We start from the raw sequence: 54165 nt of genomic DNA, 5'->3' as shown, positions 1-54165 counted from the left end.
GGTGGCCCGACACCGGATCGTGCACGCCGGCCAGGTAACGCGTCGATGCGATGCGCGCGTGGATCTCGCCGGTGTCGAGCCACGCGAGCGACGGGTGGCCCCAGCGCGCCGTCGCGGCGTTCATCCACGCACGCAGGTCGTCGATGCGGCGCGGCTTCGTCGCGACCGTCAGGTAGCCGCGCGTGAAGTCGCAGTCGATTCCGTAGCGCGCGATCCGCTCGGCGATCAGCGCGACGCCGTCGAGCGACAGCGACCACACGGCGCGCGCGCCGTCGGCGCCGAGCTGCCGCTCGATCTCCTCGTCCTTCGCGAAGCCGGTGATCGCCTGGCCGCCGTTGCGGCCCGACGCACCCCAGCCGGGCCGGTGCGCATCGATCACGGCCACCGACAGCCCGCGCGCGCGGCAGTCGAGCGCCGTCGACAGGCCCGCGAAGCCGGCGCCGATCACGCAGACATCGACGTCGATCGTGTCGTCGAGCACCGGGTCATCGACCTCGGGCCGTGTGGCCGTCGCTTCGTAGTACGAGTCGCGCGCGAGCGCATCGGCGCGGCGGGTGAAAGACTGCGTCATCAAACCGACTCCTTCGAAAAGGCTGCAACGGCACGTGACCTGCCGGCAGCCGCCCCTGAAAACGGCACGGGACGCCGTGCGCGCGGCACGGCGTCCCGCGTGTGCTGCGTCAGAACGAATAGATGAACTGCGTCGCGAGCAGGTCGTTGGACTTGCCGTACGAACCGTCGTGGCGCAGGAACACCTTGTTGTTCGCCCAGTCGTGCCGGTATTCGACCTTCACGGTGATCTGCTGGGTCGGATAGAACAGCAGGTCGAGCGCGACGTCCTGACGGATCGCGCCCTTGCACTCGAAGCCGAGGCCGCCGCCGGCCTTCGACGTCGCCAGGCAGTCCGAATCGACGCCGAAGCCGTTGTTCGGATCCATCCCGTTGCCGTTCAGCGCGATGCCGCCGCCGCCGCCGCCGTTCTTGCTGTTCACGAGCGCATCGTAGCGCAGCGTCACGCCCATGCGGCCGACCACCGGCGCGTTGAACTTGCGGTGCGCGAGCAGCGACAGCCCGTACCACTGCGCGAGCCCGCCGTTGAACGCCGCATGATCCTGCCGGCCGTAGTCGACTTCCGCGTTGTACTGAATATCCGCGAGCGTGTAGGTCGCGTCGAGCTCGCCGAAGAAGAACGAGCCATACGCGCTCGGCGCGTTGCCGCCCGGGCCGTAGTGGACGACGCCGTTCGAATCGATCGCGCTCGCGAGCGTCTGGCGGCCGATGTTGAACGAACCGCCGATGTCGAGCGCGCTCGACCACGTGTAGTCCGCGCGCGCGGTGAAGGTCGGCACCTTGTTGCTGGTGCTGATCGGATCGCCGAGCGCATTGGTGCCCGTCTGCGTGACCGAGCCGGACGTGCGGTACTGCTCGTTGCCGACGAAGAACTTCCACGCCCAGTTGCCCTTCGTGTAGTTCGCGCCGGCACCGATGTAGCTGCCCGGATCGGAGAAGTCGTACAGCAGGTTGTGCGTGAGCGTGAGCATCTGGTTCGACTGCTGCACCTCGTAGCCGCCGAAGCTCGGGATCAGGCCGGCGACGAGCGTCGTCTCGGCCGTGATCGGCACGTTGACGACCGCCGTGTTCAGGATGTTGTTGCCGATGTTGCCGCGCGAGTTCTGCAGCAGCGTGATGCCGTTGCCGCGGTTCGGCATCAGCGTGATCTCGGCCGACGGCGCCATCGGGCCGACGCCGAAGGTCTTCTTGATGTCGAGGTAGAGGTCGCCGAACGTGCTGTTGAAGTAGTTGTACGCGCTCTCGTGGTTCGCGAACAGGAACGACGACGTGCCGGCCGCGCGGTTGTAGATGTAGGTCGGATCGATGTAGCCCGTCACCGACAGGCCGGCGAGCGGGCCCGTGTTGGCCGCGTCGGTCAGCGAGTCGACCTTCAGCTGCTGGTTCGCGATCTGCTGTTTCATTTCGCCGACCTCGTCGTTGGTCAGCGTGGCCTGCGCCTTGCCGTAATCCGGCGAGCCCGGATCGACGGCCACCGCAACCGGCGCCGCGCCGGCCTTCGCACCGGCCTGCGCGACAGCGGCGCCGCCCGGCTTCGCGGCGAGCTGCGCCTGCATGGCCTTCATCTGTTTCTGCAGCGCCGCGACCTGCGCCTGCAGCGCCTTGATCTCGGCGGATGTCGAGTCGGCCAGCGCGATGCCCGGCAACGCGCCGGCCACCAGCAGGCAGATCAGTTTCTTCTTCATTGCGGATTCTCCTTGTCGTGCGCCAGTCAAAGTGCGATCAGTTCGCGCGCCGCATTACGCGGCGCGCGGGTCTTGTTATCGATGAAAAAAAGGGGAGGCTCACGCCACCGCGAACGCCGCCTTCATGTCGGCCACGCGGCGCCGTTCGCGCGCGATCATCATCCGGTTCACGACGATCACGCCGATCGTCACCGCCGTGATGAACAGCGTCGCCAGCGCATTCATCTCCGGGTTCAGCCCGAGCCGCACGCGCGAGAACACCACCAGCGGCAGCGTCGTCGATCCCGGCCCCGACAGGAACGCCGACAGCACCAGGTCGTCGATCGACAGCGTGAACGACAGCAGCCAACCCGACAGCAGCGCCTGCGAGATCAGCGGCAGCGTCACCACGAAGAACACCTTCAGCGGCGTCGCGCCCAGATCGAGTGCGGCCTCCTCCAGCGACTTGTTCATCTCCTTCACGCGCGACTGCACGATGATCGCCACGTACGACACGCACAGCATCACGTGGCCGATCCAGATCGTCACCATCCCGCGGCCCTTCGGCCAGCCGAACATCTGCTCCAGCGCCACGAACAGCAGCAGCAGCGAGATGCCCTGGATCACTTCCGGAATCACCAGCGGCGCGTTGATCATCCCCGTGTACAGCGTGAAGCCCTTGAAGCGGCCGAAGCGCGCGAGCACGAAACCCGCCCACGTGCCGATCACGACCGACGCGGTGGCCGTCAGCAGGCCGATCTTCAGCGACAGCCACGCGGCGGTCAGCAGCTCGTCGTCCTGCCACAGCGCCGCGTACCACTTCAGCGAGAAGCCCGACCACACCGTCACCAGCTTCGACTCGTTGAACGAGTACACGACCAGGCTGATGATCGGGATGTACAGGAACAGGAAGCCGAAGGCGAGAACGCCCGTCGACAGCGGTTTGCTCGGCTTGATCATTTCGCTTCCTCCAGTTCCTTGACCTGGTAGTACTGGAACAGCGCCATCGGCACCAGCAGCAGCATCACCATCGCGACCGTCACCGCGGACGCCATCGGCCAGTCCATGTTGTTGAAGAATTCATCCCACATCACGCGGCCGATCATCAGCGTGTCGGCACCGCCGAGCAGTTCCGGAATCACGTACTCGCCCACCGCCGGGATGAACACCAGCAGGCTGCCGGCGATGATCCCGTTCTTCGACAGCGGCAGCGTGATCCGCGTGAACGCGACCCACGGCTTCGCACCCAGGTCGTACGCGGCCTCGAGCAGCGTCAGGTCCATCTTCACGAGGTGCGCGTACAGCGGCATCACCATGAACGGCAGGTACGAATAGACCATCCCGATGTAGACGCCCGCATCGCTGTGGTACAGCCGCAGCGGCGTGTGGATGATGCCCAGCGCGATCAGCGTGTGGTTCAGAGGCCGTCGTCCTTCAGGATGCCGATCCATGCGTACACGCGGATCAGGAACGACGTCCAGAACGGCAGCATCACGGCCATCATCAGCACGTTGCGCCGGTTCGGCTCGGCGCGCGCGATGTAGTACGCCATCGGGTAACCGATCAGCAGGCACAGCACCGTCGACACGGCGGCCATCTTCAGCGAGCTGAGGTAGGTCGCGATGTACAGGTCGTCCTGCAGCAGGAACGCGTAGTGCGACAGTTGCAGCGCGAAGTGCACGACGCCGTCCTTCATCTCGACGAGCGACGTGTACGGCGGGATGCCCATCACCTGGTCGGCGAAGCTGATCTTCAGCACCAGCACGAACGGCAGCGCGAAGAAGACCGCGAGCCACAGGAACGGCACGCCGATCGCGACGTTGCGGCCCGACGGCAGGAAGCGCGACAGCGCGGCGAAGCGGCCCGGGCGCGACCGGCCGGCGCCGGTGCTCGCGGCGCCGGTCGACACCGGCGCGGACGGAGTGGAAGCGGAGGTTCTCATCGTGTCGTCCTCATTGCGTCAGCACGACGCCGCTGGCCGGCGACCACGACACGAACACGTCGTCGTTCCACGAAGGCGCACTGTCGGTCATCAGGTGCGAGCTCGACAGGTTCGACACGACCGTCTTGCCGCTCGGCAAGCGCACGTGATACAGCGAGTAGCTGCCCATGTACGCGATATCGGTCACGACGCCGCGCGCCCAGTTGTGCTTCGAGCCGGGCTTGTCGCGCGATACGTGCACGCGTTCCGGGCGCACCGAGATGCCGACCGGCATCCCGAGCGGGCCGGTCACGCCGTGGCTCACGTACATGCGCGCCTCGAGGTCGTCGCTTTCGACGAAGATGTGGTCGGGCTCGTCCTCGACGACGCGGCCTTCGAACAGGTTCGTCGAGCCGATGAATTCGGCCGAGAAGCGGCTGTTCGGGAATTCGTACACTTCGCCGGGCGAACCGATCTGCACGATCTTGCCTTCGCTCATCACCGCGAGGCGGCTGGCCATCGTCATCGCCTCTTCCTGGTCGTGCGTGACCATCACGCAGGTCACGTCGACCTTCTCGATGATGTTCACGAGTTCGAGCTGGGTCTTCTGGCGGATCTTCTTGTCGAGCGCCGACATCGGCTCGTCGAGCAGCAGCAGCTTCGGGCGCTTGACCAGCGAGCGTGCCAGCGCAACGCGTTGCTGCTGGCCACCGGAAAGCTGATGCGGCTTGCGCTTCGCGTACTTGCTCATCTGCACGAGCGCGAGCGCGTCGGCCACGCGCTCCTTGATCTCGTGCTTCGGCGTGCCTTCCTGCTTCAGGCCGAACGCGACGTTCGATTCGACCGTCATGTGCGGGAACAGCGCATACGACTGGAACATCATGTTCACCGGGCGGCGGTACGGCGGCAGCGAAGCGAGGTCTTCGCCGTCGACGAAGATCTTGCCGGAGGTCGCCATTTCAAGCCCGGCGAGCATGCGCAGCAGCGTCGACTTGCCGCAGCCCGAGCTGCCGAGCAGTGCGAACAGTTCGTTTTTCGCGATCGTCAGGTTCACGTTGTCGACGGCCGTGCTGTCGCCGAATTTCTTCACGACGTTTTCGATGCGCACGAAGGCGTCGTTTTGCGTACGGGCCGCGGCGGCCGGTTGAGTCTGTCGTGCAGCAGCGGAAGAGGGTATCGATTGCATGGGAGTCACCATTCGTTCTTCACGGATTGCAGGCGTGAGCGTCCCCGCACGAGGCGCGCAACGCGACTCGCGGACAACGGCTCGTGCCGGATGGAACAGTGCGCGCGACGCGCGCAGGCGGACGGAGGTCCGCGAATCTCAGGCGGGCAGGCGTGAAGCGATGCCTGCGCCGCCGTGATGCGTGGCGATCAGTGGCCGGTCTTCAATTGCGCCCACAGGCGGTTCTGGAGACGCAGGATGTCGGCCGGCATCGGCTTCATCAGCACCATCTTCTTCAGCACGTCTTCAGGCGGATAGACGGTCGGGTCCTGCGCGACGGCCGGCGTGACGAACTGGTGCGCGGCCTTGTTCGCGGTCGGGTAGAACACCGTGTTGGTGATCGCCGCGTTGACCTTCGGATCGGAAATGTAGTTGATCCACTTCAGTGCCGCCTCGGGGTGCGGCGCATCCTTCGGGATCACCATCACGTCGAACCACAGCAGGCCGCCTTCTTTCGGGTTCGAGAACTTGATGTCGTACGAGCGCTTCGCTTCCGACGAGCGGCGGTGCGCGATACCGACGTCGCCCGACCAGCCGAGCGCGACGCACACGTCGTTGTTCGCGAGGTCGTTGATGTAGCCGGACGAGTTGAACTGGGTGATGTACGGGCGGACTTTCTTCAGGACTTCGAATGCAGCCTGGTAATCGCCGGGGTTCTTGCTGTTCGGATCCTTGCCCATGTATTGCAGCGTGGCGGCGAACACGTCGACGGCCTGGTCGAGGAACGACACGCCGCAGCTCTTCAGCTTCTCCATGTTGGCCGGATCGAACACGAGCGCCCAGCTGTCGACCGGCGCCTTGTCGCCGAGCGCCTTCTTCACCGCCTGCGCGTTGTAGCCGATGCCGTCCGTGCCATAGGCCCAGGGCACGCCGTACTGGTTGCCCGGATCGGCATCCGAGATCATCTTCATCAGCAGCGGGTCGAGATTCGCGAGATTCGGAAGCTTCGACTTGTCGAGCTTCTGGTACACGCCGGCCTGGATCTGCTTGGCCATGTAGTTCGACGTCGGCACGACGATGTCGTAGCCCGAGCTGCCGGCAAGCAGCTTCGCCTGGAGCGTGTCGTCGCTGTCGTAGTTGTCGTACTTGACGTGGATGCCCGTCTGCTTCTGGAAGTTCGGGATCGTGTCCGGTGCGATGTAGTCGGACCAGTTGTAGACATTCAGCTCGTCGGCGGCATGCGCCGACGGGCTGGCGACCGACGTGAACGCTGCCGCGGCGGCGAGGGCGGCAACGGAACAGGCTTGGCGAAGAATGCAGGCACGCATGGTGGAGTTCCCCTGGTTATGGCAGCGTGCGGCGCCCGCCGCACGCCTGTAGACAAAGCCGTTACGAAATACCCAGTTGCTGGGCGGTTGCATCGACGGCCTTCTTCGCCTTCGACACGAGTTCATCGATTTCCGGACGCGAGATCACGAGCGGCGGCGACAGCAGCATCCGGTCGCCGGTCGCGCGCATGATCAGGTTGCCGTTGAAGCAGAAGTCGCGGCAGATCGTGCCGACTTCGCCGCCGTTCGCGAAGCGGCGGCGTTCGGCCGGCGCTTCGGCAAGCTGCAGGCTCGCGACGAGGCCATGGCCGTGCACTTCGCCGACGATCGGGTGACGCGCGAAGGTTTCGCGCATCAGCGCCTGGAAGTACGGGCCCGTGTCGTTCTTCACGCGCTCGACGATCCCTTCGTCGCGCAGCAGCTTCAGGTTCGCGACCGCGACGGCCGCGGCGACCGGATGGCCCGAGTACGTGAGGCCGTGGTTGAATTCGCCGTTGTCGATGATCGGCCGCGCCACCCGCTCGTGAATCCCGACCGCACCCATCGGCACATAACCCGACGTGAGGCCCTTCGCCATCGTGATCAGGTCCGGCTCGAAGCCGAAGTGCTGGTGTGCGAACCATTCGCCGGTGCGGCCGAAGCCGCCGATCACCTCGTCGGCGGCCAGCAGGATGTCGTACTTGCGGCAGATCCGCTGGATTTCCGGCCAGTACGTCGACGGCGGGAAGATCACGCCGCCCGCGCCCTGGAACGGCTCGCCGATGAACGCCGCGACGTTCTCCGCGCCGAGTTCGAGGATCTTCGCTTCGAGCTGCTGTGCACGCGCGAGGCCGAACGCTTCCGGCGTCTCGCCCGGCTGCGCTTCGCCGAAGAAGTACGGCTGGTCGATGTGCACGATGTGCTCGACCTTCGACGGCATCTGCTCGTGCATGTAGCCCATCCCGCCGAGCGTGCCGCCGGCGATCGTCGAGCCGTGGTAGCCGTTCCTGCGCGAGATCACGTATTTCTTCTGCGGCTTGCCCTGCACGCGCCAGTACTGGTGCACGAGGCGCAGCACGGTGTCGTTGCCTTCCGAGCCGCTGTTGCAATAGAAGAAGTGGTTGAAGCCGGCGGGCGTCACTTCCGCGAGCATCGCGGAAAGCTCGATCACCGGCGGGTGCGTCGTCTTGAAGAACGTGTTGTAGAACGGCAGTTCCTGCAGCTGGCGATACGCGGCATCGGCGAGTTCCTTGCGGCCGTAGCCGACGTTCACGCACCACAGGCCGGCCATCCCGTCGATGACCTTGTTGCCGTCCGAGTCCCACAGGTAGACGCCGTCGGCCTTCACGATCACGCGGCTGCCCGCGCGGTTCAGTGCGCCCATGTCCGAGAACGGGTGGATGTGGTGCGCGGCGTCGAGCGCGCGGTATTCGGCGGTCGAGCGTGCCTGCGTCGCGCGCGGCGCGGCGGCCGGCGCGGCCGGCTGGATCCAGGCAGATTCGTTGCGGTAAGTCATGTTTCCTCCGTGATTCCGTATGGCGGTTGTGCGCGCGCTTAGACGTGCAGCAACAGATGGCGGCGTTCCCACGAGCTGATCACGCGGAAGAACGCTTCATATTCGGTTTCCTTCAGCGCGAAATACGCCTTCAGGAACTTGTGGCCGAGGATCTCGCCGAGCGGTTCGCACGCGGCCATCAGCGTCAGCCCTTCCTCGAGGTTGCGCGGCAACTGGTACGGCAGGTTGTAGCCGTCGCTGACGAGCGGCTCGGTCGGCTCCAGGCGTTGCGTCATGCCGAGGTAGCCGGCCGCGAGCGTCGCGGCGAGCGCGAGGTACGGGTTGCAGTCGACGCCCGGGATGCGGTTCTCGATGCGGCGCGCCGCCGGGCCCGAGTGCGGGATGCGGAAGCCGACCGTGCGGTTGTCGTAGCCCCACTGCACGTTGATCGGCGCAGCCATGAAACGCGACAGGCGGCGATACGAGTTGATGTACGGCGCGAAGATCGGCATCAGTGCCGGCGTGTACTTCTGCAGCCCCGCGAGGTAGTTGTAGAACATCGACGTCGCGCCGCCCGTCTCCTGCGACGTGAACAGGTTCTGGCCCGTTTCCTCGTCGACGATGCTCTGGTGCACGTGCATCGCCGAACCCGGCTCGTCTTCCATCGGCTTGGCCATGAACGTCGCGTACATGTTGTGACGCAGCGCGGCCTCGCGCACCGTGCGCTTGAACAGGAACACCTGGTCGGCCAGCGACAGCGCGTCGCCGTGCATGAAGTTGATCTCCATCTGCGCGGCGCCGACTTCGTGGATCAGCGTGTCGATGTCGAGGTTCTGCGCTTCGCAGTACTCGTAGATGTCCTCGAACAGCGGATCGAACTCGTTGACGGCCTCGATCGAATACGACTGGCGACCGGTTTCGGGGCGGCCCGTGCGGCCGACAGGCGGACGCAGCGGCAGGTCCGGGTCCTTGTTCATGTCGACCAGGTAGAACTCGAGCTCGGGCGCGACCACGGGCTTCCAGCCCTTCGCCTTGTACAGTTCGAGCACGCGGCGCAGCACGTAGCGCGGCGAGATCTCGACCGGCGAGCCGTCGAAGTGCACGCAGTCGTGGATCACCTGCGCGGTCGGGTCGACGGCCCACGGGATCAGGCGGATCGTCGATTCGTCGGGCACGCACACCATGTCGGGGTCGGTCACGCCGGTCAGCGAACCGTCTTCCGGATATTCGCCGGTGACGGTCTGCACCATCACGGCCTGCGGCAGCCGCATCGATTCGCCGGACGTGAACTTGTTGCGCGGCGTGATCTTGCCGCGCGCGATACCGGCCATGTCGGGAATGATCGCCTCGACTTCGGTGATCCGGTGTTGCTTCAGAAAACTTTCGATATCTTGCATGTCTGTTCTCGTTGTTTGGTCGGCGCGCTCAGGCGAGCGCGGCAGCGGCCAGGGTTCGCGTGCGGGCATTCCGGCGGGCGCGGCAGGCGTCGCCGAAGGCGCGGAAGATCGCGCTCGACAGCGGGTCATGCGCATGCCGCCATTCCGGATGCCACTGCACGGCGAGTGCGAAAGCCGGTGCATCGACGACGCTCACGGCCTCGACCAGGCCGTCCGGCGCGACGGCCTCGACGGCGAGGCCGGAGCCGAGCTGCGCGATGCCTTGCTTGTGCAGCGAGTTCACGTTCACTTCGTCGCGGCCGCCGGCGAGCGCATGCAGCTTGCCGCCGGGCGTCAGGCGCACGACGTGCGCGGGGCCGTATTGCGTGTCCATCGGCGCGGCGTCGTCCTCGCGGTGATCGGCGAGGCCCGGCACTTCATGCACGCGCTGGTGCAGCGTGCCGCCGCAGACGACGTTCAGCTCCTGGAAGCCGCGGCAGACGGCGAGCACCGGCACGCCCGCGGCGATCGCCGCGCGCAGCAGCGGCAGCGTCGTCGCATCGCGGGCCGGGTCGTGCTTCGTGCCGGGTGCGCTGGGCTCGCCGCCGTACAGGTGCGGCTCGACGTTCGAGTAGCTGCCGGTAAACAGCAGGCCGTCGACCGTGTCGAGGATGTCGGCGACCGACTGGCGCTCGCCGAGCGCGGGCAGCACCATCGCGAGCGCCTGCGCGCCGTCGACGATCGCGGCGACGTACTTGTCGCCGACCGTATGCGACGCGTGTGCGCCGATTTGCGTGTGGTCGGCGGTGATGCCGACGAGGGGTTTCCTTTCCATGACGTCAATCAGTAATCCGTAGGGCTATGGCGTGCGTCGGGTCGGATACTGCAAAACGCAGGCACGACACGGCCCCGCAGCCTGGCGCAGAGCGCGAGGCCGCTGGTGAATGGGCGCAGCGGGATGACGTGGCGATCCGCGCTGCGCGCGACGATCAGGCCGTCGTTCGTTGGGTTGCGATACGCGACGCGGCAACGAATGCGCGAACGCGTTCCGTCACCGCATGGACGATGCGGTTGGCGAATCGGCAGACGAAACGAACGACGTAAAGAAAGGAGAGGCGCTACGGCAGCAGCGACGCCACTTCGTCGGTATCGACGGCGACGAATGCGCGTGCGGAAACGGCGTTGTGGCGCCGAACGGAACGACGAGACAGGATGGTGTAGATCGACAGATGCTGCAGGCGAGGACTATGCCAGCCGCAACTGCCATCGGAAGGGGACGCCGCGCTGCGCGAACTTCGCGCCACGCTTCGATCCCACCTCACCAGAGGGCCACGGACTCTCACGATTACACTCGACTGGGTTGTTGAAAGTATTGAACACCTGACCGTTTCTACGCGCTGGGCGTTTAAAATAATCAAGGTGCCGGTTACGCGTCATTTACATTGATGGGCATCAATTTTTGCGTTGCAATAACGCGTTTTGCTGCCTATGAAAGCCAGATGACGCTTACCTGAGAGCCAGCATATACGAGCCAAAAACGGCGTCAAATGTTTTTTAACGGTCCTGCATCAGGGCTTTCCCGAGCAGTGCGAACAAAAGATTCGCAAAAGGAATAATCGACACGGTGTTCATTATTTCGAACGCCTTTCAGGGTTTTCCCCGCTGATGTACGGCATAAAGTGATTAGAATATTCAACGGCTGTCCACTGCGTCGTTTCACTTTGTCATCGCACTTATCGTGTCCGAAACCGAATCGATGTCCACCGAAGTCGCCGAGCGCCTGCGTTACGTGCGCAACAAGCATGCCCTGTCGCAGCGCGAACTCGCGAAGCGCGCCGGCGTGACCAACGGCACGATCTCGCTGATCGAGCAGGGCCGCGTGAGCCCGTCGGTCGGCTCGCTGAAGAAGCTGCTCGAATGCATACCGATGAGTCTCGCGGAGTTCTTCACGTTCGAGCTCGTCGAATCGCGCTCGGTCGTGTCGCGTCGCGACGAGATGCCGAACCTCGGCAACGACACGCTCGCGTTTCATCTGGTCGGTGCGAGCGTGAAGGACCGCAACATGTGCATCCTGCGCGAGATCTACCAGCCGCACGCCGACACGGGGCCCGAGATGCTCGTGCACGCGGGGCACGAGGGCGGCGTCGTCGTGTCGGGCCGGCTCGAACTGACCGTCGACGGCGCGACGTGGCTGCTCGACCCCGGAGACGGCTACTACTTCGAAAGCCGTTTGCCGCACCGTTTTCGCAATCCCAGCGCGGAACAGATCTGCGAGGTCGTCTCGGCCAATTCGCCGGCGACCTTCTGACCGCGCGTCACCGCATTCGCTGCCGGCCGGCCGCGCATCAGGCGCGCGGCGTACCGCATCGCGAATGCCACAACATTGAGGCATCCTGATGAACAAGTTGACTTTGGCTGACTGGCAGGACAAGGCGGCGTCGCTCAAGATCGAAGGGCGCGCATTCATCGACGGCGCGTTGCGCGACGCGCACGGCGGCAAGACGTTCGACTGCGTGAGCCCGATCGACGGCCGCGTGCTGGCGAAGGTCGCCGAGTGCGGCGAAGCCGACGTGAACGCGGCCGTCGCGGCCGCGCGCCGCGCGTTCGATGCGGGCGTGTGGGCCGGCCTGAACCCGCGTGCGCGCAAGGCCGTGCTGCTGCGCTGGGCTGCGCTGATGCACGAGCATCTCGACGAACTGTCGCTGCTCGAGACGCTCGACGCGGGCAAGCCGATCGGCGATACGACGACGGTCGACGTGCCGGGCGCCGCGTACTGCGTCGAGTGGTTTGCGGAAGCGATCGACAAGGTCGGCGGCGAAGTCGCGCCGGCCGATCATCATCTCGTCGGCCTCGTCACGCGCGAGCCGGTCGGCGTGGTGGCGGCCGTCGTGCCGTGGAACTTCCCGATCCTGATGGCCGCGTGGAAGTTCGGCCCCGCGCTCGCCGCCGGCAACAGCGTCGTGCTGAAGCCGTCGGAGAAGTCGCCGTTGACCGCGATCCGCGTCGCGCAGCTCGCGTACGAAGCCGGGATCCCGGCCGGCGTGTTCAACGTCGTGCCGGGCGCGGGCGAACCCGGCAAGCTGCTCGCGCTGCATCGCGACGTCGACTGCATCGCGTTCACCGGGTCGACGGCGGTCGGCAAGCTGATCATGCAGTACGCCGCGCAATCGAACCTGAAGCGTGCATGGCTCGAACTCGGCGGCAAGTCGCCGAACATCGTGCTGCCCGATTGTCCCGATCTCGACCGCGCCGCGCAGGCGGCGGCCGGCGCGATCTTCTACAACATGGGCGAGATGTGCACGGCCGGCTCGCGCCTGCTCGTGCATCGAGACATCAAGGACGTATTCATCGAGAAGCTCGTGGCGGCCGCACGCGCGTATGTGCCCGGCAATCCGCTCGATCCGTCGGTGTCGATGGGCGCGATCGTCGACGGCATCCAGCTCGAACGCGTGCTCGGCTACATCGAGGCGGGGCGCAGCGAAGGCAGGCTCGTCACGGGCGGTGCACGCGTGAAGGAGGAGACGGGCGGCTTCTACGTCGAGCCGACGGTGTTCGAGGTGAAGCCCGATGCGAAGATCGCGCGCGAGGAGATCTTTGGGCCCGTGCTGTCGGTGATCGTGTTCGACGACGTCGACGAGGCCGTGCGGATCGCGAACGACACCGAATACGGGCTGGCCGCGGCCGTGTGGACGTCGAACCTGACGACCGCGCACGACGTGTCGCGCCGGCTGCGTGCGGGCACGGTGTGGGTGAACTGCTACGACGAGGGCGGCGACATGAACTTCCCGTTCGGCGGTTACAAGCAGTCGGGCAACGGCCGCGACAAGTCGCTGCACGCGCTCGAGAAGTACACCGAGCTGAAGTCGACGCTGATCCGGCTGCGCTGACGCGATGCCGCGGGCGCAGCGCCATTCGGCGGTGCGCCCGCAGTTCGCAGTTCGCAGCCCTCAGCCCTCAGCCCTCAGCCCTCAGCCCTCAGCCCGCGGAGCGCGTCATGCGGTGCGCAGCGCGGGGTGGAAGCCGGCGGCTTCGATGATCGACTGCACGCGTTCGGCGCCTTGCGCCGATTCGACCTTGACGATCTTCGTCGCGACGTCGATGTCGAGCTTCGCGGCGGGATCGGCGGCCGTCACCGCACGCGTGATTGCATTGGCACAGCCGCCGCAGGTCATGTCCTGGACTTCGAATTCCATCGTGTTCTCCTGAGTTGACGATTGACGAGCACCGTCAGCATGAAGTTTGCCATGGTGGGAAGGTCAAGCGCATTCATTCAACCTGACGCATGCATTGCCGCGTCGACGCGGCGAGATCGCTCGCCGGCGTGAAGTCAGACAAATCGTAGGGCAGTCGCATGCGTCAGTCGGAATCTTTCCCGATTGACGCCGATGCGCCGCCGGCTTCATGCGACGAGAGCCTTGCCTGGCAAGGCCCGGTGCGTCCTTGTGAAACGCTATCTCCATATTGACGGTAAGGGTACGCGATATGGAAATGCGAATCGATCTTAGTATCAATCTCTTCGATATTTCACTTCGTTACGCACATGAACCGTTTCGCACTGGGTTTCGCCGCTGTCCTGCTGGGCGCGTCGGCCGCCACCGCATTCGCCGCCGACGACGTCGTCAACCTGACGCTGAAGGACCACAAGTTTTCGCCCGATGGCGTGACGATTCCGGCCGGCAAGAAAGTGAAGTTCGTCGTGAAGAACCTCGATGCGACGCCCGCTGAATTCGAGAGCGACGACTTCAAGGCCGAAAAGGTCATTCCTGCCGGCAAGTCGGCCGAGATCCTGGTCGGGCCGCTGAAGGCAGGCACCTACGAGTTTCACGACGAGTATCACGAAGCGCAGTCGAAGACCCACCTGACCGTCAAGTAAGCGAATCCTGCCATGCTGTCTACCGCGCTGATTGTCTTTCGTGAAGTGCTCGAGGCCGCGCTGGTGGTCTCGATCGTGATGGCCGCCACGAAGGGCGTGCCGCGGCGCGGCTGGTGGGTCGGCGGCGGGCTCGTCGGCGGCGTGATCGGCGCGGGCCTGATCGCGGCGTTCGCCGACGTGATCTCGCAGTGGGCGTCCGGCATGGGGCAGGAAGTATTCAACGCGGGCGTGATGTTCGTCGCGACGCTGATGCTGGCCTGGCACTGCATCTGGATGAGCCGGCACGGCCGCGAGATGGCGCTGCACATGGGCGAAGTCGGCCGGGCCGTCGCGGCCGGCAGCCGGCCGCTGACGGGGCTGGCGATCGTGGTCGGCGTTGCGGTGCTGCGCGAAGGCTCCGAGGCCGTGCTGTTCCTGTACGGCATCGCCGCGGGCGATCCGGGGCAGACGCCGCAGATGATCGCTGGCGGGCTGCTCGGCGTGCTCGGCGGCGCCGGGCTCGGTTATGCGATGTATGCGGGGCTGCTGCAGATTCCGCTGAAGCGCCTGTTTTCCGTCACCAACGGGCTGATCGTGCTGCTGGCTGCCGGGATGGCGAGCCAGTGCGTCGGTTTCCTGCTGGCGGCCGGCCTCGTACCGTCGTGGGGCGACGCGATCTGGGATACGTCGTGGCTGCTGAAGGAGACGAGCATCGTCGGCAAGGCGCTGCATACGCTGATCGGCTATACGGCGCGTCCGGCGGGCATCCAGATCGCCGCGTATGTCGCGACGCTGGTGGCGATCGTCGTGCTGACGCGGCTCGTCGGTCGTCCGCACGCGGCGGTGAGGCCGCCGCGGCCTGTCGCGTGAGTGTTGCGGGTTGGAACGAAAGAAGGGGCGTCATGGACGCCCCTTCTTTCGTTTACGGTTCGCGGCGGGCCCGTGTACGGCGGCGCGCGGGATGCACGCGGCCGCGCCGGTCAGCGGTGGCTGTCGATCCACGCGCGGGCCCATTCGAGCCCGGCCTCGCGCGCGTCGTCCTCGGTGTCGAACACGCCGAGCACGCCGGACGCTTCGACGAGCTTGTTGTTCTGCGTGATCGTCCCGCTCGCCGCGAAGCGTTCGGGCTGCAGGATCTCGTCCTGCTGCAGGATCGCGTGGCCCCAGATCTGGTAGCCGAGGTAGTGTTGCGCTTCCATTATCGAGTCACCTCCGCGGAGCGGTTGTGCGTGCCGACCCGCAGCACGTTGCCGTCCGGCGTGTATTGCCGCGGGATATCGGAGAACGTGAGCGCGGGCGTCGCGTCGGGGCCGGCAGGCTGCATGACCGTCAGACGGCCCGGCGCGGGTTGCGCGACGGGGCGCGGTGCGGCCGGTGCCTCGGCCGCGGCGGCAGGCGGGCGATGCGAATCGGCTTTCACGGTTTGTACGACACGACGCTTGTGCGGCTTCGCGGCGGCCTTCGGCGTGGCGCTCGCGTGCTTCTCGGCGCTCTTGCCGGTGCGCGCGTCGGCGCCCGCGCGTGCGGCCGGCGTGCGGGTTTCCGGCGTACGGGTTTCCGGCGTACGTGCCGCCGGCTGCCGCGCCTCGGGCGGGTTCCAGACCTCGACGTAGTGCTCGGCGGCCCAGCCTGTCGACGCGAACGTCAGCGCCAGCAATCCGCATCCAAACAGTCTTACCATTGTCTCTCCGTCATATTCCTTGCGGCTCGCGTCGCGGTGTCCGGTGCGGGGGCGGCCGCTCATGCGCATTCGGGGAAGCCGGCTCAGGAGAACACCTCGAGCCCGTGTTTCTCGACGATCTGGAGCATCCGCGCGGCGATGCCGCTCGGCCGTTTGTCGCCCTGTTCCCATTGGCGGATCGTCGATGTTGTCGTGTTCAGGTAGAGCGCAAACACGCTCTGGCTGACGTTGACGGATTTGCGGATGCGGGCGATCGCTTGCGGATCGAACTGCGGGGCGGCTTCGATGCAGAGATCGTCGTATTCGCGCATCGTTTTCTTGTCGATCAGGTTCGCGCGATAGAGGCCCGACGCGGCGCTGTGGATCGCCTCGGTTGCGTCGCTCTTGAATCGACTCTTAGCCATTGCAAATCTCCACAAGCTCTTTCAGTGCGATCAGCGTCGCGATATCGGCGTCGGTGCGGCGCCCGACATCCGCGGCGAGCTTTCTGAAGGCGCGCAGTTCGCGTTCGTCGATGTCGTCCCTGTCGCGTTTCGCGAACAGGAACACGAAAAACCACGCCTGCCCGACCTTGCTCAGCACGATCCCGCGCTGCCGATTACCGTCCAGGCGCATTTTCCAGACGTTGCCGCCGAGCTCGACGCCCTGGCCGCGTGCCAGTTCCAACGCGGCGCGGCAGAGTTCGGCATCGGCGATTCCTGCTTTTCTGGCTGCCTTGTGAAACCACTTCGTCTTGAAGACGCGTCGTACGGAAGCAGGCATGTCGGGCCGGTCGAGTTTGCACAGGATTATATACCACTACGTGGTACATATTTCGACCTGGCCGAATGGCCTGCTTCGCGTCGATACGCGGCCGGGACGGCCCGGCGGGGGCCCTCCCGGTCGTCCTGCGTTACTCCACCGTCACCGATTTCGCGAGGTTTCGCGGCTTGTCGACGTCGGTGCCGCGCGCGCACGCGGTGTGATACGCGAGCAGTTGCAGCGGCACGACGTGCAGGATCGGCGACAACTGCCCGTAGTGTTCCGGCATCCGGATCACGTGCAGGCCGTCGTCGTTGACGATCTGCGTATCGGCATCGGCGAACACATACAGCTCGCCGCCGCGCGCACGCACTTCCTGCATGTTCGACTTCAGCTTCTCGAGCAGCGTGTCGTTCGGCGCGACCGTGACGACCGGCATCGCTTCCGTGACGAGCGCGAGCGGCCCGTGCTTCAGTTCGCCGGCCGGATAGGCCTCGGCGTGGATGTACGAGATTTCCTTCAGCTTCAGCGCGCCTTCGAGCGCGATCGGGTAGTGCAGCCCGCGGCCGAGGAACAGCGCGTTTTCCTTGCGCGCGAATTCCTCCGACCACGCGATGATCTGCGGCTCGAGCGCGAGCACGCTGTTCAGTGCGGCCGGCAGGTGGCGCAACTGCTTCAGGAATTCGGCTTCCTGCGCAGCGTCGACGTGCCCGCGCAGCTTGCCGAGCGTCGCGGCCAGCACGAACAGCGCGACGAGCTGCGTCGTGAACGCCTTCGTCGATGCGACGCCGATCTCGGTGCCCGCGTGCGTCAGGAACTGCATTTCGGTCAGGCGCACCATCGCGCTCGTCGCGACGTTGCAGACCGCGAGCGTATGCGTGTGGCCGAGCGACTGCGCATGCTTGAGCGCCGCGAGCGTGTCGGCCGTCTCGCCCGACTGCGAGATCACGAGCACGAGCTGGCGCGGGTTCGGCACCGACTCGCGATACCGGTACTCGCTCGCGATCTCGACCTGGGTCGGGATCTTCGCGATCGATTCGAGCCAGTACTTCGCGGTGAGGCCCGAGTAGTAGCTCGTGCCGCACGCGAGGATCAGCAGGCTGCCGATGTCCGCGAACGCGGCGGGCGCGGCGTCGCCGAACAGCGTCGCGTCGAACGCGTCGGTCTGCGGCACGGTATCGCTGATCGCGCGCGGCTGCTCGAAGATTTCCTTCTGCATGAAGTGGCGATACGGGCCCAGCTCGACCGCGCCGCCGTATGCGCTGACGACGCGGATCTCGCGCTGCACGGTCGCGCCGTGGCGGTCGACGATCTTCACGCCGTCGAGCGACAGCTCGCACACGTCGCCTTCCTCGAGGAACGTGAAGCGGTCGGTGCTGCCCGCGAGCGCGAGCGCATCGGACGCGAGGAAGTTCTCGCCGTCGCCGTGGCCGACGACGAGCGGCGAACCCTGGCGCGCGCCGACGACGGTGTGCGGCTGGTCCTTGTGGATCACGGCGATCGCATACGCGCCGTGCAACTGCTGCACGGCTTCGCGCACCGCGTCGAACAGGTTGCCGCGATACAGGCTGTGCACGAGGTGCGCGATCACTTCGGTGTCGGTCTGCGACACGAATTCGTAGCCCTTCGCGCGCAGTGCTTCGCGCAGCGGCTCGAAGTTCTCGATGATGCCGTTGTGGACGAGCGCGAGCGCGTTCGACGAGAAGATCGGGTGCGCGTTGTGCGTGACGGGCGCGCCGTGCGTCGCCCAGCGCGTGTGCGCGACGCCGGTCGTGCCTTCGAGGTGCGATTCGCGCACCTGCGCGTCGAGATCGGCGACGCGCGCGACGCTGCGCGCGCGCTTCGGTGCGCCCGGCTCGAGCACGGCGACGCCGCACGAGTCGTAGCCACGGTATTCGAGGCGCCGCAATCCTTCGATCAGCACCGGAACGATATTACGCTGCGCAACTGCGCCGACAATGCCGCACATGAATGGGTCAATCCTGTAAGTCGACGCGGGCGCCGTCGGGGCGCCCGCAAAGGGTTCAGCTTTTCTTCTTGACCGGGCGGACGTAGCCGCTCTTCGTGGTCTGGGTCTTCTCGTTCAACACGAGCAGGCCGTCGGCGACGTCCTTCCAGATCGTCGTGCCGGCGGCGATCGTCACGCCGCGGCCGACGCGCACGGGCGCGACGAGCTGCGTGTCGGAGCCCACGAACACGTCGTCCTCGATCACGGTGCGGAACTTGTTCGCGCCGTCGTAGTTGCAGGTGATCGTGCCCGCGCCGATGTTTACGCGCGAGCCGATGTCGGCGTCGCCGATGTACGTGAGGTGGTTCGCCTTCGAGCCGTGGCCGATCACCGCGTTCTTCACCTCGACGAAGTTGCCGACGTGCGCTTCGTCCGCGAGCTGCGCGCCGGGGCGCAGCCGCGCGTACGGGCCGATCACCGTGTTCGCGCCGAGCTCGGCGCCGTCGATGTGCGTGAACGCGTCGATGCGCGTGCCGGCGCCGACCGACGCGTTGCGGATCACGCAGTTCGCGCCGATCGTCACGTTGTCGGCGAGCGTCACGTTGCCTTCGAACACGCAGTTCACGTCGATCGACACGTCGCGGCCGCAGCGCAGCGTGCCGCGCACGTCGATGCGCGCCGGATCGGCGAGCGTGACGCCGTCGACGAGCAGCGCTTCCGCGACATTGCGCTGGTGAATGCGCTCGAGCTCGGCAAGCTGCGCCTTGCTGTTCACGCCGAGCGTTTCCCATTCGTCGTCGGGCTGCGCGGTGACGACCTCGAAACCGGCCTCGATCGCGAGCTCGACGACGTCGGTCAGGTAGTACTCGCCCTGCGCGTTTTCGTTCTTCAGCGCGCCGAGCCACATCGACAGCTGGGCCGTGGGCGTGACGATGATGCCGGTGTTGATCTCGGCGATCTTCAGCTCTTCCGGCGACGCGTCCTTCTGTTCGACGATGCGCGTGACGAAGCCGGCTGTGTCGCGCACGATGCGGCCATAGCCGGTCGGATCGTCGAGCGTGACGGTCAGAATCCCGTAGCGGCCGTCGCGCGAGGCGTCGACGAGACGCCGCAGCGTCGACGCACGGGTGAGCGGCACGTCGCCGTACAGCACGAGCGTCGGTTGGGCGGGATCGAGGAGCGGCAGCGCCTGGCGCACCGCGTGGCCGGTGCCGAGCTGCTCGGCCTGCACCGCGAACTGGACGTCGGGCGCGGCGACGGCCGCCTGGACCCGCTCGGCGCCGTGACCGACGACGACGACGAGCCGGGACGGCTGCAGCGTGCGCGCGGTGTCGATGACGTGGGAGAGGAGCGGCCTGCCGGCCAGGGGGTGAAGCACTTTCGGCAGCGCGGAACGCATGCGCTTGCCGGTGCCTGCCGCCAAAATCACGATATTCATGGCGCCAGCTTGTCAGAGGAGTTCGAAGCCGTCCATTTTAGCATGCGGCCCCCGCCGTTCCGGGCCCGCCGCGCGGGCGCGGCGGCGCCGGAAAGGGCGGCTGGCGCCCCGTTCCGGCGGGTCTTCCGACCCCGCTTACAGGTCGTCGAACTGGACGATCGAGATTGGCCGGGCCGCGATCGGCTGGGCGGCGCCCGGCGCCGCTGCGTCGTCGCCCGACGCGCACGGTTCCTCGTCGAACGCGATGTCGCCGTGCGGATCGGCAACGCCTGTCGCGCGCAGCGACGTGAACGGGAACAGCGTGGTGTCCATCAGGTGCGACGGCACGACCTTCGCGAGCGCGTTGAACATGTTCTCGACGCGACCCGGGAAGCGCTTGTCCCATTCGCGGATCAGCGCCTTCATTTCCGCGCGCTTCAGGTTCGGCTGGCTGCCGCACAGGTTGCACGGGATGATCGGGAATTCGCGCAGCTCCGCGTATTTCTCGAGATCGGTTTCCTTCACGTACGCGAGCGGGCGGATCACGATGTTCTTGCCGTCGTCCGACTGCAGCTTCGGCGGCATTCCCTTCAGCTTGCCGCCGTAGAACATGTTGAGCAGCAGCGTCTGCACGATGTCGTCGCGGTGGTGGCCGAGCGCGATCTTGGTCGCGCCGAGCTCGCCGGCCACGCGGTACAGGATCCCGCGGCGCAGCCGCGAGCACAGCGAGCAGGTCGTCTTGCCTTCGGGCACGAGCCGCTTGACGATGCTGTAGGTGTCCTGGTTCTCGATATGGAACGGCACGCCGACCTGCTTCAGGTATTCGGGCAGCACGTGCTCGGGGAAACCCGGCTGCTTCTGGTCGAGGTTCACCGCGACGATGTCGAAGTCGATCGGCGCGCGCTCGCGCAGGCGCAGCAGCACGTCGAGCATCGCGTAGCTGTCCTTGCCGCCCGACAGGCAGACCATCACCTTGTCGCCGTGCTCGATCATGTTGTAGTCGCCGATCGCCTGGCCGACCTGGCGCACGATCCGCTTGAACAGCTTGTTGTTCTCGTACGCTTCCTTCTGCTCGCGGCGCGTCAGCGCCTGGCGGCCGGCCGGGGCGGCGGTCGCGTCGAGGGTGGCGGCGTCGGCCGCCGTGTCATTCATGTGGGGGGCGTTCATGCGCGCTCCTCGTCCTTGATGCGAAAGACTTCGACGCCGACGGCGTCGCAGTCCGGATAGGCGTCCGGTTTCTCGGTACAGACGCGTACCGCGCGCACGGCGTCGTGCGCCAGCAGGTGCGCGGCGATCGCGTCGCACAGCGTTTCCTGCAGGTGGATGTGGCCGCGCGCCACGCATTGCGCGACGCTCTGCTTCATCAGGTCGTAGTCGACGACTTCATGCAGCCGGTCGTCGACGGGGGTGGACAGCGCGAGCGGCACGAACAGGTCGACGTTGATGACGACGCGCTGCTCGCCGCGCTTCTCGTGTTCGAAGGCACCGATGTTGATGTGCACCTCGTAATCGCGCAGGTAGAGCCTGCGGCAATCCGCGAGGCGGGGGTGCAGGAGAGCGGAAAACATGGTCGTCCCAGTCAAATTGGCGTGCGCGCACGCAAAGCGGCGCGGGCGGCGGCAATCAGGCCGCGCGCCCGCGCGGTTCATTCATTCGGGCCGGCGGCGGGCGGCACGAGGTGCTCGCCGCCGTCGACGGTCAGCGTCGCGCCCGTGACGCCGGGCGCGCTCGCGAGATAGCAGGCGGCCGCCGCGATGTCGTCGGCGTGCGCCGCGTGGCCGCGCACCAGCGCCGCGACCCGCACCTTCGGCGCGAGCGCCAGCGCCAGCGCAGACGTCGCGCGGTTCAGCGCGGCCTGCATCAGCGCGTGCGACAACTGCGCCGGCGCCGGGTGCAACAGCGCCTGGTCCAGCACGTGGATCGCGCACGCGCGCAGCGCTTCGTGCTCGCGTGCGGCGTCGGGCGTCGCGTCGGCGAGCGCGCGGGCCAGCGCGAGCGGCGCCGTCACGTTGCGCGCGAGCGCGCCGGCGAGCGACGCGCCGTCCACCGTGTGCACGTCGTCGGCGCCCGCACTGGCGCTCACGAACACCGCGCACGCGGGCCGGCCGAGCGCCGCGCCGCACGCGGCGACGAGCGCGGCTGCATCAGTTTCCAGGGCCAGATCGGCGTCGAGTACGGCCGCGCGACGGCCGAGCGCCGCGACTTCGGCGACGATCGCATCGGCGGCCGCGCGCGGCGCACCGTGGCTGCGCTGCAGCGCGACGTCCCAGCCGCGGCGTGCAAATCCCGTCGCGAGCGCACGGCCGATCGACGCGGCGTCGGCCGCGCTGCCCAGGGCGCCCGCGACGAGCACCACGCGCAGGGTCGACGTATCGGCTGAAACGGTCATTTACAATGCCGGGATGAACCCGAAAGCTCACGAACCCGCTAGTTTACCTGCTCCCGGCCCTGACGCGCTCGCGCAGTCCGAAACCCTTGCCGCACAACTGCGCGACGAGATCGCGGCGGCCGGCGGCTGGCTGCCGTTCGACCGCTTCATGGAGCGCGCGCTGTATGCGCCCGGCCTCGGTTATTACAGCGGCGGCGCGCGCAAGTTCGGGCGCCGCGCCGACGACGGCAGCGACTTCGTCACCGCGCCCGAGCTGTCGCCGCTGTTCGCGCAGACGCTCGCGCAGCCGCTCGCCGAAGCGCTCGCGGCGAGCGGCACGCGCCGCGTGATGGAATTCGGCGCCGGCACGGGCAAGCTCGCGGCCGGGCTGCTCGCGGCGCTCGACGCGCTGGGTGCCGAACTCGACGAATACCTGATCGTCGACCTGTCCGGCGAGCTGCGCGAACGGCAGCGCGACACGATCGAAGCCGCCGCGCCGGCGCTCGCCGCGAAGGTGCGCTGGCTCGACGCGCTGCCCGAGCGGTTCGAAGGCGTCGTGGTCGGCAACGAGGTGCTCGATGCGATGCCGGTGCGGCTGTTCGCGAAGGCGGACGGCGCATGGCACGAGCGCGGCGTCGCGCTCGACGCGCGGCACGCGTTCGTGTTCGAGGACCGGCCGGCCGCGCCGGCCAGCCAGCCGCCGGTGCTCGCGGGGCTTGCCGCCGATGTCGCCGACGGTTACGTGACCGAGACGCACGAGGCCGCGCTGGCGTTCACGCGCACCGTCTGCACGATGCTCGCGCGCGGCGCGGTGCTGCTGGTCGACTACGGCTTTCCCGCGCACGAGTACTACCATCCGCAGCGCGACCGCGGCACGCTGATGTGCCACTACCGCCACCACGCGCACGACGACCCGTTCCTGTACCCGGGCCTGCAGGACATCACCGCGCACGTCGAATTCACCGGCATCTACGACGCGGCCATCGCCGCCGGCGCCGACCTGCTCGGCTACACGTCGCAGGCGCGCTTCCTGCTGAATGCGGGCATCACCGACGCGCTGGCCGCGATCGACCCGTCGGAGATCCGGCAGTTCCTGCCGGCCGCGAACGCGGTGCAGAAGCTGATCTCGGAAGCCGAGATGGGCGAGCTGTTCAAGGTGATCGCGTTCTCGCGCGGCATCGACGGCACGCTCGACGCGTTCGCGCGCGGCGACCGCTCGCACGCGCTCTGACGGGGGCTTGGCATGCTGCGCTGGCTGATGACGTCGTTCGTCGCGGTGATGATCCTGACGCGCTGCTGGCCGTGGCTCGGCAAGCTCGGCATCGGGCGGATGCCGGGCGACGTCACGCTGACGCTCGGCGGGCGGCGTTACCCGTTCCCGTTCATGTCGACGCTGGTGCTGACGATGCTGGTATCGATGGTGGCGCGGCTGCTCTGAGCCGCGCCGAACAGCGCGGTGCGCGTTACAGCTCGATCTCGCCGAGGATCCGGTGCGCGAGCGCCTTCGCCTCGTCGAACGCTTCTTCCTCGCTGGGGCTCGTCGAGTGGACGTCGTAGCGCGTGTTCTCGGTGTCGTCTCCGTCGTCCCGCGCGAGGATCACGTAACCCTGGAATTGCCCGTTGGCCGAATGCTGGGTATGCGCCTTGGCCGTGTAGATGCCTTTCGTGAACGTGTTGGTGTCCATCGTGCCTCTCCCGCAAAAGGACACTTCATCGTAGCACTGCGGCGCAGCATGTACAGCGCCGCTTATCGGTGACCGAACGACGTCCGGGCAGCGCCCGGGCAACGTTCGGTCGGCCCTCGATCAACCCTCGATCAGTGCGACGACCTCGTCGAGCGTCGGCGCGTGCGCGCCCGTGTGCCGGCATGCGGCGGCGCCCGCCGCCAGCGCGAACGCGAGATGCTCGCGCCACGGTCGCTGCGGCGCGGCCATCAGGCTGAACAGCATGCCGCCGATCGACGCATCGCCCGCGCCGACGGTGTCGGCCACCTCGACGCGCGGCGGGCTGGCCTCGTGCACGTCGCCGTCCGCATGGAGCGTCGCCGCCTGCGCGCCGCGCGTGACGAGCACGGCCGCGCGCGGGTTCAGCGCGCGCACCGCCGCGACTGCGTCGGGACCGTCGCCGCCGAACAGGTGCCGCAAGTCCTCGTCGGACACCTTGATCAGGTCGGCGAGGGCCGCCATCTTCTCCAGCGTCGGCCGGTACGCGGGCGTCATCAGGTTCCGGACGTTCGGATCGAAGCTGATCTTCACGCCGCGCGCGTGCAGGTCGGCCGCGAGCGCGGCCAGCGTGCCCGCGAGCGGTTCGCGCACGAGGCTGATGCAGCCGAAATGCGCCCATTTCACGTGGTCGGTCCAGCCGGCCGGCAGCCGCGCGGGATCGAACGCGAGATCGGCGCTCGCTTCGCCGATGAAGAAATACGCGGGCGGGCGCGTCTCGTGGACGATCGCGAGCAGCGGCGCCCGTGCGACGCGCTGCAGGAAGCGCAGGTCGAGTCCGGCCGCTTCGCTCGTGCGCCACAGCACATCGGAGAAGCAGTCCTCGCCGATCGAGCCCGCGAGCGCGCTCGGCACGCCGAGCCGCGCGACCGCGCGCGCGACGTTCCAGCCGGCGCCGCCCGGCACCGACGTCCACTGCGCATCGCCCGCGCGCACCATGTCGGTCAGGATGTCGCCCGCCGACACGAAAGCCGGAAACGTGCCGCCGCTCATTGCGTCGGCTCGCTGCGTGTCGCGCGCGCGAGGGTCGCGAGCACGTCGTAGCACGCGCCCATCGTGTGATAGTCGGTCTTGCCGGCCGGGCTCTTCTCGTCGCTGTACTTGCGGTTGTCGCAGGTGAGGATCCGGTACCACGCGCCGTAGCGGTGATCGACGAAGTGCGCCCAGCCATAGCGCCAGATCTCGTCGTACCAGTCCCAGAAGCGTTCGCTGCCGGTGCGTGCGCCGAGCATCGCGGCCGCCGCGAAGGTTTCCGCCTGCACCCAGAAGTACTTGTTGTGGTCGCAGATCGTGAAGTCGGGGCCGAAGCCGTAGTACAGGCCGCCGTGATCGGTGTCCCACGCATGCGTGAGCGCCGCGTCGAACAGCTCGGCCGCGCGCGGCACGAGCCAGTCGAGCGGGCGGTGCCGCTCGAGGATCAGCAGCAGCTTCGCCCATTCGGTCTGGTGCCCGGGCTGGAAGCCCCACGGACGGAAGATGTTCGAACTGTCTTCCTTGTTGTAGTCCCAGTCGACCGACCAGTCCGCATGGTAGTGCTCCCACACGAGCCCGCCCGACAGCGCGGCCTGGCGCTGCGTGACGTGGCTTGCGAGCTTTTCCGCGCGATCGAGGTACGTGAGGTGGCCGGTCGCCTCGTAGGCCGCGAGCAGCGCTTCCGTCATGTGCATGTTCGCGTTCTGGCCGCGGTACGACGACACGATCCAGTTCGGCGTCGCGTCGTCCGCATACAGGCCCGCGGCCGCATCCCAGAAGCGGTGCTCGGCCAGCTCGTAGGTCGCCGCGATCAGCGGGCGCGCCTCGTCGATGCCGGCCATCGTCGCGTGCGAGGCCGCGAGCAGCACGAACGCGAGCCCGTAGCAGTGGCGCGCGCCGTCGAGCGTCGCGCGCTTCGCGCCGTCGCGCCAGTCGAGTTCCCAGTCGTAGCCCTGCAGTTCGTCGTCCCAGTGCGCGTCGCGCAGGAAGCGCAGCCCGTGGCGCGCGTACTCGAGGTGACGCGGATCGCCGAAATGCCGGTACGCCATCGCGTAGTTGAAGACGAACCGGCAACTGCTGACGAGGTGGCGCGACGTGCGGTTGTAGATGCTGCCGTCGTCGCGGAAGTAGTGATAGAAGCCGCCGGTCGGGTCGAACGCGTTCGTCGCGTAGAAGCGCAGCGTGTCCTCGATGTGCGACAGCAGGAACGACGGATCGCGGAAGCTCGCGACGAACGGCGCGGCTTGCGTGTGGTTGGCCGGCGCGGCCGTGCAGGGTTGGACCGGGGGCATGTTCATGATTCTTCGGTGACCGTGGCGGTATCGAGTGCCGGGGAGCCGGCGGGCTGGCTGCTGGCCCGCACGATCAGCTCGACGGGCAGGGAAATCTCGGTGCGCTCGGGCGCTTCGGCGAGCAGCAGCTCGACGCCGCGGCGGCCGAGCGCTTCCTTGTCGACCGCGAGCGTCGTGAGCGGCGGGCTCGCGTGCGCGGCGGCCGGGATGTTGTCGAAGCCGACGATCGCGATGTCGTCCGGAATCCGCAGGCCGCGCGCGGTGCACACACGCTGCGCGGCCAGCGCGGCCGCGTCGTTGTACGCGAAGACGGCTTCGGGGCGCGGGCCCGGCGCGTCGAGCAGTTGCTCCATCGCGCGCGCGGCGCCGGTGTCCGGGTCGAGCCCCGCGTCGATCGTCACTTCGTACGCGGGATCGAACAGCCGCCCGGCCTCGAAGAATGCGCGCCGGTAGCCGATCGCACGCTGCGCGATGCTGTAGTGCGCGGGCGAGCCGCCGATGAACGCGATCCGCGAGCGGCCGGTGGCGAGCAGGTGGCGCATCGCGAGTGCCGCGCCCGTCGCGTTGTCGATATTGACCGAGCGCAGCCCGGGCGCCCACAGGTCGATCAGCACCAGCGGCCGGCCGGTGGCGGCGAGCGCCTCGATCGTCTCGGGTTCGATGAAGCCGGCGACCGCGATCGCGTCGGGCGCGTGCGGGCGCATCTGGCGCAGCACGTCGTCGTTCGGGCCGACCGTGAGCAGCGTCGGCACGATGCCGCGCTCGCGGCACGCGTCCTCGACGCCGTGCAGCACGTGCGAGAAGAACGGGCTCGCGGGAAAGCGGTTGTGCTGGCGGTGCAGCAGGAAGGTGAGCCGGCGGATGCGCGGCCGCAACTGCGCGGGATCGTAGCCGAGCTGCTGCGCGATCTCGACGATGCGCGCACGCGTTGCTTCCGACAGGCCCGGCTGGTTTTTCAGCGCGCGGGAGACGGTGCCGATCGAGACCTCTGCCGCCCGCGCGACATCGCGAATGGTGGTGCCCATCGTTCGGGGTCCGGTTTGTTTAGGGTGAAAGCGATTGTATAGTAAAACACTTCGCGGAATTCGGGCCGGATAGCCGGGGAATACCCGCGAATAGCGGCTCTTTAGGCGCTAATCTGCGAAAACGCCGTTACTAAAAATACTAAACAAAATGCGAAAAAGGCAAGGTGGCCGTGCGGGTGACCGGCGGCGCGGGCGGATGGCGGGAAAGGGGCGGAAAGAGGCGGGAAAGAGGCGGGAAAGAGGCGGGAAAGAGGCAGGAAAGCGGGCCTCGCCGCGAGCGTCCGCGCAGCGGGCCCGGCGGCCCGCGCGGACGGCCGGAAGCCGAAGCGCAACGATTCGGCCGGTTGACGGGCGGACGGCCGTCCCCGTGGCACGGAGCGCAGCCGTCTCCGCGCTCGACGATTGCCTGCTGCTCAGTCCACCGCCGCCGCGGCCGACGGTTCGCCGCGATTGCGCAGCGCGGCGCGGCCCGCATCGAGATCGACGACCGCGAGCCCGCCCGGCCGCTGTTTCGCGCGCCGCTTCGCGAGCGCTGCAACCGAAGCGATCTCGTCGCTGCCGTAGCGCTGAGCGCCATGCGCGCCGGCCGGCACGCCGACCGCGCCGATCGCCATCGTCACGAAGCCGAAGAACGCCGGGTTGCCGTGGCGGTCCTCGCCGCGCAGCCCGCCTGCGTGCCGGTCGGCCTGCGTGTAGAAGCGCTGCGCGCCTTCGTTGAAGCGCGCGATCGCGTCGGTCGCGCGCACGTGCCAGTCGTCGCGCTGGAACAGCACGAGAAAATCGTCGCCGCCGACGTGCCCGAGAAAGTCGCGCTGCGGGTCGCACACGCCCGCCAGCACCGTCGCGGCGAACTTCAGCACCTCGTCGCCCTGCCAGTAGCCGTACTGGTCGTTGAACGGCTTGAACTGGTTCAGGTCGACGTAGCACGCATGAAAACCGGCGTCGCGCTGGAGCAGGCGGTCGATATGCGCGCTGATCGGAATGTTGCCGGGCAGGAACGTCAGCGGGTTCGCGTAGCGCGCGGCCTCGATGCGCATCTCGGTCACCGCGCGCACGAGGCTTTCGCCGGTGCCGAGCCCGACGTAGCGGCCGTGTTCGGTGATCACGAAGCCGTCCGCGAGATAGCGCTGGTCGTGGCTCGCAAGCAGCATCGCGAGCTGCTCGACCGTCGTCGCGTTGTCGATCATCAGCGGCGCATCGTTCGCGAACTGCAGGCACGGCTTCTTCCCGAACACCTCGCGGTGATACGGCAGCGCGAAGCGGTCGATGAAGCCGCGGCGATTCACGAGCGCGACGGGCCGCCCGCGTTCGACGAGCGCGACTGCGTGCAGGTCGGGCATCCGGTTGAACAGGTCGAGCACGTCGTTGCTGGTCGCGTTGCGCGGCAGCGGCGGTGCGGGGACGAGCATCTTCGCGGCGATCGTGCCGGCCGGCCGCACGGTGCGCGTCGCGCCGGGAAACACCGCGATGTGCGGCGCGCGGATCGCATCGCGCGCGGCCGGCGCGACGACCCGCGACGGCTGCGCGTTCGGCCGGCCGAGCAGGAAGCCCTGCACGCAACAGATCCCCATGTCGCGCACGACGAGCAGGTCGCACTCGTTCTCGATGCCTTCCGCGATCAGTTGCGCGCCGCTCGCCTGCGCGAAGTGCTGCATCGCCCTCACGGCCTCGAACTTGAGCGGGTCGCGCGCGATGTCGTGGATGAAGAAGCGGTCGATCTTCACGACGTCCGGATGCAGGCGCAGCCACAGGTTCATGCTCGCGTTCGCGGTGCCGTAGTCGTCGAGCGCGAACTGGATGCCGGCGTCGCGCAGCGACGCGACCGCCGGCCCGATGTGCGTGACATCCGGTATCGCGTTCTGCTCGGTCAGCTCGATCACGATGCGCTCGGCGCCGATTTGCGCGCGGCCGAGAAACTGACGCGCGCGCTCGCGTTCGCTGGCGAGCTGCAGGATCGTGCCGGCGCTGAAATTGAGGAACAGCTTGCCGTCGCAGTCGAGCGCCGCGAATGCGTCGAGACAGGTGAGCGCGGCGGCCTGTTCGAGCGCGATGGTCGCGCCTTCGCGCGCAGCCTGCGCGAACAGCGCGGCGGGCGCCTCGAGGTCGGTGCCGCGCGGGCCGCGTATCAGTCCTTCGTAGCCGACGACCGTCCCCGACCCGAGATCGACGATCGGCTGGAAAACGGCCGCGAGCGCGCGATCCGCGATCAGGCGCGCGGTACTGGCAGCAGCGGAGTCGGAGTGGAGCGCGGGCATGGGCGAGGGCAGCCGAATCGACGGGACGTCCGGCTTAACGGCACCGCTCGCGGGGAATTGAATGAAGATTTGATGACGCGATGGGCGCTGATGGTGCATCGCGTCGGGCGCGCAGCGGTGCGCGTTCGGAAGGCGGGGAGCGTGAGGCGGAAAGCGGAAAGCGGAAAGCGGAAAGCGGAAAGCGGAAAGCGGAAAGCGGAAAGCGGAAAGCGGAAAGCGGAAAGCGGAAAGCGGAAAGCGGAAAGCGGAAAGCGGAAAGCGGAAGGCGGAAGGCGGAAGGCGGAAGGCGGAAGGCGGAAGGCGGAAGGCGGAAGGCGGAAGGCCACCCCCTTACCGTCCCGCCTCCGCTCCCGTCAGCGCTTGCCCGCGCTCAGCGCGCCGGGTGCCGCCGCCGAGCCGTCCTGCCCGTCGCGCTCGCCGCTCATGTCGCGCGCACCCCAGCGCTGTGCGAGCGCCGCGCACGCCATCAGCTGGATCTGGTGGAACAGCATCAGCGGCAGCACGATCGCGCCGACCGCGTTCGCCGAGAAGATCACCTTCGCCATCGGCACGCCGGCCGCGAGGCTCTTCTTCGATCCGCAGAAGATGATCGTGATCTGGTCGGCCCGGTTGAAGCCGAGCCGCTTGCTGACGAACGCGGTCAGCAGCAGCGCGATCGCGAGCAGCACGAGGTTGGCGACCAGCAGGCCGCCGAGCGCGCGCGCCGGGATCTGGTGCCACAGGCCCTCGTTGACGGCCTCGCTGAACGCAACGTAGACGACGAGCAGGATCGAGCCCTGGTCGACGAAGCGCAGCACGCCGCGGTTGCGTTCGATCCAGCCGCCGATCACGGGGCGCAGCAACTGGCCGGCGATGAACGGCACGAGCAGTTGCATCACGATGCTGCCGACGGTGCTCCACGGCGACGCGGCGGCCGCCGACTGCGACGTGATCATCAGCCCGACGAGCGCCGGCGTGACGAAGATCCCGAGCAGGCTCGACGCCGATGCAGCGCACACGGCGGCCGGCACGTTGCCCTTCGCGATCGACGTGAATGCGATCGACGACTGGACCGTCGACGGCAGCGTGCACAGGAACAGCACGCCCGCATAAAGCGCCGGCGTGACGAGCGGCTGCAGCACGGGTTTCAGCGCGAGGCCGAGCAGCGGGAACAGCGCGAACGTGCTGAGCAGCACGACCGCGTGCAGCCGCCAGTGGGTCGCGCCGGCGACCACCGCCTCGCGCGACAGCTTCGCGCCGTGCAGGAAGAACAGCAGGCCGACGGCGATGTTGGTCGCCCAGTTGAACGCGTGGGCGGCCGGGCCGCGGCAGGGCAGGAAGCTCGCCAGCACGACGGTGCCGACGAGCGCGAGCGTGAAGTTGTCGGGGAGAAAACGGGGGCGGGCCATCGGGAACTCGATTCGGAAACGACGGAGGCGCGCGCCGCGCGCGCGGATGGCGCTATTGTCCCGGTTGGCCATTCACTACACAAATTCATTGTGAGAATCGATTGATGAATCGATTGCATGCAACGGCGGCCATCGCGCCCGCCCGGCCATGCGCAAAACGGCAGAAGAATGTTCTGCCGCGTTCGCGCCCTGAAGTGAAAAAAACTAGCAGTAACATGGTGTTACACCGATGCCGGCGACCTAACACTTTTGGGCTCGACACGGTTTCGGGCGGCTCATAAATTACTGCTGAAAGCCTTGCGTCGGCCGAAAGGAGCTGGCGGCAGGCATGGACGGGCACTGAACGATGACGGAACGGGTGAAACGGAAGATCGGACGATGGGTGGCAGGCGTGCTCGGCGCGCTGCTGATGCCGCTCGCGCTCGCGCAGCCGCCACACGGCGGTCATGAGTTCGGCGGCCGCGGCTTCGGTGGCGGCGAGATGCGCGCGTACGGTCAGCCGGCTGGCGGCGGGCCCGGTGGCATGCCCGTCTGGCGGCGCATGCCGCCCCCCGCCGGTGCACGCGCCGGCGGCGTGAGCAGCTACGGTTCCCGCTGGGGGCTGCGGCCGACGCCGTCGTACGGCCATTACGCCGCGCAAAGCCCGTATCGCCCGATCAGCGCCGATGCGCGCCAGGTGCCGCGCCCGCCGGGCGGCGGCAACGTGCCGCTGCGCGCCGGTTCGATCCGCGCCGACGTCGCGCGCTACAACGAGGAACGCGGCGGCCGTCCGATGCCGCCGCCCCGCTCGCAGGAAGAGCCTGCACACTCGCCGTATTTCTCCCCGTTCTACCGAAACTGAGCGCCCGCGCGCTCGTCCCCCCGCCGGCTGATGCGGATTCGCCACAGTCGCGCGCAGATTTCCGCTGATTTTCCTGCTGCATTGCGCTATCTTTCGCGCCCGGCACGCATATGCCACGCCGCCGTCCGGCCGCGCGGCTGCGTTCGCGCCGGGTCGCCGACACCCGTCCCGCCATGGTTCGATTCGGCAAAGTTAATGCTGCCGCTATACCAGCAATAAGCGTGCGCATTTTTGACCGGACGAATGATCCGCAAAGATGGCTGCGCCCCATACGACGCAAGCACTCGGCTCCATAAAACAACGCTCGCGCCACTTTTCGACTATTCGACAAAACCTGGAGATCCCATGAATGCATTCGCTCGCCGTGCGTCGCGCACGTCCGTCAAGCTGATCGCCGCAGCCGCCTGCGTGGCGGCCACCGCTCCCGTCCATGCGCAGTCGAGCGTGTCGCTCTACGGTCAGGTCGACGAATGGGTCGGCGCAACCAAGTTCCCCGGCGGCAATCGCGCATGGAACGTGTCGGGCGGCGGGATGTCGACGTCCTACTGGGGCCTGCACGGCGCAGAGGATCTGGGCAACGGCTACAAGGCGATCTTCACGCTGGAAAGCTTCTTCCGCGCGCAGAACGGCCAGTTCGGCCGCTTCCAGGGCGACACGTTCTTCGCCCGCAACGCGTACGTCGGCATCAGCTCGCCGTACGGCACGGTGACGGCAGGCCGCCTGACGACGCACCTGTTCCTGTCGACGATCCTGTTCAACCCGTTCTACGATTCGTACACCTTCTCGCCGATGGTGTACCACGTGTTCCTCGGCCTCGGCACGTTCCCGACCTATCCGAGCGACCAGGGTGCGGTCGGCGATTCGGGCTGGAACAACGCGGTGTCGTATACGTCGCCGTCGTTCGGTGGCCTGAATTTCGGCGCGATGTACGCGCTCGGCAACCAGGCCGGCGACAACCGCTCGAAGAAGTGGAGCGCGCAGTTCAACTATGCGAACGGCCCGTTCGCGGCGACGGCGATGTATCAGTACGTGAACTTCAACAACGGCCCGCAGGACCTGAGCGCGCTCGTTACCGGGATGAAGAGCCAGGGCATCGCGCTGGTCGGCGCGACCTACGACCTGAAGCTCGTGAAGCTGTTCGGCCAGTACATGTATACGAAGAATGACCAGGTCGCGGGCAGCTGGCACGTGAACACCGCGCAAGGCGGCGTGTCGGTGCCGCTCGGCGTGGGCAACGCAATGGCGTCGTACGCGTATTCGCGCGATGCCGGCGGCCTCGACCAGACGCGCCAGACCTGGGCCGTCGGCTACGACTATCCGCTGTCCAAGCGCACGGACGTCTACGCCGCATACATGAACGACCACATCAGCGGCCTGTCGACCGGCAACACGTTCGGCGCAGGCATCCGCGCGAAGTTCTGACGCGCACGCGCGCTCGGTGCGCCGGCCGCGCGAAAATCACGCGTTCCGGCTGCATGTTTTCCCGCCCGAAACGGCGCCGCCAACCGCGGCGCCGTTTTGCCTTTGTTGACCTTTCTGTTTCCTCGCCTTTGTTACCCTATCTCGTAATTGGACCATTCCCCCGTCATTACGAGCTAGTTCGATGGATACCCTCGTCAGCATGAATGTGTTTCGCTACGTCGTCGAAGTGGGCAGCTTCGTCGGCGCGGCCGAGCGCATGCAGATGTCGGCTGCGATGGCGAGCAAGCACGTGATGCATCTCGAGCAGCAGCTCGGCGCGCGGCTGCTGCATCGCACGACACGACGCGTCGCGCCTACCGAGGCGGGACGCGAATATTACGAGCGCCTGGTGCAGGCGCTGTCCGAACTCGACGAAGCCGGGCAGGCCGTCGGCGCCGCGAGCGTGGTGCCGCAGGGCCGCCTGCGCGTGACGTCGCTGTCCGCGTTCGGGCTGCGGCACGTGATGCAGGCCGTCACCGATTACGCGGGCAAGTTCCCGGACGTGACCGTCGACATGACGCTGTCCGATCGCGTGGTCGACCTGATCGAGGAAGGCTACGACGTCGCGGTGCGCGCGGCGCCGAACGGATTGAAATCGTCGTCGCTGGTCGCGCGGCAGATCGCGACCGCGCACATCCTGCTCGTCGCGTCGCCCGAGTATCTCGACAAGCACGGCACGCCCGAGACGATCGCCGATCTCGCGCACCACAACTACCTGCGGCGCGATTCGAATTCGACGATGCTCGACTCGCTCGTGATCGACGCGGCCGCCGCGTCGCGCGTGACCCTCAACGGCAACCTGATCGTGAACCATCTCGAAGGGCTGCGGGCGGCCGTGCTCGCGGGCGCGGGCATCGCGCTGCTCGGCACCGAGGTGGTCGGCGACGACCTCGAATCCGGCCGGCTCGTACCGGTGCTGCTCGATTCGGTGCCGCCGCACGAGGCGCCGATCTATGCGGTCTACGCGAGCCGCCGTCACGTGTCCGCGAAGGTGCGTTCGTTCGTCGATTTCCTCGCGGCGCGTTTCGAAGGGCAGTCGCTGTGCCCGTCGATCGAAGCGCGCCTGCGCGTGCTGCCGATCACGCGAATCAAGCGCACGGGCTGAGCCGCGCGTCCCGCCGCGGCGGGCGATAAAAAAAGCGCGAACCGCAGCGGTTCGCGCTTTTTGTTTTGTCCGACGGTATTTGCGGCGGCAATGACCGCCGCATCCGTCAGCGTGTGATGCCGAGCCGCGCCTTTGCTTCGTCGTACTCGCGCTTCAGACGCTCGACGAGCGAGCCCACGCTCGGCAGGTCGTCCATCAGGCCGACACCCTGGCCGGCGCCCCAGATGTCCTTCCACGCCTTCGTCTTGTCGCCGCCGAAATTCATCTTCGTCTTGTCGGATTCCGGCAGCGCTTCCGGATCGAGGCCTGCTTTCTCGATGCTCTCGCGGATGTAGTTGCCGTGCACGCCGGTGAAGAGGTTCGTGTAGATGATGTCCGAGGATTTCGCGTTGACGATCGCGCGCTTGTAGTCCTCGACCGCGTGCGCTTCCTGCGTCGCGATGAAGCGCGTGCCCATGTACGCGAAATCGGCGCCCATCGCCTGCGCGGCGAGGATCGAGCCGCCGTTCGCGATCGAGCCGGACAGCACGATCGGACCGTCGAAGATCTTGCGGACTTCGCCGACGAGCGCGAACGGCGACGTCGTGCCCGCGTGGCCGCCCGCGCCGGCCGCGACGAGGATCAGCCCGTCGACGCCGGCTTCGAGCGCCTTCTGCGCGTGGCGCAGGTTGATCACGTCGTGCAGCACGATGCCGCCGTAGCTGTGCACCGCGTCGACGATCTCGCGTGCCGGCGCGCGCAGGCTCGTGATGAAGATCGGCACCTTGTGCTCGACGCAGACGCGCACGTCGTGCTCGAGCCGCGCGTTCGACTGGTGGACGATCTGGTTGACCGCGATCGGGCCGATCACCGCATCGGGATGCTTCGCCTGGTGGTCGGCGAGTTCGGACTGGATCTGCGTGAGCCACTCGTCGAGCAGTTCGGCCGGGCGGGCGTTGAGCGCGGGGAACGAACCGACGATGCCCGCCTTGCATTGCGCGAGCACGAGTTCGGGGTAGCTGACGATGAACATCGGCGATGCGATGACGGGCAGCGTCAGGTTCTGCAGGACGGTGGGCAATGCCATGTGATGTCTCCAGTCTCCAGGGAGGGCCGGCGCCGGCGCGGTCGCGCCGATACCGACACCATGCTTTGCGGTCGAACGGTGATTCGAGTGTAGCTGCGGACGAAGTCGTTCGTCGAGATTAATACGAACGGTCGTGCGATTCTACGCGAGCTTAACAAAATGCGCGGTGTGGCGGCAATCGAGTGAGTGTTCTCTTTCTACGGATTCTGGCGGTTGACCCGCTCTGCAGACGCGCGAGCGCTCCTAAAATAGCCGCCATAACAAACCAACGAGAAATAAACCATGTCGTTTGAGGCGTTTGCACCGTTTCGCGTGACGGTGCAGGACACCGACATCTTCGGTGTCAAAGGCGGCGCGGGTCCGCCCCTTCTGTTGCTGCACGGGCATCCGCAAACCCACATGATCTGGCATCGCGTTGCCGCGACGCTCGCGAATCACTTCACGGTGATCGCCACCGACCTGCGCGGATACGGCGCATCGGGCCGGCCGCCGAGCGACGCGCAGCACGTGCCGTATTCGAAACGGGCGATGGCGGCCGATCAGGTCGCCGTGATGCGGCATTTCGGTTTCGAGCAGTTCCATGTGTGCGCTCACGATCGCGGCGCGCGTGTCGCGCACCGGCTCGCGCTCGATCACGCGGACGCCGTCGAGCGGATGATGCTGCTCGACATCGCGCCGACGCTCGCGATGTACGAGAAGACCGACCGCGCGTTCGCGACCGCGTATTTCCACTGGTTCTTCCTGATCCAGCCGGAGCCGCTGCCCGAGACGCTGATCGGCGCGCATACCGATGCGTACATCGAGCGCGTGATGGGCAACCGGTCCGCCGGGCTCGCGCCGTTCGCGCCCGAGGCGCTCGACGTGTACCGCGCCGCGCTCGCGCAGCCGGGCGCCGTGCACGCGATGTGCGAGGACTACCGCGCATCGGCGACGATCGACCTCGAGCACGACCGTGCGGATCTCGAGCGCGGCAACAAGGTCGCGTGTCCGCTGCGCGTGTTGTGGGGCGAGCACGGGATCGTCGGCCGCTGCTTCGATCCGCTCGACGAATGGCGCCGCGTCGCACGCGACGTCAGCGGCCGCGCGCTCGAATGCGGGCACTACATTCCGGAAGAGGCGCCCGTCGCGTTGATCGACGAACTGCTCGCGTTCTTCGAGGCGCGCGACCCGGCCGCATAAGGGCGTGAGCGGGCGGCACGGGCCGTCCGCTCAGCGGTGCGCGTTGTCGTCCTCGACGAGCGGCGGCAGGCGGCGCGGCACGGGCGTCGATTTCACGATCGCGGTGCTCGTCTCCGCGCGCTCCGTCACCTTCGACAGGATGTCGTCGAGGTGCTCGATCGTGCGCAGGTAGAGCCGGCAGATGAAGCAGTCTTCGCCGGTCACCTTGTCGCATTCGACGAATTCGGGAATCCGCCGCAGCAACTCCTCGACGAGATGCAACTGGCCCGGCAGCGGCTTCACGCGCACGATCGCCTGCAGCGTGTAGCCGAGCGCGCGCGGGTCGAGCTCGACGGTGAACGCGGCGATCACGCCTTGCGCCTCGAGCCGCCGCACGCGGTCGGCGGTCGCGGGCGCCGACAGCCCGATCTGCCGCGCGAGCTCGCTGGTCGCGATGCGCGCGTCGTCGGCCAGCGCCGCGAGGATTGCGCGGTCGGTCGCGTCGAGCGACGCGACGGCGGGTGGGGAAAGGCGTTTCGGCATGATCGCTTTGCTTTCGAAGGTAAATCGGCTGATTCGCTTCAGTTTAGCCGTGGTTGCGGCGAAAGCAAGTTTCTAGAATCGAAGTCATCCACTCTCATCAACGGAGTTCATGATGGCTTCGAATGAAATTCGCCGCGGCGCCGCCGAGATGGTCGTCGCGATGCTGATGTCCGGCACGATCGGCTGGCTCGTGATGTCGTCGCGGCAGCCGCTGACGAACGTCGTGTTCTTCCGCTGCCTGTTCGGCGCCGCGACGCTCGCGATCGTCTGCGCCGCGTTCGGCTTCCTGCGCCGCTCGCTGTTCTCGCCGCGGATGCTCGCACTCGCGGCGCTCGGCAGCGTCGCGATCGTCGCGAACTGGCTGCTGCTGTTCGCTGCCTATTCGCGCGCGTCGATCTCGATGGCGACCGCCGTCTACAACACGCAGCCGTTCATGCTCGTCGCGCTCGGCGCCATCGTGTTCCGCGAACGGATCACCGCGTCGACGGTCGCGTGGCTCGCACTCGCGTTCGCCGGGCTCGTCTTCGTGGTGCGCGTCGAGCCGGCCGTGCTCGCGGTGCCGGGCGAATATCTGGAAGGCGTCGCGCTGTCGCTTGGCGCGGCATTCCTGTATGCGATCTCGTCGATCGTCACGAAGCACCTGAAGGGCACGCCGCCGCATCTGCTCGCGCTGCTGCAGGCCGGCCTCGGCATCGTGCTGCTCGCGCCGTTCGCGCATTTCGATGCGCTGCCCGCGACTGCCGGGCAATGGCTCGACCTCGTCGTGCTCGGCGTCGTGAACACGGGCCTGATGTATGTGCTGCTGTACGGCGCGATCCAGAAGCTGCCGACCGCGATGACGGGCGCGCTGTCGTTCGTCTATCCGGTCGTCGCGATCGTCGTCGATCGCGTGGCGTTCGGGCAGACGCTCGCGTGGACGCAGGTGTTCGGCGCGCTGCTGATCCTGCTCGCGGCGGCCGGCGTGAACCTCGGCTGGCGCATCGTGCCCGCGCGTCGCGCGGCGGTCGGCAACTGAAACGGTCGTACGATTCGGCGTCGCGACGGGGCACCGCCGCGGGTCGCCCCGGGTACGGATTTCGGGAACGAGGATTGCGCACGAAAGGGGCCCGTGCGCACGCGCGAAAGACGCTGTAAGAAGTTGTAGGGAAACACCCGATGCGATGCGGCCGCGTCGCTCGTATGATGCGGGCTGTGACGTTGATCACGTTCACAGGATTCCGATCTCGACGCCGTTCGCCCGTGAGGCTGAACGGCTTTTTTTTATGTTTCGCTGCCGGCGATCATGCGTCGCCGCGCATCGAGCCGCGCGAGCAGCGCGCGCCTCGCGTCGTCGTCCGACGCACGCCACTCCTTGATCTCGCCGCGCGTACGCAGGCAGCCCGCGCACCAGTCGGTGCGCGGATCGATCCTGCAGACGTCCGTGCACGGCGATGCGACCGTGCCGACTACCACTGCCACCGGCACGTCGCTCATGCTTGGTCCCGCAACGCGACATCCGCGACCGGCGCGCCCGTCAGCGACACGAGTTCGTGCGGCGACAGGTTGAACACCGCGTGCGGATGGCCGGCGGCGGCCCACAGGCTGTCGAGCTCGAGCAGATCGGCGTCGATCAGCGTGACGGGTTCGACGAGATGGCCGATCGGGCAGACGCCGCCGATCGCATAGCCGGTGTTGTCGCGCACGAACTTCGCGTCCGCGCGGCCCACCGCACCGACCTGCGCGGCGACCTTCTTCTCGTCGACGCGGTTGACGCCGCTCGCGACCACCAGCACGGGCGCGCCGTCCGACTGCCGGCGAAACAGGATCGACTTCGCGATCTGCGCGACCGAGCAGCCGAGACCGGCCGCGGCCTCGGCCGAGGTCTTGCCGGTTTCGGCGAGCATCACGATGCCTTTCGCATGGCCGCGCTCGCGCAGCAGCAGCGCGACGCGTCGCGCGGAATCGGGGAGGGACTCGAATGAAGCGGGTGTCGTCATGTTGAGGAATCCATCGAATGCCGGGGTCAGGCGCAGGTCGCGGCGTCGTCCGCGCTCTGCGCCTTGGCGAGCAGCGCGCGACCGGCGCGCGACACGTTCGTGCGGCCGATCGCGTTAGAGATGAAGTCGCCGGCGGCAACCACCTGCGCGAGATCGACGCCCGTGTCGATGCCGAGGCCCTGCATCAGGTACAGCACGTCTTCGGTCGCGACGTTGCCGGTCGCGCCCTTCGCGTACGGGCAGCCGCCGAGGCCCGCGACCGACGCGTGGAAGATCTCGATCCCTTCGAACAGCGCCGCGTAGATGTTCGCGAGCGCCTGGCCGTAGGTGTCGTGGAAGTGGCCCGACAGGCGTTCGCGCGGGAACACGCGCGTGACGGCAGAGAGCACTTCGCGCGTGCGCTTCGGCGTGCCGACGCCGATCGTATCGGCGATGTCGATCTCGTCGCAGCCGAGTGCCGCGAAGCGTTCGACGACGTCGACGACCGACGCGACCGGCACCTCGCCCTGGTACGGACAGCCGAGCGTGCACGACACGCTGCCGCGCAGCCGCAGGCCCGCATCCTTCGCGGCCTTCGCGACGGGCTCGAAGCGCGCGATGCTCTCGGCGATGCTGCAGTTGATGTTCCGCTGCGAGAATGCCTCGCTCGCCGCGCCGAAGATCACGACTTCGTCGGCGCGCGCGGCGAGCGCGTTCTCGAAGCCCTTCACGTTCGGCGTGAGCACCGAGTACACGGTGCCCGCGCGGCGCTCGATGCCGGCCATGACGTCGGCGCCGTCGGCCATCTGCGGCACCCATTTCGGCGACACGAACGATGCGGCCTCGATGTTGCGGAAGCCGGCGCGCGACAGCCGGTCGACGAGCGCGATCTTCACGTCGGTCGGCACGAAGGTCTTCTCGTTCTGCAGCCCGTCGCGCGGGCCGACTTCGACGATCTTGACGGCGGTGGGGAACGTCATGGTTGTCTCCTGGTATCTCGGTGTAGGGCGGAATTCAATAACCGCGCGCGTAGTCGACGATGCCGCCGACGGGTTCGCCGCGCTCGAACGCGCGAATCTTGCCGGCGATCTGCTCGACGGCCTCCGCGCGCAGCGTCTCGGCCGAGCTGTGCGGCGTGATCGTGATGCGCGGCGCGCGCCAGAACGGATGGTCGTCCGGCAGCGGTTCGTGCTGGAACACGTCGAGCGTCGCCGCGGCGATCCGGCCGCTCGCGAGCGCGTCGAGCAGGTCGGCCTCGACGAGATGCGCGCCGCGCGCGACGTTGACGACGTACGCGCCGGACGCGAGCCGCGCGAACGCGCGCGACGACAGGATGCCGTCGGTGTCGGGCGTGCTCGGCAGCAGGTTGACGAGCACCTTCGCGCCGTCGATGCACGCGTCGAACGCGCCGTCGCCGGCGAAGGTCGCGATGCCGTCGAGCTGCTTCGCGCTGCGGCTGTAGCCGCGCACGGGCAGGCCGAGCGCGGCGAGCGCGAGCGCAACCTGCGCGCCGAGCACGCCGAGGCCGAGCACGGCGACGGTGAACGTTGCACGCGGATGCGGTTCGAGCGGCTGCCAGCGGCGCTCGCGCTGCTGCGCGTCGTATTCGTCGAAACGGCGCAGGTAGCGCAGCACCGCGTGCATCACGTATTCGACCATCTGCTGCGCCATGCCCGAATCCTCGAGCCGCACGAGCGGCACGTGCGCGGGCAGCGTGCCCGGATGCGCGCGGTCGAGTGCGAGCAGCGCATCGACGCCCGCGCCGAGGTTGAAGATCGCGCGCAGGCCGTCGCGGGGCGCGAAGAATTCGCGCGGCGCGCGCCACACGAGTGCGTAGTCGGCGGCGGCCGCGTCGCCCGGCTGCCATGCGCGCAGCTCGGCTTCCGGCAGCGCGTGCGCGATCTCGTCGCGCCACGCGCCGGCTTCCTGGTGCGGCGAATAGAACAGGATCTTCATTGCGTGACTGCGCGCGCGCCGGCGAGGCGCGTCACCGGAACGGCGAGCGGGGCCGGGCGCAGCGCGCCGGCGGGCGTAGCGGACATCGGGCGTCTCCTGGCGGCCGGGCCCGGCGCGTCGGCGCCCGGCCCGGTTCGGTGTGAAGCTGACGGGAAGCCCACATTCTACGGTTTCGCGGCATATTGCGCCGCCGTGCGGGCCGGCCGCCCGGCGCGGGTCGGAGCCGGGCTGCCGGCTCCGGCTCCGGGGGGCCGGCCCCGGGTCGTCGTCCGGCGGACGGCCGCCCCCGGATGGCCGGCCCGCGCACAAGCAAAGCACAAAATATTGGTTCGGCCGCCGGGCGCCGCGCGCCACAATCGAAACTCGTCTTCAAGCAAGCGAGGGCAATCATGCGCGCATGCAGCAAATCGGCGTGGCCGCCGCGGCTCGTCACCGTTCCGGGCCTGCACGGCAGCGAAGGCGCCCACTGGCAGACCTGGCTCGAGCGGCAGTTCCCGCGCTCGCTGCGCGTCGAGCAGGACGACTGGGACGCGCCCGATCTCGCGCGCTGGGCCCGGTCCGTGCGCGCGCTGCTCGATCGCGAGCGCGGCCCGTTCGTGCTCGCCGCGCACAGCTTCGGCTGCCTCGCGGCCGCGCATGCACTTGCGCAGTGGCCGCATGCGGGCGAGGTCGCGGGCGTGCTGTTCGTCGCGCCCGCCAGTCCGAAGAAATTCACGTTTGCCGGGCCGTTCGATGCGCGCCGGCTCGTGGTGCCGTCGATCGTGATCGGCAGCGAGACCGATCCGTGGATGCCGCTCGCCGATGCGCGCACGCTCGCGCAGCGCCTGGGCAGCGCGTTCGTGAACCTCGGCGACGCCGGGCACATCAATACGGCGGCCGGCTTCGGGCCGTGGCCACGCGCGAAGTACTTCGTCGACACGCTTGTCCATTGCGCGGCGCCGCTGCGCTTTCGCGATACGGACGACGACTTCGACGCCGCGCTCGTCGACCGCGCGCTCGCGCACGCGGTCTGACGGGCAGCGCACGCTGCGCGGCGGCTGCCGCGCCATCCCACGCCGTCGCGCCTACGACGCGGAGACGGGCTGCACCGCGGCCGGGTCCGAATAGCTCGGCCGGCCGTTCTCGACGTGGCCCGCGAAACGGCGCGAGAACGTGCCGTTCGCGCCGTCGCTCACCGTCACGTCATACCATTGGCGGCTCGCTGACGGCATGTTGTCCACCTCTGTTCTGCAGTCGAGGGGCGGAAGCGGTGCGATCAGCTCGGCGAAGATGCCGCGGTGGCCGACGCGGCCGCGTTCGTCGCGGGCTTCGCGTCGTCGTCGTCATCGGGCGGGTAGTGCACGACGGGCGGCGCGAGCGGGGCGGCATCGGACGCGGCGGCGTTCGCGGCGGCATCGCTGTTGAACGCGCTGGCCGAGCCGCTCGATGCGCCGGCCCGCTGCGAAGCATCGGCCGCGTGCGCGTCGTGCGGTGCGTCGTCGCTGCAGGCGGCGACGAAAGCGGCGGCACAAAGAACGACGACGACGGAAACGCGACGCATGACTTCTCTCCTGGCAGGCTGATCGGGAAACGTTTTCGAGTATGCCGATGCGATGCGACGTTTCGGTGAATCGTTTGCGACCGGTGCGCGATCGCGAAATGCTTTCGTCAAACCGACGAACTGCTTTCGTACGCGTGCGTGAGTGCATGCAGCCGGCATGCGGCCATCGCCGACCACCGCCTGTCAGCGCCGCGGCGTCCTGCGCCGCACTTCGCTGCGCAGCCAGTCGAGCCAGGTGCGGATCGCTGCTTCGTGCGGATGGCCGGGGCGCCACACGACGTAGTGCGCATACACGTCGGTCACGCGCACCGTCGACACGCGCACGAGCGTGCCGGCCGCGAGTTCGGGCTCGATCAGCGAGCGGCGGGCGAGTGCGACGCCGCGCCCTTTCAGCGTCGCGTCGATCAGCGCGTTCGCATCGGTGAAGCGCGGCGCGCGCGCGGATTCGGTGAGGTCGAGCCGCGCGGCCTGGAACCACGGCTCCCACGGCTGCGCGGGATGGCGCAGCAGCGTCGCGCGCACGAGATCGGCCGGCGCGCGCGGCGCGACGCCGTCGCGATTGCGGTATGCGGGGCTCGCGACCGGAAAGACCGTTTCGTTCATCAGCTTCTCTGCGACGACACCTGGCCACGTGCCGGGCCCGTAGCGCAGCGCGACGTCGATGCGGTCGCGCTTGCGCAGCGGCGCGAGCGCCACGTCCGGGTGCAGCGCGATCGCGATATGCGGATGCGCGGCCGCGAAGCGCGGCAGGCGCGGCGCGAGCCAGCGCTCGGCGACGCTCGGCAGCACGCTGACGTCCAGCGTGACGTCGCAGATGCGCGTGCGGCTGCGCACGGCGAGTGCAGGCTCGAATGCGCGTTCGAGCACGCTCAGGCCCTGGCGCACCTGCAGCGCGAGCGCGTGCGCGGCGTGCGTCGGTGTCGCGCCGTTGCGCTCGCGCGTGAAGAGCGGATAGCCCAGATGCGCCTCGAGCGTGCGGATGTGCTGGCTGACCGCGCCTTGCGTGAGCGCGAGTGCGTCGGCCGCGCGCGTGAAGCTCTGCAGCCGCACGGCGGTCTCGAACGCGCGCAGCGTCTGCAGCGGAGGGAGGTGGATGCGTCGCATGCGGGTATTAGTAACACTAATGTCCGAGCACGACAATTCATCGTTTGCGGCACCCGGCCACGCGTTCCTACACTCGGTTCCGTCTTCCACAGACCCGTCGGGCCACATCTACATGAACGCATATCGTCTCTATCTTTCGCCGGGCGCCTGCTCGCTTGCCGCTCACATCGCACTGGAGGAAACCGGCGCGCCGTTCGACGTCGAGATCGTCTCCGTGCAGAAACAGCAGAACCTCGAAGCGCGCTATCTCGCGATCAACGCGAAGGCGCGCGTGCCCGTGCTCGCGATTCCGGGCGAGCCGCGCGTGCTCACCGAAACGCCGGCGATCCTCACGTATCTCGCGCGCCGTTATCCGGATGCGCAATTGCTGCCGCTCGACGATCCGCTGCGCGAGGCGCGGTGCCACGAATGGCTCGCCTGGCTGGTCGGCTGGGTGCATGGTGTCGGCTACGGCGCGCTGTGGCGGCCGGGCCGCTTCATCGGCGATCCGGCGCTGCACGGTGCGGTCAGCACGCACGGGCGCGGCACGATCGAGGCAGCGAACGAGACGATCGAAGCCGCGCTCGCCGACGGCCGCCCGTGGGCCGAACCGGGCGCGCATTCGATCGTCGATCCGTTCCTGTTCGTGCTGTATCGCTGGGGTGTCGCGATCGGACTCGACATGACGCGGCATCCTGCGTGGACGGCCCATGCGCAGCGCGAGGCCGAACGGCCGGCTGCGCGGCGTGCGCTGGCGCGCGAGGCGGGCTGACGGATGCGCGGGCGTCGCTGTCTGGGCGGCGCCGCCCGCGTGCGACGCGCGGCCGCTAGCGCACGGCGAACAGCGGATAGGTCGCGCCGGCGATCAGCGCGGTCGCGAGCCAGACCACGCTCCACGAACTGACGGCGAGCAGCGGCGGAATCGCGAGCGGCGTCGCGAACAGCCCGAGGTAGACGATCGTGTTCGCCATCCCGAGCGCGGTGCCCGCGTGGTTCGCGCCCGCGAGCGTCGCGAGTTCCGTGTACGCGACGCCGTGCCATGCGGAGACGCAGATGCCCGCGAACACGAGAATCGCGACGATCGCCGCGAGCGGCACGTGCGGGCTGCCGGCCGTTGCGGCTGCAAGCAGCGCGAACGATCCGGCCGCGACGAGCACCGAACCGCGCAGGTACGCGCGCCGGTTGCCGTGCCGGTCGGTATGACGGCCGCTCCAGACGCGCATCACCATCGCGCCGAGTTGCAGCGCGACCATCGCCGCGCTGATGCCGGCGAGGCCGAGCCGGCCGAAGTCGTGCAGGAACACCGTCGCGAACGTGAGCACCGCGAACTGCGGCGCGCACAGCAGGCCCATGCCGAGCACGATGCGCCACACGCGGCCGCTCGCGAGCGGGCCGCGCGCATGCGGGGCGGGTTGCTGCTGTTCGACGGGACGATGCACGGTGCCATGCACGGCGGCCGGCGCGGCGGGCGGCTCATGCAGCCAGCGCCAGGTCAGCGCAGCCGATCCCGCGCACAACAGCATCAGCGCACCGAACACCGCGGCGAAGCCCAGATGCGACGCGAGCGACGGCAGCAGCGCGGCGCCGACGCCGCCCCCGAGCGGCACGGCCGTCTGGCGGATGCTCATCGCGAGCCCGCGTTCGCGCTCGCCGAACCAGCGCATCACCGCGCGCCCGCTCGACCCGTTTACGCTGCCGCCAAGCAGGCCGACACAGCTCATCGCCGCGACGACGCGCATCAGCGGCGGCACCGCGTGCGCGGTCGGGACGATCGTGCACACCATCAGCGCGAGCATCGCGGCCGTCGCGACGAGCCCGGTCAGCAGCACGCGACGATCGCCGAAGCGGTCGGCGGCCATGCCCCACGGCAACTCGGACAGCGCGACGCCGAAGCCGAGCGCGCCGAGCACGAGGCCGAGCGCGCCGTTGTCGAGGTGATAGGCCGTACGCATCCACACGGCCGTGGTCGGAATGCCGGCCGCGGCGGCCGAAAAGCTCATGTTCGCGGCGACGCCGGCCGCCAGCACGCGCCAGCGGTGGGCCGGGCCGCGCGCGTCGCGGGCGGGCGAGGTGGGGGAAGCGATGCAGGTGGTATCCATGGCGGCAGGCCCGGTTGGAAATTGACATCGACAGTCTGGCGGCCTACATTCATCCTGAAAATCGGAAAGTTTTTAATGAATCGTTCGATAAAACAGGATGGTTGACGTGTCCGGACAAGACCTTCCCCGTGGCGGCGGCGAGCCGCTCGCAATGGCCGATGCCGTGCAGGCCCGGCCCAACTTCGACGTGGCGGCGCTGCGCAGCCTCGTCGCGGGTGTGGATCTCGGCAGTTTCGCGAAGGCGGCCGACCGCGTCGCGCGCTCGTCGTCGGCGGTGAGCGCGCAGATCCGCAAGCTCGAGGAGCAGGCCGGCACGCCGCTGTTCGTGAAAGCCGGGCGCGGGCTCGCGCTGACCGATGCCGGCGACGCGATGCTGCGCTATGCGCGGCGGATGATCGAACTGAACGACGAGGCGGCCGCGGCCGTGCGCGGCGTGAATCTCGATGGCTGGGTGCGTGTCGGGCTGCAGGAGGATTTCGGCGAGGCGATCCTGCCCGACGTGCTCGGGCGGTTTGCGCGCGCGCATCCGAAGGTGAGGATCGAGGCGCGCGTGGCACGCAATGCCGAGCTGCTCGACCGGCTCGATGCGAACCAGCTCGATCTCGCGCTCGTGTGGGGCGACCCGGCGTCGGCGGCGCTCGTGTCGCGGGCGGGGATCGACGGCGAAGCGATCGCGCAGGTGCCGATGCAATGGGTCGGTGCGGCGGGCGCGGGCGGGTTCGGTATGCCGGACGGCGGTGGGGAAGACGGTGCAGGAGGCGATGCGGGAGAAGCGGGCGGCCGTGCGGTGCGCGCGCCTGGCGAGCCGCTGCCGCTCGTCGTGTTCGACCGGCCGTGCCGGTTCTTCGGCGCGGCGACCGATGCGCTCGACCGCGCGGGCGTGCCGTGGCGCGTCGCATTCACGACGCCGAGTCTTGCCGGACTATGGGCCGCGGCGGCGGCCGGCCTCGGGCTGACGGTGCGCTCGCATTTCGGGCTGCCCGCGTCGGTACGCGTGCTCGATGCGGCTTCGTTCGGGCTGCCCGAACTGCCGAGCCTGCCGCTGATCCTGCTGCGGCGCACGTCGTCGGCGACGCCGACCGTCGACCGGCTCGCGCGGATCGTCACGCAGGCGGTGCGGGGCGCGGCGGAGGGGGCGGTGGCGGTGGCGGCCTGACGAAACGTGCGATTGCCGCGGCGCGGTGACTCGGCAGCCCATCTGCCGATCGGTCGAATGGATCGATCGCGCGAACCTGACTACAGTGATGGTCACCTGTAACGGAGGTCATCATGCAAAACGCGAACATTCCCGACGCTGGCGGGAGCGATCCATGGGCTGACGCCCCGGTCCTCGGCGAAGGGGCGTCAGCCGATCGATTCGCGCCTGCCACGCAACCCGTTCGGTTCGGCGTCCTGCAAGGGCAGGCCTGGATCGCGGACGACTTCGACGCTCCGCTTCCCGATTACCTGCTGGATGCTTTCGAAGGGCGCTGATGCGGCTGTTGCTCGATACGCACATCTTCTTGTGGATCGTGACCAATGACCCGAGGCTCAGCGCACGGGCGCGCAGACTGATCTCGGCTGCCGACGAACGTTTCGTCAGCAGCGCGAGTATCTGGGAAGCCGCCATCAAGGCCGGCCTGGGAAAGCTCGATATCGACGTGGGCAAGCTGGTCCGCTCGATCGGCGCAAGCGGGATTCGCGAGCTGCCGGTTCGGGCCGTGCATGGGGCCGCAGTCCGTGATTTGCCGCACCACCATCGCGATCCGTTCGATCGCTTGCTGGTCGCGCAGGCGCGGCACGAACCGCTTCAGCTCGTGACTGCCGACGTCCTTCTTGCACGGTATGGCCTGTCTCTGGTTCTGACAGTTTGAAATAGTCTCCGGGTCGAGATTCACCCGGCGCCAGCGCCCGATGCGGCGCAGCAGCCTATGCCGCCGCGACGTTCGGCTCGATTTCGTCGAGTGCCGCGCAGATGGCTGCCAGCCGCTCCCGCAATCCCTCGCTCGCCGGCACGAACGGCAGCCGCAACCCGTCCTCGCACCATCCTTGCGCGGCCAGCACGGCCTTCACCGGCGCCGGGTTCGGTTCCGCGAACAGTGCCGCGACGAGCGGCTGCAGCGCGACCGACAGGCGCCGCGCCTCGGCGAGCCGCCCGTCGCGCAGCAGCGCATGGATGCGCACGTGCCATTCGGGCAGCACGTGCGCGCTGCTCGCGATCGCGCCGTGCGCGCCGGCGCACAGTGCCGCGAAGTTCTGGTTGTCGTCGCCGGACAGGATCGCGAGCGGCGTGTCGTGCACGAGCCGGCTCATCCGGTCGAGCGTGCCGCCGCATTCCTTGATGCCCGCGACACGCGGGTCGCGCGCGAGCGCCTGCAGCGTGTCCAGTTCGACGGTCACGCCGGTGCGATACGGGATGTTGTAGACGAGCACGGGCAGGTCGGCCGCCTCGACGATCGCCTCGACATGGCGGCGGATGCCGTCCTGCGTCGGCCGTACGTAGACGGGCGGCGTGACGAGCAGCCCGTCGGGCCGCAGCGCGGCGAGTTCGCGCGCGCGGGCGGCCGCGAAATGCGTCGCGCTCGCGGTCAACCCGACGACGATCGGCAGGCCAGGCGCCGCGTCGCGCAGCGTCGCGAACACGGCGTCCTGTTCGCGCGCGTCGAGCAGCACGCCTTCACCGGTCGTCGCGCCCGCGACGAAGCCCGCGATACCCGCGGCCGCATAGTGGCGCGCGAGCCGCGCGAGTGCCGCATGGTCGACTTCGCCGTGGTGGAACGGCGTGATGATCGGCAGCCAGATACCTTCGAAACGTGTGTGCATGCAAAGCCTCATGGTGGAAACGGAGTGGGAGGAAACCGTTCCGCCGGCGGAGTGCCGGAACGAGGCATGCGGGCAAGGAGAAAGAAACGACCTGCGGGCATCCCGTCCGGCATTCGCCTGACGGGACGCGACGTCCCCGTCAGTCGAGGAGTCGTTTTTTCAGTTTCAGCCCGGCCGCGCGCGCACCTGCCGCGATGGCGGCAAGGATCGACTGCGAGCGCAGGGCAGCGGACATGGATGAACCGTGAAATGGGCTGAACGGCGATCTTAACACCGGATCGGACGCGTGCGCGAGCGTCCGCCGCCGTTTAGCAGGATTCGAGATTTGCTTTCCACGACTGATTGGAAAGCGCGCCGCGCCCGGCCGCTAGAATGCCCGCTTACGTTTCGATGACAGCGCGTACGCGTGCCGTCACGCACATTCACCACCACTGGAAACGGGGCATATCACGATGGCAAGCATCAAGGGGATCGGCCGCTGGCTGCACACGGGCGCGGCGGCGGCGCTGGTCGTGGCGGCGACGGCCGCGCACGCGGACACGTCGATCCTGAACGTGTCGTATGACGTGACGCGCGAACTGTACAAGGACATCAACGCGAGCTTTGCCGCCGCCTACAAGCAGAAGACCGGCGAGACGGTTGCGCTCAAGCAGTCGCACGGCGCGTCGAGCGCGCAGGCGCTGTCGGTGCTGCAGGGGCTGCAGGCCGACGTCGTGACGATGAACCAGCCGAACGACATCGACCTGCTCGCCGAGCGCGGCCAGCTGCTGCCGAAGGACTGGCGCGCGCGTTTCCCGGACAACAGCTCGCCGTACTCGACGACGATGGTGTTCCTCGTGCGCAAGGGCAACCCGAAGGCGATCAAGGACTGGAGCGATCTCGCGAAGCCGGGCGTCCAGGTGATCATCGCGAACCCGAAGACGTCGGGTAACGGCCGCTACGCGTATCTCGCCGCGTGGGGCTTCCAGAAGCAGAAGGGCGCGACCGACCAGCAGGCGCTCGACTTCGAGAAGGCGATCTTCCGCAACGTGCCGGTGCTCGACTCGGGCGGTCGAGGCGCGACGACGACGTTCACGCAGCGCGGCATCGGCGACGTGCTGGTCACGTTCGAGAACGAAGTCGCGCTGATGGACACGGGCGCGTCGGGCGCGCAGTTCGACGCCGTGTATCCGTCGGCGAGCATCCTCGCGGAGCCGCCCGTCGCCGTTGTCGACAAGGTCGTCGACAAGAAGGGCACGCGCAAGGTCGCGCAGGCGTATCTCGACTACCTGTACACGCCGGAAGCGCAGGAGATCATCGCGCAGCACCATCTGCGCCCGCGCGACGCGAACGTGCTGAAGAAGCATGCGGCCGAGTTCAAGGCGCTGAAGACGTTCAGCGTCGAGCAGGTTTTCGGTAGCTGGGCGAACGCGCAGAAGACCCATTTCGCCGACGGCGGCACGTTCGACCAGGTGATCGTCGACCGGAAGTGATAGCGGCGCGTATCGCGCGCTTGTCCGCACGATGACGATGCAGCCGGCCGCTTTCATGCGGCCGGTTTTTTTTCGTCGCTGCGTGGCCGCACGCGTCCGGAGGCGCAGCAAATTTCCATTCCGAACCGGCACGCATTCCCGGCCGCCGCCGCGCGTGCTACGCTCGTCGCCTCCCTGCAACCGGCACCGCGCGATGAACGTCGATTCGTCCTCCCCAGCCTCCCGCGGCCGTGGCCGCAAGATCTGGTCGGGCACCCGCCCGGTGATCGCGTACGGGATGCCGCCGCTCGGCTGGCGCGATTTCTATCACCGCGCGCTGACGGTGAGCTGGCCCGTGTTCTTCCTGTCGCTCGCGATGGTGTTCCTGCTGCTCAACGGCGGCTTCGCGACGCTCTACATGCTCGGCCGCGCGCCGATCGCGAACCAGTCGCCGGCCGGGTTCGGCGGCGCGTTCTTCTTCAGCGTCGAGACGCTCGCGACCGTCGGCTACGGCGACATGCATCCGCAGACCCTTTATGCGCACATGGTCGCGACGTTCGAGATCTTCGTCGGGATGTCGAGCATCGCGCTGGCCACGGGGCTCGTGTTCGCGCGGTTTTCCCGGCCGCAGGCGAAGATCCTGTTTGCGCGCTACGCGATCGTGCGGCCGCTGAACGGCCGGATGACGCTGATGGTGCGCGCCGCGAATGCGCGCCAGAACGTGATTGCCGAGGCGCAGGCGAAATTGCGGCTGATGCGTGTCGAAGGCACGCACGAGGGCTACTCGCTGCGCAAGATCCACGACCTGCCGCTCGTGCGCAGCGAGCATCCGATCTTCCTGCTCGGCTGGAACCTGATGCACGTGATCGACGAATCGAGCGCGCTGTTCGGCGAGACGCCCGAATCGCTCGCCGCGCGCGACGCGTCGTTGCTGATCACGATCGAGGGTTCGGACGAGACGACCGCGCAGGTCATGCAGGCGCGTCACTCATGGGCGCATGGGGAGATTCGCTGGCGTCACCGCTATGTCGACCTGATGCACGACGAAGACGGCATCACGCACATCGACTACACGCATTTTCACGAGGTCGTGCCGGTCGACACCGATACCGACGAGCGCGGTTCGCCGGGCGTGGTGGTCGAAGCCGGCGCCGCGGCGCAGGGGCCGGCTGCGTAGGTGGGTTCGAGGGGCGGCGCGCGCCGCCCCGCAGGCGTCACGCGTGCAGCAGACGCGCCGCTTCGCGTTGTTCGATCGCGACCGCGCGGCGGAACGCGTCGCGGTCCTCGGCTCGCGCGACGTAGTCGCCGAGCACGCCTTCGTGCGGCAGCAGATGCGCGTCGAACGCGATCTTCAGCGTGCTGGCGAGCAACAGGTCGGCCGCGGTGAAGCGGTCGCCGACGAGCCAGGGGCTATGGGCGAGCGTCTGCGCGAGTGCGCGCTGCACGCGCGTGATGTTGCCCCAGCCGAACGCGACCGGGTTGCCCGACGCGCCCGTGAATTTCTCGGCCATCGCCGGTTCGAGGCAGGTCGGCGTGAAGAACATCCATTGCAGGAAGCGGCCGCGCAGCGGATCGCCGGGCGCGACGCCGAGCCCGGCGCCCGGGCAGCGGTCGGCGAGATAGAGCAGCACGGCGCCCGATTCGGCGAACGGCGCGCTGCCGTCGTCGAGCGCGGGCAGCTTGGCCATCGGATTGACCTGCACGAACGCGTCGCTGCCCTGTTCGTGCGAGCGCAGGTCGATCGGCACGAGTTCGTACACCACGCCGATTTCCTCGAGCATCCACAACGCCCGGAATGCCCGGGTCTTCGGCCAGTAGTAGAGCTTCATCGCGCCTCCGCGTTTGGTGCAGGTGGTCCGGTGGATGCTCAAGCGTACCCGAGCAACGCGGCTTCGGCAGGGGTTTAATGAATAACTAGTTATATAGACACTAGTCATGATTTCTAGTCAAGAATCTCGGTGCAGATCAGCACGACTGCGATGCACCGCCGGTTCGACCGTGCACGGAGACAAGCAACGAATGGCAAACGACGATCGCACCACGATCATTCCGCGAAGAACGCCGGAATCGGGGGCCATGGTGGCCGAGGTCAAGCGAGCGATGGCGATCACCGCGCGGCTCAATCGCCTGACGTTCGACGACGCGGCAGACGTTCGCGCGTTGTTCAGCGAACTGATCGGCACGCAGGTGGACGACGGCTTCGTGCTGATCCCGCCGTTCCATGCAACGGGCGGTGCCGGCATGAAGATCGGGCGCAACGTGTTCGTCAACCAGAACTGCACGTTCTACGACCTGGGCGGGCTCGAGATCGGCGACGACGTGATGATCGGACCGAACGTCAGCCTCATCACGTCCGGCCATCCGGTCGAACCTTCCCGGCGGCGCGATTTCGTTGTCGCGAAGCCGATCACGATCGAACGGAACGTGTGGATCGGCGCCGGCGCGACGATCATCGGCGGCGTGACGGTCGGCGAGAATTCGGTCGTCGCGGCCGGGGCCGTCGTCACCAGGGACATTCCGCCGAATACGCTGGTCGGCGGCAATCCGGCAACGGTCATCCGTTCGATTGCCGAGTGAGGTTGCCCGGGAGCGCATGTCGGCTTGAGTCAGCGCAATGGGACGGATGTGGACAACTCACCGCCAAGGCGACTCGAAACGCTGTGCATTTGAATGGTGAGGGTGCCGCCGAGGCTGTCCGGACAAGGCTTTCCGGCTGTCGCCCGAATGCAGCGAGTCGATGCGCAGATCGCCTTCGACGATGTGCCGACGAACGTTTCTTCGCACGATCCGTTGTGGATATCCGCGCATCGAAACGACTCGCCGCCCTGTGCATTTCACCGGTGAGGATGACCGGATGCCGCGCAATGCATGAAGAGGGTTGTGGATAACCGACCCACGGGACGACGAGAAATGCTGTGAAATTCAGCGGTGAGTGTCGGCGCCCGACTACGCGACGCGCCTGCGCTGGCGCGGCTTCCCGACCTTTGGTGCGATTCGGAGCGCCGCGCATTCTAGCCGAACGCGCGCATGCGTGACCGAACCGCGAGTGCGTGGCGATGTGCGCTCCGGCTCCGGAAGCCAATCGCAGGGCCGTGCATTCTAACGGTGAGCGGGGCTGTGTGGTTCGCAACGAACAGATTTCATTGCGCGTTCCAACCTTCTCAAGCGACTCGACGCGCTGCGCAATTCAATGGTGAGCGTGAGTGCGCTCTCCGCGAGCAGCCGGTCAAGACGCGGCCGGTCGGCCGACAACGCCGTCTGAAGCGCCGCACATTTCAGGCTCGTGTGAGCGCGCGCGATCGAAGGCAACGCGGATTCCGGTGTGGATATCCGGCTGACGAGACGACTCGCGGCACTGTGTATTTCGAAGGTGAGAGTCGACGCCCGATCGGACGGCGAGCCGATCCCGGCGTGGACTCTCGGCCGTCGTGGCCCTCGGAAACGCACTTTCAAGGCCGATCAACGGATTCGCACTCGTGCGGATATCCGTCTCTCCAGCCACTCGAAGCGCTGTGGTTTTCGACGGTGAGGGTGCGTACGTGGCTGGACGGCGGAGCCGGCCCGAGCGTGGAAAACTGCCGCTGCGGCCACTCGAAGCGCCGTGTTTTTCAACGGTGAGCGTATGCCCGAGACCGGACGGCACAGCCCGTTCGGGCGGTGGACAACTGCCGCCGCAGTCACTCGAAGCGCTGTGGTTTCCGACGGTGAGGGGCGCCCGAGACCGGACGGCGGAGCCGGTTCGGGCGGTGGACAACTACCACCGCAGCCACTTGAAGCCCTGTGTATTTCAACGGTGAGTGCGGGCCTGCGATTGCGCAGCGCGCGTGTTCCGGTGTGAATATCCGGCCGGCGAACCCACTCGCGGTCCTGTGCATTCGATCGGTGAGGATGAATCGCGGATCGACGAAATCGGCCGATGCCGATGTGGATATCCTCCCCCGAAACCC

Annotated in this window: 56 protein-coding genes and 1 pseudogene (1 of these 57 only partly in view); 19 read left to right on the top strand and 38 right to left on the bottom strand. The window is 67.8% G+C overall.

From position 1 onward, the window contains the following. The 10 genes and pseudogenes from LXM88_RS21335 to LXM88_RS21290 form a co-directional block, all read right to left on the bottom strand. On the bottom strand, window positions 1-571 hold the 5' end (the start) of the coding sequence (locus tag LXM88_RS21335) for an NAD(P)/FAD-dependent oxidoreductase (RefSeq protein WP_262537519.1). 734 nt of this gene lie to the left of the window's left edge; 571 of the gene's 1305 nt are visible here — the first part of the coding sequence; it begins with the start codon at window positions 569-571; its stop codon lies beyond the left edge, outside the window. 109 nt (window positions 572-680) lie between these two features. Further along, window positions 681-2255, bottom strand: a complete 1575-nt coding sequence (locus LXM88_RS21330) for a DUF3138 family protein (protein ID WP_262537516.1) — start codon at window positions 2253-2255, stop codon at window positions 681-683. A gap of 99 nt (window positions 2256-2354) precedes the next feature. Next, a complete protein-coding gene (locus LXM88_RS21325; protein WP_262537513.1) occupies window positions 2355-3194 on the bottom strand; it encodes an ABC transporter permease subunit in 840 nt (279 codons plus the stop codon). Next, window positions 3191-4176, bottom strand: a pseudogene (locus LXM88_RS21320) (ABC transporter permease subunit). Before LXM88_RS21320 ends, LXM88_RS21325 begins: the two are co-directional and overlap by 4 nt. 10 nt (window positions 4177-4186) lie before the next feature. Continuing rightward, on the bottom strand, window positions 4187-5341 hold the full coding sequence (locus LXM88_RS21315; protein ID WP_262537510.1) for an ABC transporter ATP-binding protein: 1155 nt from the start codon (window positions 5339-5341) through the stop codon (window positions 4187-4189). 188 nt (window positions 5342-5529) lie between these two features. After that, window positions 5530-6648 carry a polyamine ABC transporter substrate-binding protein gene (locus tag LXM88_RS21310; RefSeq protein ID WP_262537508.1) on the bottom strand — a complete coding sequence of 373 codons (1119 nt, stop codon included), beginning with the start codon at window positions 6646-6648 and terminating at the stop codon, window positions 5530-5532. A gap of 61 nt (window positions 6649-6709) precedes the next feature. Then, window positions 6710-8143: an aspartate aminotransferase family protein gene (locus LXM88_RS21305; protein WP_262537506.1), complete on the bottom strand. Its 1434-nt coding sequence runs from the start codon at window positions 8141-8143 to the stop codon at window positions 6710-6712. 38 nt (window positions 8144-8181) lie between these two features. Continuing rightward, window positions 8182-9519, bottom strand: coding sequence for a glutamine synthetase family protein (locus tag LXM88_RS21300; RefSeq protein ID WP_262537504.1), 1338 nt, complete (start codon window positions 9517-9519; stop codon window positions 8182-8184). 28 nt (window positions 9520-9547) lie between these two features. Then, window positions 9548-10333, bottom strand: a complete 786-nt coding sequence (locus LXM88_RS21295) for a gamma-glutamyl-gamma-aminobutyrate hydrolase family protein (RefSeq protein ID WP_262537501.1) — start codon at window positions 10331-10333, stop codon at window positions 9548-9550. Window positions 10334-10616: 283 nt separating this feature from the next. Further along, complete coding sequence (locus tag LXM88_RS21290; RefSeq protein ID WP_072437498.1) at window positions 10617-10841, bottom strand: hypothetical protein; 225 nt, start codon at window positions 10839-10841, stop codon at window positions 10617-10619. A gap of 413 nt (window positions 10842-11254) precedes the next feature. Here LXM88_RS21290 and LXM88_RS21285 point away from each other — a divergent pair, with 413 nt between their 5' ends. Then, window positions 11255-11806, top strand: coding sequence for a cupin domain-containing protein (locus LXM88_RS21285; protein ID WP_047901083.1), 552 nt, complete (start codon window positions 11255-11257; stop codon window positions 11804-11806). 88 nt (window positions 11807-11894) lie between these two features. After that, the gene (locus LXM88_RS21280; protein WP_262537483.1) at window positions 11895-13385 is read left to right on the top strand and encodes an aldehyde dehydrogenase; all 1491 of its coding nucleotides are present in this window, start codon (window positions 11895-11897) and stop codon (window positions 13383-13385) included. 105 nt (window positions 13386-13490) lie between these two features. Here LXM88_RS21280 and LXM88_RS21275 read toward each other — a convergent pair whose 3' ends face one another. Next, window positions 13491-13691: a heavy-metal-associated domain-containing protein gene (locus tag LXM88_RS21275; protein ID WP_047899211.1), complete on the bottom strand. Its 201-nt coding sequence runs from the start codon at window positions 13689-13691 to the stop codon at window positions 13491-13493. A gap of 347 nt (window positions 13692-14038) precedes the next feature. Between LXM88_RS21275 and LXM88_RS21270 the strand changes: the two genes are divergently transcribed. Together LXM88_RS21270 and LXM88_RS21265 are read left to right on the top strand one after the other, a co-directional pair. Next, window positions 14039-14371: a cupredoxin domain-containing protein gene (locus tag LXM88_RS21270; protein WP_034179235.1), complete on the top strand. Its 333-nt coding sequence runs from the start codon at window positions 14039-14041 to the stop codon at window positions 14369-14371. A gap of 12 nt (window positions 14372-14383) precedes the next feature. Further along, window positions 14384-15220, top strand: coding sequence for an FTR1 family iron permease (locus LXM88_RS21265; protein ID WP_262537479.1), 837 nt, complete (start codon window positions 14384-14386; stop codon window positions 15218-15220). Window positions 15221-15330: 110 nt separating this feature from the next. On the opposite strand, the gene LXM88_RS21260 is transcribed toward LXM88_RS21265, so the two are convergent. From LXM88_RS21260 to LXM88_RS21220, 9 genes are all read right to left on the bottom strand, one after another. Beyond that, complete coding sequence (locus LXM88_RS21260; RefSeq protein ID WP_047899209.1) at window positions 15331-15549, bottom strand: hypothetical protein; 219 nt, start codon at window positions 15547-15549, stop codon at window positions 15331-15333. Further along, entirely contained in the window at window positions 15549-16031 is a 483-nt protein-coding gene (locus LXM88_RS21255; RefSeq protein ID WP_262537476.1) for a hypothetical protein, read from the bottom strand. Before LXM88_RS21255 ends, LXM88_RS21260 begins: the two co-directional genes overlap by 1 nt. Window positions 16032-16114: 83 nt before the next feature. Next, a complete protein-coding gene (locus LXM88_RS21250) occupies window positions 16115-16435 on the bottom strand; it encodes a helix-turn-helix domain-containing protein (RefSeq protein WP_034179231.1) in 321 nt (106 codons plus the stop codon). After that, window positions 16428-16793: a type II toxin-antitoxin system RelE/ParE family toxin gene (locus tag LXM88_RS21245; RefSeq protein WP_262537471.1), complete on the bottom strand. Its 366-nt coding sequence runs from the start codon at window positions 16791-16793 to the stop codon at window positions 16428-16430. The genes LXM88_RS21250 and LXM88_RS21245 overlap by 8 nt, the downstream gene beginning before the upstream one ends. 130 nt (window positions 16794-16923) lie before the next feature. Then, window positions 16924-18741, bottom strand: coding sequence for a glutamine--fructose-6-phosphate transaminase (isomerizing) (gene glmS, locus LXM88_RS21240; protein WP_262537468.1), 1818 nt, complete (start codon window positions 18739-18741; stop codon window positions 16924-16926). Between the two features lie 55 nt (window positions 18742-18796). Beyond that, entirely contained in the window at window positions 18797-20158 is a 1362-nt protein-coding gene (glmU, locus tag LXM88_RS21235; RefSeq protein WP_262537466.1) for a bifunctional UDP-N-acetylglucosamine diphosphorylase/glucosamine-1-phosphate N-acetyltransferase GlmU, read from the bottom strand. 135 nt (window positions 20159-20293) lie between these two features. Beyond that, window positions 20294-21304, bottom strand: a complete 1011-nt coding sequence (gene ttcA, locus LXM88_RS21230; RefSeq protein WP_262537463.1) for a tRNA 2-thiocytidine(32) synthetase TtcA — start codon at window positions 21302-21304, stop codon at window positions 20294-20296. Then, window positions 21301-21705 (bottom strand): dihydroneopterin aldolase, encoded by a 405-nt coding sequence (locus LXM88_RS21225; protein WP_059521150.1) that lies wholly within the window; start codon window positions 21703-21705, stop codon window positions 21301-21303. Before LXM88_RS21225 ends, ttcA begins: the two co-directional genes overlap by 4 nt. A gap of 77 nt (window positions 21706-21782) precedes the next feature. Further along, window positions 21783-22526, bottom strand: a complete 744-nt coding sequence (locus tag LXM88_RS21220) for an SDR family oxidoreductase (protein ID WP_262537452.1) — start codon at window positions 22524-22526, stop codon at window positions 21783-21785. 13 nt (window positions 22527-22539) lie between these two features. Between LXM88_RS21220 and LXM88_RS21215 the strand changes: the two genes are divergently transcribed. Continuing rightward, window positions 22540-23736: a class I SAM-dependent methyltransferase gene (locus LXM88_RS21215; RefSeq protein WP_262537450.1), complete on the top strand. Its 1197-nt coding sequence runs from the start codon at window positions 22540-22542 to the stop codon at window positions 23734-23736. 12 nt (window positions 23737-23748) lie between these two features. Continuing rightward, window positions 23749-23943: a DUF2905 domain-containing protein gene (locus tag LXM88_RS21210; RefSeq protein WP_031399528.1), complete on the top strand. Its 195-nt coding sequence runs from the start codon at window positions 23749-23751 to the stop codon at window positions 23941-23943. A gap of 25 nt (window positions 23944-23968) precedes the next feature. Here LXM88_RS21210 and LXM88_RS21205 read toward each other — a convergent pair whose 3' ends face one another. From LXM88_RS21205 to LXM88_RS21180, 6 genes are all read right to left on the bottom strand, one after another. After that, a complete protein-coding gene (locus LXM88_RS21205) occupies window positions 23969-24190 on the bottom strand; it encodes a hypothetical protein (protein ID WP_096471929.1) in 222 nt (73 codons plus the stop codon). A 120-nt stretch (window positions 24191-24310) separates the two neighbouring features. After that, window positions 24311-25219 carry a carbohydrate kinase family protein gene (locus LXM88_RS21200; RefSeq protein ID WP_262537439.1) on the bottom strand — a complete coding sequence of 303 codons (909 nt, stop codon included), beginning with the start codon at window positions 25217-25219 and terminating at the stop codon, window positions 24311-24313. Further along, complete coding sequence (locus LXM88_RS21195) at window positions 25216-26496, bottom strand: AGE family epimerase/isomerase (protein WP_262537438.1); 1281 nt, start codon at window positions 26494-26496, stop codon at window positions 25216-25218. Before LXM88_RS21195 ends, LXM88_RS21200 begins: the two co-directional genes overlap by 4 nt. Next, window positions 26493-27515, bottom strand: coding sequence for a LacI family DNA-binding transcriptional regulator (locus tag LXM88_RS21190; protein ID WP_262537436.1), 1023 nt, complete (start codon window positions 27513-27515; stop codon window positions 26493-26495). The genes LXM88_RS21195 and LXM88_RS21190 overlap by 4 nt, the downstream gene beginning before the upstream one ends. Window positions 27516-27928: 413 nt before the next feature. Continuing rightward, a complete protein-coding gene (locus tag LXM88_RS21185; RefSeq protein ID WP_262537435.1) occupies window positions 27929-29770 on the bottom strand; it encodes a phosphodiesterase in 1842 nt (613 codons plus the stop codon). Between the two features lie 353 nt (window positions 29771-30123). Next, the gene (locus tag LXM88_RS21180) at window positions 30124-31158 is read right to left on the bottom strand and encodes a bile acid:sodium symporter family protein (protein ID WP_262537433.1); all 1035 of its coding nucleotides are present in this window, start codon (window positions 31156-31158) and stop codon (window positions 30124-30126) included. Window positions 31159-31504: 346 nt separating this feature from the next. Here LXM88_RS21180 and LXM88_RS21175 point away from each other — a divergent pair, with 346 nt between their 5' ends. The 3 genes from LXM88_RS21175 to LXM88_RS21165 all read left to right on the top strand — a co-directional run bounded on the left by LXM88_RS21175 (window position 31505) and on the right by LXM88_RS21165 (window position 34565). Further along, window positions 31505-31999 (top strand): peptide-binding protein, encoded by a 495-nt coding sequence (locus LXM88_RS21175; protein WP_262537430.1) that lies wholly within the window; start codon window positions 31505-31507, stop codon window positions 31997-31999. 345 nt (window positions 32000-32344) lie between these two features. Further along, window positions 32345-33421 carry a porin gene (locus tag LXM88_RS21170; RefSeq protein WP_262537427.1) on the top strand — a complete coding sequence of 359 codons (1077 nt, stop codon included), beginning with the start codon at window positions 32345-32347 and terminating at the stop codon, window positions 33419-33421. Between the two features lie 181 nt (window positions 33422-33602). Continuing rightward, the gene (locus tag LXM88_RS21165) at window positions 33603-34565 is read left to right on the top strand and encodes a LysR family transcriptional regulator (protein ID WP_262537425.1); all 963 of its coding nucleotides are present in this window, start codon (window positions 33603-33605) and stop codon (window positions 34563-34565) included. A gap of 106 nt (window positions 34566-34671) precedes the next feature. On the opposite strand, the gene LXM88_RS21160 is transcribed toward LXM88_RS21165, so the two are convergent. Then, window positions 34672-35631: an NAD(P)H-dependent flavin oxidoreductase gene (locus LXM88_RS21160; RefSeq protein ID WP_262537423.1), complete on the bottom strand. Its 960-nt coding sequence runs from the start codon at window positions 35629-35631 to the stop codon at window positions 34672-34674. Between the two features lie 282 nt (window positions 35632-35913). Between LXM88_RS21160 and LXM88_RS21155 the strand changes: the two genes are divergently transcribed. Further along, window positions 35914-36810, top strand: a complete 897-nt coding sequence (locus tag LXM88_RS21155; protein WP_262537421.1) for an alpha/beta fold hydrolase — start codon at window positions 35914-35916, stop codon at window positions 36808-36810. Window positions 36811-36840: 30 nt separating this feature from the next. On the opposite strand, the gene LXM88_RS21150 is transcribed toward LXM88_RS21155, so the two are convergent. Continuing rightward, complete coding sequence (locus LXM88_RS21150) at window positions 36841-37332, bottom strand: Lrp/AsnC family transcriptional regulator (protein WP_047899190.1); 492 nt, start codon at window positions 37330-37332, stop codon at window positions 36841-36843. A gap of 112 nt (window positions 37333-37444) precedes the next feature. On the opposite strand from LXM88_RS21150, the gene LXM88_RS21145 reads away from it, so the two are divergent. After that, entirely contained in the window at window positions 37445-38347 is a 903-nt protein-coding gene (locus LXM88_RS21145; RefSeq protein ID WP_262537419.1) for a DMT family transporter, read from the top strand. A 245-nt stretch (window positions 38348-38592) separates the two neighbouring features. On the opposite strand, the gene LXM88_RS21140 is transcribed toward LXM88_RS21145, so the two are convergent. The 4 genes from LXM88_RS21140 to LXM88_RS21125 are packed head-to-tail and all read right to left on the bottom strand — an operon-like array spanning window position 38593 to window position 41243. Beyond that, on the bottom strand, window positions 38593-38805 hold the full coding sequence (locus LXM88_RS21140; protein WP_262537417.1) for a DUF1289 domain-containing protein: 213 nt from the start codon (window positions 38803-38805) through the stop codon (window positions 38593-38595). Beyond that, window positions 38802-39308, bottom strand: coding sequence for a YbaK/EbsC family protein (locus tag LXM88_RS21135; protein ID WP_262537414.1), 507 nt, complete (start codon window positions 39306-39308; stop codon window positions 38802-38804). Before LXM88_RS21135 ends, LXM88_RS21140 begins: the two co-directional genes overlap by 4 nt. 26 nt (window positions 39309-39334) lie before the next feature. Continuing rightward, window positions 39335-40267: a hydroxymethylglutaryl-CoA lyase gene (locus LXM88_RS21130; protein ID WP_262537412.1), complete on the bottom strand. Its 933-nt coding sequence runs from the start codon at window positions 40265-40267 to the stop codon at window positions 39335-39337. Window positions 40268-40301: 34 nt separating this feature from the next. Further along, window positions 40302-41243, bottom strand: a complete 942-nt coding sequence (locus LXM88_RS21125) for a 2-hydroxyacid dehydrogenase (protein ID WP_262537410.1) — start codon at window positions 41241-41243, stop codon at window positions 40302-40304. 389 nt (window positions 41244-41632) lie between these two features. Here LXM88_RS21125 and LXM88_RS21120 point away from each other — a divergent pair, with 389 nt between their 5' ends. Continuing rightward, entirely contained in the window at window positions 41633-42256 is a 624-nt protein-coding gene (locus LXM88_RS21120; protein WP_262537407.1) for an RBBP9/YdeN family alpha/beta hydrolase, read from the top strand. A gap of 51 nt (window positions 42257-42307) precedes the next feature. Here the strand turns inward: LXM88_RS21120 and LXM88_RS21115 are convergent, their stop codons facing one another. The 3 genes from LXM88_RS21115 to LXM88_RS21105 form a co-directional block, all read right to left on the bottom strand. Further along, complete coding sequence (locus tag LXM88_RS21115) at window positions 42308-42454, bottom strand: hypothetical protein (RefSeq protein ID WP_262542892.1); 147 nt, start codon at window positions 42452-42454, stop codon at window positions 42308-42310. Between the two features lie 44 nt (window positions 42455-42498). Continuing rightward, a complete protein-coding gene (locus tag LXM88_RS21110) occupies window positions 42499-42783 on the bottom strand; it encodes a hypothetical protein (protein ID WP_262537405.1) in 285 nt (94 codons plus the stop codon). A 183-nt stretch (window positions 42784-42966) separates the two neighbouring features. Then, entirely contained in the window at window positions 42967-43887 is a 921-nt protein-coding gene (locus LXM88_RS21105; protein ID WP_262537402.1) for a LysR substrate-binding domain-containing protein, read from the bottom strand. A 112-nt stretch (window positions 43888-43999) separates the two neighbouring features. On the opposite strand from LXM88_RS21105, the gene LXM88_RS21100 reads away from it, so the two are divergent. Continuing rightward, the gene (locus LXM88_RS21100; protein ID WP_262537400.1) at window positions 44000-44638 is read left to right on the top strand and encodes a glutathione S-transferase family protein; all 639 of its coding nucleotides are present in this window, start codon (window positions 44000-44002) and stop codon (window positions 44636-44638) included. Window positions 44639-44693: 55 nt separating this feature from the next. Here the strand turns inward: LXM88_RS21100 and LXM88_RS21095 are convergent, their stop codons facing one another. Continuing rightward, window positions 44694-45965, bottom strand: a complete 1272-nt coding sequence (locus tag LXM88_RS21095) for an MFS transporter (protein WP_262537398.1) — start codon at window positions 45963-45965, stop codon at window positions 44694-44696. 106 nt (window positions 45966-46071) lie between these two features. Here LXM88_RS21095 and LXM88_RS21090 point away from each other — a divergent pair, with 106 nt between their 5' ends. The 3 genes from LXM88_RS21090 to LXM88_RS21080 all read left to right on the top strand — a co-directional run bounded on the left by LXM88_RS21090 (window position 46072) and on the right by LXM88_RS21080 (window position 47818). Next, the gene (locus tag LXM88_RS21090) at window positions 46072-47121 is read left to right on the top strand and encodes a LysR substrate-binding domain-containing protein (RefSeq protein ID WP_412524120.1); all 1050 of its coding nucleotides are present in this window, start codon (window positions 46072-46074) and stop codon (window positions 47119-47121) included. Between the two features lie 113 nt (window positions 47122-47234). Then, window positions 47235-47438 carry a hypothetical protein gene (locus LXM88_RS21085; RefSeq protein ID WP_262537393.1) on the top strand — a complete coding sequence of 68 codons (204 nt, stop codon included), beginning with the start codon at window positions 47235-47237 and terminating at the stop codon, window positions 47436-47438. After that, the gene (locus tag LXM88_RS21080) at window positions 47438-47818 is read left to right on the top strand and encodes a type II toxin-antitoxin system VapC family toxin (RefSeq protein WP_262537391.1); all 381 of its coding nucleotides are present in this window, start codon (window positions 47438-47440) and stop codon (window positions 47816-47818) included. The genes LXM88_RS21085 and LXM88_RS21080 overlap by 1 nt, the downstream gene beginning before the upstream one ends. Before the next feature lie 55 nt (window positions 47819-47873). Here the strand turns inward: LXM88_RS21080 and dapA are convergent, their stop codons facing one another. Then, entirely contained in the window at window positions 47874-48767 is an 894-nt protein-coding gene (gene dapA / locus LXM88_RS21075; RefSeq protein ID WP_262537390.1) for a 4-hydroxy-tetrahydrodipicolinate synthase, read from the bottom strand. 452 nt (window positions 48768-49219) lie between these two features. On the opposite strand from dapA, the gene LXM88_RS21070 reads away from it, so the two are divergent. Both LXM88_RS21070 and LXM88_RS21065 read left to right on the top strand, forming a co-directional pair. Beyond that, entirely contained in the window at window positions 49220-50239 is a 1020-nt protein-coding gene (locus tag LXM88_RS21070; protein ID WP_262537388.1) for a sulfate ABC transporter substrate-binding protein, read from the top strand. Between the two features lie 193 nt (window positions 50240-50432). Next, window positions 50433-51395: an ion channel gene (locus LXM88_RS21065; protein ID WP_262537387.1), complete on the top strand. Its 963-nt coding sequence runs from the start codon at window positions 50433-50435 to the stop codon at window positions 51393-51395. Between the two features lie 37 nt (window positions 51396-51432). On the opposite strand, the gene LXM88_RS21060 is transcribed toward LXM88_RS21065, so the two are convergent. Further along, the gene (locus LXM88_RS21060; RefSeq protein ID WP_262537384.1) at window positions 51433-52047 is read right to left on the bottom strand and encodes a glutathione S-transferase family protein; all 615 of its coding nucleotides are present in this window, start codon (window positions 52045-52047) and stop codon (window positions 51433-51435) included. A gap of 190 nt (window positions 52048-52237) precedes the next feature. Between LXM88_RS21060 and LXM88_RS21055 the strand changes: the two genes are divergently transcribed. Then, complete coding sequence (locus LXM88_RS21055; protein ID WP_262537382.1) at window positions 52238-52795, top strand: sugar O-acetyltransferase; 558 nt, start codon at window positions 52238-52240, stop codon at window positions 52793-52795. The last annotated feature ends 1370 nt before the right edge of the window (window positions 52796-54165 follow it).

The sequence above is a fragment of the Burkholderia sp. S-53 genome, assembly GCF_025560745.1.
Lineage (GTDB): Bacteria > Pseudomonadota > Gammaproteobacteria > Burkholderiales > Burkholderiaceae > Burkholderia > Burkholderia pyrrocinia.
The sequence above is the reverse complement of the archived record's forward strand: the minus strand, read 5'-3'. Positions and strand labels throughout refer to the sequence as shown.

Coding starts and splice junctions, on each gene's coding strand:
- LXM88_RS21330 (WP_262537516.1), bottom strand. CDS start 2,255: ATGAAGAAGAAACTGATCTGCCTGCTGGTGGCCGGCGCGTTGCCGGGC.
- LXM88_RS21325 (WP_262537513.1), bottom strand. CDS start 3,194: ATGATCAAGCCGAGCAAACCGCTGTCGACGGGCGTTCTCGCCTTCGGC.
- LXM88_RS21315 (WP_262537510.1), bottom strand. CDS start 5,341: ATGCAATCGATACCCTCTTCCGCTGCTGCACGACAGACTCAACCGGCC.
- LXM88_RS21310 (WP_262537508.1), bottom strand. CDS start 6,648: ATGCGTGCCTGCATTCTTCGCCAAGCCTGTTCCGTTGCCGCCCTCGCC.
- LXM88_RS21305 (WP_262537506.1), bottom strand. CDS start 8,143: ATGACTTACCGCAACGAATCTGCCTGGATCCAGCCGGCCGCGCCGGCC.
- LXM88_RS21300 (WP_262537504.1), bottom strand. CDS start 9,519: ATGCAAGATATCGAAAGTTTTCTGAAGCAACACCGGATCACCGAAGTC.
- LXM88_RS21295 (WP_262537501.1), bottom strand. CDS start 10,333: ATGGAAAGGAAACCCCTCGTCGGCATCACCGCCGACCACACGCAAATC.
- LXM88_RS21285 (WP_047901083.1), top strand. CDS start 11,255: ATGTCCACCGAAGTCGCCGAGCGCCTGCGTTACGTGCGCAACAAGCAT.
- LXM88_RS21280 (WP_262537483.1), top strand. CDS start 11,895: ATGAACAAGTTGACTTTGGCTGACTGGCAGGACAAGGCGGCGTCGCTC.
- LXM88_RS21275 (WP_047899211.1), bottom strand. CDS start 13,691: ATGGAATTCGAAGTCCAGGACATGACCTGCGGCGGCTGTGCCAATGCA.
- LXM88_RS21270 (WP_034179235.1), top strand. CDS start 14,039: ATGAACCGTTTCGCACTGGGTTTCGCCGCTGTCCTGCTGGGCGCGTCG.
- LXM88_RS21265 (WP_262537479.1), top strand. CDS start 14,384: ATGCTGTCTACCGCGCTGATTGTCTTTCGTGAAGTGCTCGAGGCCGCG.
- LXM88_RS21260 (WP_047899209.1), bottom strand. CDS start 15,549: ATGGAAGCGCAACACTACCTCGGCTACCAGATCTGGGGCCACGCGATC.
- LXM88_RS21255 (WP_262537476.1), bottom strand. CDS start 16,031: ATGGTAAGACTGTTTGGATGCGGATTGCTGGCGCTGACGTTCGCGTCG.
- LXM88_RS21250 (WP_034179231.1), bottom strand. CDS start 16,435: ATGGCTAAGAGTCGATTCAAGAGCGACGCAACCGAGGCGATCCACAGC.
- LXM88_RS21245 (WP_262537471.1), bottom strand. CDS start 16,793: ATGCCTGCTTCCGTACGACGCGTCTTCAAGACGAAGTGGTTTCACAAG.
- glmS (WP_262537468.1), bottom strand. CDS start 18,741: ATGTGCGGCATTGTCGGCGCAGTTGCGCAGCGTAATATCGTTCCGGTG.
- glmU (WP_262537466.1), bottom strand. CDS start 20,158: ATGAATATCGTGATTTTGGCGGCAGGCACCGGCAAGCGCATGCGTTCC.
- ttcA (WP_262537463.1), bottom strand. CDS start 21,304: ATGAACGCCCCCCACATGAATGACACGGCGGCCGACGCCGCCACCCTC.
- LXM88_RS21225 (WP_059521150.1), bottom strand. CDS start 21,705: ATGTTTTCCGCTCTCCTGCACCCCCGCCTCGCGGATTGCCGCAGGCTC.
- LXM88_RS21220 (WP_262537452.1), bottom strand. CDS start 22,526: ATGACCGTTTCAGCCGATACGTCGACCCTGCGCGTGGTGCTCGTCGCG.
- LXM88_RS21215 (WP_262537450.1), top strand. CDS start 22,540: ATGAACCCGAAAGCTCACGAACCCGCTAGTTTACCTGCTCCCGGCCCT.
- LXM88_RS21210 (WP_031399528.1), top strand. CDS start 23,749: ATGCTGCGCTGGCTGATGACGTCGTTCGTCGCGGTGATGATCCTGACG.
- LXM88_RS21205 (WP_096471929.1), bottom strand. CDS start 24,190: ATGGACACCAACACGTTCACGAAAGGCATCTACACGGCCAAGGCGCAT.
- LXM88_RS21200 (WP_262537439.1), bottom strand. CDS start 25,219: ATGAGCGGCGGCACGTTTCCGGCTTTCGTGTCGGCGGGCGACATCCTG.
- LXM88_RS21195 (WP_262537438.1), bottom strand. CDS start 26,496: ATGAACATGCCCCCGGTCCAACCCTGCACGGCCGCGCCGGCCAACCAC.
- LXM88_RS21190 (WP_262537436.1), bottom strand. CDS start 27,515: ATGGGCACCACCATTCGCGATGTCGCGCGGGCGGCAGAGGTCTCGATC.
- LXM88_RS21185 (WP_262537435.1), bottom strand. CDS start 29,770: ATGCCCGCGCTCCACTCCGACTCCGCTGCTGCCAGTACCGCGCGCCTG.
- LXM88_RS21180 (WP_262537433.1), bottom strand. CDS start 31,158: ATGGCCCGCCCCCGTTTTCTCCCCGACAACTTCACGCTCGCGCTCGTC.
- LXM88_RS21175 (WP_262537430.1), top strand. CDS start 31,505: ATGACGGAACGGGTGAAACGGAAGATCGGACGATGGGTGGCAGGCGTG.
- LXM88_RS21170 (WP_262537427.1), top strand. CDS start 32,345: ATGAATGCATTCGCTCGCCGTGCGTCGCGCACGTCCGTCAAGCTGATC.
- LXM88_RS21165 (WP_262537425.1), top strand. CDS start 33,603: ATGGATACCCTCGTCAGCATGAATGTGTTTCGCTACGTCGTCGAAGTG.
- LXM88_RS21160 (WP_262537423.1), bottom strand. CDS start 35,631: ATGGCATTGCCCACCGTCCTGCAGAACCTGACGCTGCCCGTCATCGCA.
- LXM88_RS21155 (WP_262537421.1), top strand. CDS start 35,914: ATGTCGTTTGAGGCGTTTGCACCGTTTCGCGTGACGGTGCAGGACACC.
- LXM88_RS21150 (WP_047899190.1), bottom strand. CDS start 37,332: ATGCCGAAACGCCTTTCCCCACCCGCCGTCGCGTCGCTCGACGCGACC.
- LXM88_RS21145 (WP_262537419.1), top strand. CDS start 37,445: ATGGCTTCGAATGAAATTCGCCGCGGCGCCGCCGAGATGGTCGTCGCG.
- LXM88_RS21140 (WP_262537417.1), bottom strand. CDS start 38,805: ATGAGCGACGTGCCGGTGGCAGTGGTAGTCGGCACGGTCGCATCGCCG.
- LXM88_RS21135 (WP_262537414.1), bottom strand. CDS start 39,308: ATGACGACACCCGCTTCATTCGAGTCCCTCCCCGATTCCGCGCGACGC.
- LXM88_RS21130 (WP_262537412.1), bottom strand. CDS start 40,267: ATGACGTTCCCCACCGCCGTCAAGATCGTCGAAGTCGGCCCGCGCGAC.
- LXM88_RS21125 (WP_262537410.1), bottom strand. CDS start 41,243: ATGAAGATCCTGTTCTATTCGCCGCACCAGGAAGCCGGCGCGTGGCGC.
- LXM88_RS21120 (WP_262537407.1), top strand. CDS start 41,633: ATGCGCGCATGCAGCAAATCGGCGTGGCCGCCGCGGCTCGTCACCGTT.
- LXM88_RS21115 (WP_262542892.1), bottom strand. CDS start 42,454: ATGCCGTCAGCGAGCCGCCAATGGTATGACGTGACGGTGAGCGACGGC.
- LXM88_RS21110 (WP_262537405.1), bottom strand. CDS start 42,783: ATGCGTCGCGTTTCCGTCGTCGTCGTTCTTTGTGCCGCCGCTTTCGTC.
- LXM88_RS21105 (WP_262537402.1), bottom strand. CDS start 43,887: ATGCGACGCATCCACCTCCCTCCGCTGCAGACGCTGCGCGCGTTCGAG.
- LXM88_RS21100 (WP_262537400.1), top strand. CDS start 44,000: ATGAACGCATATCGTCTCTATCTTTCGCCGGGCGCCTGCTCGCTTGCC.
- LXM88_RS21095 (WP_262537398.1), bottom strand. CDS start 45,965: ATGGATACCACCTGCATCGCTTCCCCCACCTCGCCCGCCCGCGACGCG.
- LXM88_RS21085 (WP_262537393.1), top strand. CDS start 47,235: ATGCAAAACGCGAACATTCCCGACGCTGGCGGGAGCGATCCATGGGCT.
- LXM88_RS21080 (WP_262537391.1), top strand. CDS start 47,438: ATGCGGCTGTTGCTCGATACGCACATCTTCTTGTGGATCGTGACCAAT.
- dapA (WP_262537390.1), bottom strand. CDS start 48,767: ATGCACACACGTTTCGAAGGTATCTGGCTGCCGATCATCACGCCGTTC.
- LXM88_RS21070 (WP_262537388.1), top strand. CDS start 49,220: ATGGCAAGCATCAAGGGGATCGGCCGCTGGCTGCACACGGGCGCGGCG.
- LXM88_RS21065 (WP_262537387.1), top strand. CDS start 50,433: ATGAACGTCGATTCGTCCTCCCCAGCCTCCCGCGGCCGTGGCCGCAAG.
- LXM88_RS21060 (WP_262537384.1), bottom strand. CDS start 52,047: ATGAAGCTCTACTACTGGCCGAAGACCCGGGCATTCCGGGCGTTGTGG.
- LXM88_RS21055 (WP_262537382.1), top strand. CDS start 52,238: ATGGCAAACGACGATCGCACCACGATCATTCCGCGAAGAACGCCGGAA.